This window comes from Kineococcus xinjiangensis (genome assembly GCF_002934625.1).
GTDB classification, from domain to species: Bacteria; Actinomycetota; Actinomycetes; order Actinomycetales; family Kineococcaceae; genus Kineococcus_A; species Kineococcus_A xinjiangensis.
Map to the genome: position 1 here is coordinate 230,687 of NZ_PTJD01000004.1, position 56,374 is coordinate 287,060.

Below are 56,374 nucleotides of genomic sequence, written 5' to 3' on the forward strand. Positions count from 1 at the left end.
GACGCCATGGCGAGCCTCGCCATCTGCATGAACGTGCTGTTCGTGATGTCCCTCTACGGCAGCCGGTTGCGCGCCGTGGTGCTCGCCACGCTCGCGGTGGGCGCCGTCATGGCCACCCTGTGGCTCACGCCCTACCTCTCCGGTGACGTCATCCAGTGGCTGCAGCCGCACGCGCTGGCGAACCTGCCCCAGCTCGCGGTGATCGCCGTGCTGACGCGCATCCTGCTCACGACCCTGCGGGCGCACTTCCGCGCCTCGCAGCGGGAGGCGCTGCTGGCCCGCACCGGCAGCCGGCTGCTGGCCGCCGCGTCCATGCCGGAGCTGTGGCGCCTCAGCCGGGAAGCCGGCGAGGAGCTGTGCAGCCTGACCCGCGGAACCGCCGCCCTGGTGGTGGAGCTCGACGGCGACACCGTCCGCGTCCTCAGCTCCGCCGGCGACGTCGTCGCCCCCGACGAGCTCCACCTGCCCGCCTCGCTCCTCACGCGCGACGGCACGTGCGGTGAGGCCGCCTTCCTCCCGCTCGCCGAGCCGGTCGAGGCGCTGCGCACCGCCGCCCCGCACCTGCGGCACTGGTACGTGCTGCGCGTCGACGGCCCCGCCTCCCGCCGCTACGTCCTCATCGGCGGTCGACGCCCCGTGCACCTGGCCGTCCTCAACGCCCACCGCACCCTCGCCGACCAGTGCAGCCTCGCCCATGCCAGCCGCGCCGCCTACGAGCGGCTGGACCACAAGGCCAGCCACGACGAGCTGACCGGCCTGCCCACCCGCGGGTTGTTCCTGGAGCAGGTCGGCGCGGCGATCGAGACCGCCCGCGAGGGCGTCACCCTGCTCAACATCGACCTCGACGACTTCAAGCAGGTCAACGACGTCCACGGCCACGCCGCCGGCGACGAACTGCTCGTCGAGGCCGCGCGCCGCATGCGTGAGGTGTGCGGCGCGGCCAGCGTCCCCGCCCGCTTCGGCGGCGACGAGTTCGCCGTCCTGCTGCCGACCTCCCTCGGCGGCGAGGACGCCGCGGAGCTCGCCCGCGCCCTGTGCCGGCGCCTGACCGACCCGATGGTCCTCTCCGCCGCCACCGTGACCGTCGGCGCCAGCATCGGCGTGGCGAGCTGGAGCGCACCGCTGACCGCCGGCGACGTGCTCCGCTGCGCCGACATCGCGATGTACTGGGCCAAGGCGATGGGCAAGAACCGCGTCGAGCACTTCGACCCGGCCCGCCACGGCGACATCGCCCGCCACCGCCTCCTGGAGGACCACCTCGCCTCCGCCGTCGAGCGCGGCGAGATCGTCGTCCGCTACGAGCCCAGCATCGACGTCGTCACCGGCGAGTGCGTCGCGGTCGAGGCCGAGCCCCACTGGGAGCACCCCCTGCTCGGCCTGCTCGCACCGGCGGAGTTCCTCCCGCAGGCCCGCCGCTCCGGGCGGGTCAACGAGATCGGCGCGCACGTGCTCGCCACCGCCTGCGCCGAACTGGCCGCGTGGTCGGGCGTCCCCGCCCTGGAGCGGACCCGGCTCTGCGTCGACGTCACCGCCCGCCAGCTCACCGACCCCGCCTTCTCCGGCCGGGTCCTCGGCGCGCTCGCCGACGCGGGCCTGCCCCCGCAGCGGCTCACCCTGGAACTCACCGACGCCGACGACACCGACGAGCGCAGCGCCCACCCGCAACTGGCCGCCCTCGCCGAACTGGGCGTGCGGATCTGCGTCGACGGCTTCGCCACCGGGCGCGACACGCTCACGGTGCGCAACGCGTTCCCCGTCCACGAGCTCAAGATCGACGGGGCCGCGACGCTGGCGTCGCCCACCGACGCGGTGCGCAGCCTGCAGGTGGTGCGCGCCATCGGCGACGTCCTCGGCCTCCAGCTGACCGCGCACGGCGTCGGCGACGGGGAGCAGGTCGCGCACCTGCGCGAGAACGGGGTCACCGCGGTCCAGGGTCCCGCCGTCGCGGGCGCCCTGTCCGCGCCGCAGCTCGCCTCCTGGGTGGCCGAGCACGGGCGGGCCGGGGCTTCCAGCCGCTGAGCACCACCCGTCCAGGGGATGAAGCCCTGGACGGGACGGGTCGATGACCGGGCATGCGCATCTCGAGGTGGGGCCGCCGGAGCACCCTCGACCGGGTCCGCCTCGTCGCCTGCGCGGCGGGCGCCACCGGGTTCCTCGGGATGGCACCGCCCGTCCTCGCCTCCCCCCACCCCCTGCCGTGGCGGCTGGCGGGGGTGGCGGCCCTGGTGGCGCTCGCCGTCCTGGCGGTCGTGACCTACCGCCGCCGGCGGCCGGTGCCGGGCGACGTGCTGCTGATCCCGGGGCTCATGGTCCTCGGGGGGATCAGCCACCAGGACCCCCTGTCCACCATCGGGGTCTGCTCCAACGCGATCTTCGCCTTCAGCCTCTACGGCTCCCACCGGCGCGGCGCGGTCCTCGCCGTCGCGGCGGGCCTGGCGATCCCCGTGGTGGTCTCCATCTCCCCCTACTCGCTGGGGCGGCTCATCCCCTGGCACCACCCCGCGGTCCTGGGCAACCTGCCGCAGATGGCGCTCATGGCCCTGCTGATGCGCATCCTCCACTCCTGCCTGCGGGCCCAGGAGCTCTCCGCCCGCCGCGAGGGCCTGCTCGCCCGCACCGGGAGCCAGTTCCTGAGGCTGCGGGACCTCCAGGCGCTGCGGGAGGCCGTCACCGCCGCCGGGGAGGACCTGGCGGAGCTGGCGCCCGGCACCGCCGTGCTCGTCGTCGAGCGCCGGGCGGGATCGGCGATCGTCGTCGCCTCCTGCGGCGCCCTGCAGGGGCTCGCGGGAGCGGCGGTCCCCGACGACCTCTCCGCCGTGCTCGACGCCCTCCCGCCGGACGTCCTGACCCCGCTGCCGCAGGGCCCCGGTGCCCTCGGCGCAGCCGCCCCGCAGGTCGGGCACTGGCAGGGCGTGGCCCTCGCCACCGCGGAGGTCGAGCGGTTCCTCCTCCTCGGCGGCACCCGCCGCGTGGACGAGTCGGTGCTCGACGGCTACCGCACCCTCGCCGACCAGTTCAGCCTCGCCGAGGCGAGCTGCGCCTCCTACGAGCGGCTGAGCCACCGGGCCAGCCACGACGAGCTGACGGGACTGCCCACGCGTGCGCTGTTCCTGGAGCAGGTCGGTGACGCGATCGACATCCGGTGCGGCGCGGTGACGCTGCTCAACATCGACCTCGACGACTTCAAGCAGGTCAACGACGTCCACGGCCACGCCGCCGGCGACGAACTGCTCGTCGAGGCCGCGCGCCGCATGCGTGAGGTGTGCGGCGGGGCCAGCGTCCCCGCCCGCTTCGGCGGCGACGAGTTCGCCGTCCTCCTCCCGACCTCCCTCGGCGGCGAGGACGCCGCGGAGCTCGCCCGGGCCCTGTGCCGGCGCCTGACCGACCCGATGGTCCTCTCCGCCGCCACCGTGACCGTCGGCGCCAGCATCGGCGTGGCGAGCTGGAGCGCACCGCTGACCGCCGGCGACGTGCTGCGCTGCGCCGACATCGCGATGTACACCGCCAAGGCGATGGGCAAGAACCGCGTGGAGGTGTTCGACCCCACCCGCCACGGCGACGTCGCCCGCCACCGCCTCCTGGAGGACCACCTGATCTCCGCCGTCGAGCGCGGGGAGGTGTTCCTGCACTACGAGCCGGCCGTCGACCCGGCCACGGGCGCCTGCGTCGCGGTGGAGGCACGCCCGCACTGGATGCACCCGCTGCTGGGGCTGCTGCGCCCGGAGGACTTCCTCCCGCAGGCGCTGCGCTCGGGCCGCATCTGCGACATCGGCGCGCACACCCTGCGCACCGCCTGCACGGAGGTCGCCGCGTGGTCCGACGCGGACGGCATGGGGGAGGTGGAGGTCCGCGTCGACGTCGCCGCCCGCCAGCTCGCCGACCCGACCTTCGCCGACGTGGTGCTGGACGCCCTCGCCGCCTCGGGCCTGCCGGCGCGGCGCCTCCTCCTGGAGCTCGTCGACGCCGACGACACCGACGAGCGGACCGCACACCCGCAGCTGCGACGGCTGGCCGGGCACGGCGTGCGCCTGGTGGTCGACGGCTTCGCGGGTGGCCGGGACTGCCTGACGATGCACGAGGGCTTCCCGGTCTCCGAGCTCAAGCTCGACGCGGAGGCGGTCGAGCCGGGCGCCGACGCCCACCGCGTCCTCGGTCTGGCGCAGGCCATCGGCGGGTTCCTCGGGCTGCGGCTGACGGCGTGCGCGGTCGCCACCGCGGAGCATGCCGAGGAGCTGCGCGCCCTGGGCGTCGCCGCCGTGCAGGGGCCGGTGGTGGCGCCTGCGATGCCCGCGACCCACCTGGCCTCCTGGGTGGCCCGGCGGGCGAGGGTGAGCGCGGCGTCCGCCGCGGACTGAGGGCGGCACAGCGTCGCGACACGACGCCTCCTTGCAACTTTTGCAGCTTCCTTGCAAGGCGGTTTCGTCCGGCCTAGCGTGCGCGGGGCACCCTTCCCCGTCGGGGGATCCCGTCACTGGCCGCCCGCTGCCGCGCGGCCGAGGAGGTTCCGTGATCCGTCCCCGAGCGTCGCGTCCCCTGGTCGCCCTCGCCCTCGCCCCGCTCCTGATCACCGCCCTGCCGCAGACCGCGGCCGCCGACCACACCGGCACCCCGTCGTCCGTCGCCCTCGTGGGCACCCTCCAGTCGGAGCTCGGCTGCCCCGGCGACTGGCAGCCCGAGTGCACGCAGTCCTTCCTGCAGCCCGTCGCCGGCTCCCCCGGCCTCTACCGCGCCACGTTCGACGTGCCCGCCGGGAAGTACGACTTCAAGGTCGCCCTCAACGGCTCCTGGTCGGAGAACTACGGCGCAGGCGGCGCGGCCGGCGGAGCCAACATCTCCCTCACCGCCCCCGGCGGCCCCGTGACGTTCACGTACGACCACAGCACCCACGTCGTCGAGGACGACGTCGCCGACGCCCTGGGCGCCGGTGCGCACTGGCTGCGCGCCGACCTCCTCGCCTGGAACTCCGGCGCACCCGCCGAGGGCACCACCTACCGCCTCTACACCTCGCCCGAGGGCGCCCTCACCGTCGCGGACGGCGCGGTGAGCGGCGGGACGTTCGTCGAGCTGACCCGCGAGTCCGCGGACCTGCCCGCCGACGCCGCGCAGCGGTTCCCGCACCTGAGCTCCCTCGACACCCTCCGCCTGCCCCGCGACGTCGCCGCCCGGGCCGGCGAGCTGCTGAAGGGCCAGCTCGTCGTCGCCGCCGTCGACGGCGACGGGAAGGTCGTCGCCGCCACCGGCGTCCAGGTGCCCGGCGTCCTCGACGACCTCTACCCCGGCGCCGCGAAGCGCACCCTCGGCCTGAGCTGGAAGGACGGGCGTCCCTCCCTCGCGCTCTGGGCGCCCACGGCCCGCAGCGTCACCCTCCACGTCCACGCGCCGGGCTCCGGCGAGGAGATCGCCACGGCCGCGCTGAGCGTCGACCGCGACGGCGTGTGGAGCACCACCGGGGACCGTCGCTGGAAGGGCGCCTCCTACACCTACGAGGTGGAGGTCTACGTCCCGGAGACGGGCCAGGTGGAGCGCAACATCGTCACCGACCCCTACAGCGTCGGCCTGACCACGAACTCCGAGCGCAGCCTCTTCGTCGACCTCGCGGACCCCGCGCTGGCCCCCAAGGGCTGGGACCGGCTGAAGAAGCCCCGCCTCGCCAAGCCCGAGGACCTCTCGATCTACGAGCTGCACGTCCGCGACTTCTCCATCGGGGACGAGACCGTCCCCGAGGCGCAGCGCGGCACCTTCGCGGCGTTCACCCAGCGCCGCAGCGACGGCATGCGACACCTCGCGGACCTCGCCAAGGCCGGGCTCAACGCCGTGCACCTGCTGCCCGTCAACGACATCGCCACCATCGACGAGCGCCGCTCCCAGCACGCCGACCCCGCCTGCGACCTGGCCCTGCTGCCGCCGGACAGCCTGCAGCAGCAGGAGTGCGTCACCGCGGTCGCCGCGCAGGACGGCTTCAACTGGGGCTACGACCCGCTGCACTACACGACCCCCGAGGGCTCGTACTCCACCAACCCCGAGGACGCGACCCGCATCCGCGAGTTCCGCGAGATGGTCACGTCGCTGAACCGGACCGGCCTGGGCGTCATCCAGGACGTCGTCTACAACCACACCCCCGACGCCGGCCAGGGCGGGCGCAACGACCTCGACCGGATCGTCCCCGGCTACTACCACCGCCTGGACGCCCAGACCGGCACGGTCGCCACGTCCACCTGCTGCCCGAACACCGCCACCGAGAACGCCATGATGGGCAAGCTCATGGTGGACTCCGTCGTGACGCTGGCCAAGGCGTACAAGCTCGACGGCTTCCGGTTCGACCTCATGGGCCACCACACCAAGCAGAACATGCTCGACGTGCGCGCCGCCCTGGACGCCCTCACGCTCGAGCGCGACGGCGTCGACGGCAAGCGGATCGTCCTCTACGGCGAGGGCTGGAACTTCGGCGAGGTCGCGAACGACGCCCGGTTCGTCCAGGCCACCCAGCTCAACATGGCCGGCACCGGGATCGCCACGTTCTCAGACCGGCTGCGCGACGCCGTGCGCGGCGGCGGCCCGTTCGACGAGGACCCCCGCGTGCAGGGCTTCGCCAGCGGCCTGTTCACCGACCCCAACGGCGCGCCCGTCAACGGCACCGCCGAGCAGCAGCTGCAGGAACTGCTCCTGTCGCAGGACCAGATCCGCGTCGGCCTCACCGGGAACCTGAAGGACTACACCTTCACCGACCGCACCGGCGAGCAGGTCACCGGCTCCCAGGTGGACTACAACGGGCAGCCCGCCGGGTACACCGCCGACCCGCAGGAGGTCGTCACCTACGTCGAGGCGCACGACAACGAGACCCTGTACGACGCCCTGGCGTTCAAGCTGCCGCAGGACACCCCGATGTCGGACCGCATCCGGATGCAGACCCTGGCACTGAGCACCACCGCCTTCGCCCAGGGCATCTCCTTCTGGCACGCCGGCGGGGAGCAGCTGCGCAGCAAGTCCCTGGACCGCAACAGCTACGACTCCGGTGACTGGTTCAACATCCTCGACCACACCGGCACGGAGAACGGGTTCGGCCGCGGCCTGCCGCCGAAGCCGGACAACGAGGACAAGTACGAGTTCATGAAGCCGCTGCTGGCGGACCCCGCCCTCAAGCCGTCGCCGGCGGACATCGCCACCGCCCGCGAGCGCGCCGAGGAACTCCTCGAGATCCGGCACAGCACCCCGCTGTTCCACCTGGAGACGGCCGAGCAGGTCCAGCAGAAGGTCTCCTTCCCGGGCAGCGGGCCGGAGCAGACCCCGGGCGTCATCGTGATGCGGATCGACGACACCGCCGGCTCCGACGTCGACCGCCGCCTCGACGGCCTCGTCGTGGTCTTCAACGCCTCCGACGAGGCGACCACGCAGACCGTGGCGGGCACCGAGGGCGAGCGCTACCGCCTGCACCCCGTCCAGGCCGGGGGCGGTGACCGCGTCGTGCGCGGCGCCACCCACGACGCGGGCACCGGCACGTTCACCGTGCCCGCCCGCACCGTGGCGGTGTTCGTCACGCGCTGACGCCGTTCCTCATGCGCTGACGCTGTGCTCCGCGAGGGCCCCGGTGGTTTCTGCCACCGGGGCCCTCGTCGCGCCCCGGCCCCTCGTCGCGCCCGCGGCGCGCAGCCGCCCCCACGGAACCCGCAGCGCCGCCTGCGCCCCGAGGACCAGCACGACGCCCAGCACCTGCACCGCGCCCAGCCGCTCCCCCACCGCCACGCCGGCCGCCGCCGCCCACACCGGCTCGGTGACGAGGAGCACCGCGACCCGCTCCGGGGAGGTGCGGCGGCTGGCGAGGCGCTGGGCGAGCAGGGCGAACGCCGTGCAGGGGCCCGCGAGGAAGAGCAGCGCCCCCCAGGCGCCCACGCCCGAGGGCAGGCCGCCGTCGGCCGCGCCGGGCACGAGCAGCGCCGCGGCGAAGGACCCGGCCGAGACCACCCCGAGGCGCACCACGGTGCTGCGCAAGGGGTCGGGGTCCTCGCGGTCGCCGTCCATCGCGGTGACCACCCCGCGCACCACGGCGGCGGCCAGCACCAGCAGGTCGCCGGTGCGCACCCCGCCGCCCGGGCCGAGCAGGAGGGCGACCCCACCGACCGCCACCGCACCGGCCGCGGCCGCCCCCCAGCGCGGGGCGCGCCGCTCCCGCAGCGCGGCCGCGAAGGGCACCACCACGGCGAACACGGCGATGAGCACGCCCGCCCGGGCCGGGCTCGTGCGCACCGCCCCGTGGGTCTCCAGCGTGAAGATGACGAGCAGCAGCAGCCCTGCCGGCCAGCCGCGCCGCAGCGCCCCCCGCCACGTCCCGGCGGCGGGCCGGCGCCGGGCGAGCAGCAGCGCCACCGGGAGCAGCAGCAGCACCGCGAGGGCGAAGCGCAGCCCGAGGACCAGGGCGACCGAGGCGCCCGCCGCGGCCGCCTGCACGGCGACGAAGGAGCAGCCCCAGACGAGCGCCACGGAGAGGACGGCGGCGTCGGGGGCGAGGGTGCGCAGGTTCACCCGCCGATGACCTCACGGCTGGGATCGTGCAGTCCAGCGACATCTTCTGGAAGAACGGTTCAGGAGCACTGAACGATCGGCTACGGTTGCCGGGTGATCGACGTCCGCCGGCTCCGGGTGCTGCGCGAGCTCGCCGTGCACGGCACCGTCACCGCCACCGCCCGCGCCCTCTCCTACACCCCCTCCGCCGTCTCCCAGCAGCTCGCCGCACTGGAGCAGGAGACCGGCCACCGCCTCCTCGAGCGCGCCGGGCGCGGGGTGCGGCTCACCGACGCCGGCCGCGTCCTCGTCACCCACGCCGACGCCGTCCTCGCCGAGGTCGAGCGCGCCGAGTCCTCCCTCGCCGCCTACTCCAGCGGCGACGTCGGCACCCTGAGGATGGCCGCCTTCCCCACCGCCGCCCGGGCGCTGGCCGCCCCCGCCCTCGGCCACCTCACCCGCGAGCACCCCGGCCTCGACGTCGAACTGCTGGAGATGGAGCAGCACGAGAGCCTCCACCTGCTCGCCGCAGGCGACCTGGACGCCGTCCTCGGCCACCACGCCGCCGGTGAGCCCCGCCTCGGCCCGCGCCCCGTCGCCACCGTGCCCCTGCTCGAGGACCCCGTCCACGTCGCCCTCCCCCGCCGGCACCCCCGGGCGGCGGACCCGGCCGTCGACATGGCGGACCTGCGGGAGGAGACCTGGCTCGCCGCCCACCCCGACGCGCCCTGCAGCCAGATCCTCGACGCCACCTGCCGCCGGGCCGGCTTCACCCCCCGCCGCCGGCACCGCGCCATGGACTACGACGTCGTCCTCGCGATGGTCGCCGCCGGACTCGGCCTCGGCCTCGTCTCCCGCCTGGCGCTCGGCCCCGTCCCGGCCGAGGTCGTGCTGCGCCCCCTCGCCGGCGGCGCCGCCCGCCACGTGTGGCTCGCCACCCGCCCCGGCGGGGAGGAGCGCCCCGCCGTCCGCCACGTCCTCACGGCCCTGCGCGCCGTCGTGCGCGACCTCCCCCTCGGCCCCGCGCACCCCGGAGGCACCCCGTGAACCACGGATCACCCCCGCCCGCATCCATGGCGCCGCGGGTTCCGGGCTACGGTGGCGGACATGCCCGCTCCGCGCCGCCCCCGCAGCGGGGCCCCCGCAGCCGAGGACGCGGCGACGGCGTGAGCGACCAGCACCTCCCGGCCGCGCCCGTCGACCCCGACCAGCAGCCGCAGCACCCGGACCTGCCCGCCGAGCGGGACTACGTCGCCGGCCTCTACGCGCGCCTGGACGCCCTGCGCGCCCAGACCGCCGAGCAGCTCGCCGAGGTCCGCCGCACCCGCCCCACCGGCACCCACCAGAGCCGCTTCGAGCGCGACGCCTTCGCCACCCTCTACGAGGACCGCCTCTCCCAGCTGTGGTCGGTGGAGAACCGGCTGTGCTTCGGCCGCCTCGACCTGCAGCCGGGCGCCGAGGAACCCCGCCGCTACGTCGGCCGCCTCGGGCTCTCCGACGAGCGCGGCGGCCAGCTCCTCGTCGACTGGCGCGCCCCCGCCGCGCAGGACTTCTACCAGGCCACCGCCGCCGCACCCCGCGACGTCGTGCGCCGCAGGCACCTCCTCACCGCCGGGCGCCGGGTCACGGACCTCGAGGACGAGGTCCTCGTCGCCGGCGAGGGCGGCACCACCACCGGCGACGCCGCGCTGCTCGCCGCCGTCAGCGCCCCCCGCACCGGGCGCATGGGCGACATCGTCGCCACCATCCAGGCCGAGCAGGACCGCATCATCCGCGCCTCCGACCGCGGCGTGCTCGTCGTGCAGGGCGGACCCGGCACCGGCAAGACCGCCGTCGCGCTGCACCGCACCGCCTATCTGCTCTACACCCACCGCGAGCGCCTCGCCCGCAGCGGCGTGCTCCTCGTCGGCCCGAGCCCCGTCTTCCTCCGCTACGTCGAGCAGGTCCTGCCCGCCCTCGGCGAGACCGGCGTCGTGACGCTGACACCGGCCGAGCTGTACCCGGCCGCCACCGCCACCGCCGAGGAGGACCCGGAGGCGGCGCGCGTGAAGGGCGACCTGCGCATGGTGGACGTGCTCGCCGCCGCCGTCGCCGCCCGCCAGCGCATCCCCGCCCGGCCGGTGCGCATCGACGTCGACGGCACCCCCGTCGCGCTGCGCCCCGACGCGGTCGCCTCCGCCCGCAACCGCGCCCGCCGCACCCGCAAGCCCCACAACGAGGCCCGGGTGACGTTCGTGCGGGAGGTGCTGTCCTCGCTGGCGCAGCAGCTCGCCCGCGGCCGCAACCTCGACCTCGCCGAGGAGCGCGCCGACCTCGTCACCGAGCTGCGGGAGAACGTCGACGTCCGCCGCGAGGTGAACCTCTGCTGGATGCCGCTGACGCCCGAGAAGGTCCTCGCCCAGCTGCTGGTCTCCCCGGAGCGGCTGGCGGCCGCCGCCCCGCGCCTGTCCCCCGCCGAGCGGCGCGCGCTGCTGCGGCCGAGGGAACGGGCCACCGACTGGACCGAGGCCGACGTCCCCCTCCTCGACGAGCTGGCCGAGCTGCTCGGCGACCTCGACGACTCCACCCGCCGCGCCGAGGGCCGCGCCGCCGCCGAGCGGGAGGCCGAGCTGGCCTACGCCCGCACCGTGCTGGAGACCACGAACGCCGGGCACGAGATGGTCAGCGCGGAACTGCTCGCCGACCGCTTCAGCGTCGACGGTCCCGTGGGCACCGTCGCCGAGCGCGCGGTCGCCGACCGCACGTGGGCCTACGGGCACGTCGTGGTCGACGAGGCGCAGGAGCTGTCCGCGATGGCGTGGCGGCTGCTGGAGCGGCGCTGCCCCAGCCGCTCCATGACCCTCGTCGGCGACGTGGCGCAGACCTCCTCCGAGGCCGGCGCGCACAGCTGGGCGCAGGCCCTGCAGCCCCTCGTCGACGACAGGTGGCGGCTGGAGGAGCTGACCGTCAACTACCGCACCCCGGCGCGCATCGCGCGGGTCGCGGCGGACGTGCTGGCCGCCGCGGGGATCGACGCCAGGCCCCCGACCCCCGTGCGGGAGGGCGAGCACGAACCCGTCGCGGTCCTCCTCGACGCGACCGACCCCGCGGCGACGGTGCTCGCTGAGGTCCGCGAGCAGCTCCCCCACCTCGGCGGTGGACGCCTCGCGGTCCTCACCGCCCGGGAGGACGGGCCGCTCGGCGCCGGTGCGCTGCGACGGTCCCTGCGCGCCGCCCTGCCCGCCCGCACCGTCGCCGCGGGCCACGACGACCTCGACGCGCCCGTCAGCGTCCTCGACGTGCGCCGCGCCAAGGGCCTGGAGTTCGACGCCGTGCTCCTCGTCGAGCCCGCCGAGGTCCTGCACCGCGGGAGCCGGGGAGCCAACGACCTCTACGTCGCCCTGACCCGCGCCACCCAGCGTCTCGTGATCCTCCACGCACAGCCACTGCCTCCGGGGATGGACGTGGCCGGGCGCTGAGCCGAGCGGGGGAACTCCCCGGGGAGAACCTCCGGATTCGCCCGTCCGGGTGAACGGGCACCCCTACCGTGCCGTGGACACCGCTGTCGCGAGCGGTGCATCGACGGGTGGGGGGACGACACGTGGAACGCACGACTCGTCGGGTGCTGGCCGTGGCGCTGGGCCTGGTCCTGCTGGCGAGCGGGACCGGCTGCTCGGGCGAGGAGGCGCAGGACGCGCCGACGCCGCCGGGCGCAGCCGGCGGGGGCACGACGGCCACCCCCGCCCAGTCACTCGCGCAGGACCTGGCCGTCGCCGGCGGCAGCACGGTCCCCGTCGACGCACCCGCCATCGCCTCCGCGCCCGCCGACACCTCCGGGGCGGTGCTGGAGGTGCTCGCCGTGCAGCGCCTGAGGGGGACGACCCTGCTGACGATGGCCGTGCGCAACGAGTCCGCGGACGAGCTGAGGATCATCAACAGGCTCGGCAGCCCCCACCTCGACACGCGCAGCGTCGCCCTCGTCGACCCGGTGGGCCTGAAGCGCTACCTGCCCTACGTGGACGGGGAGGACCGCTGCCTGTGCTCCTCGACCAAGTCGCAGGAGATCCCGCGCGGTGAGCGCACCATCCTCACCGCCCTCTACCCCGCGCTGCCGGAGGGCGTCCTCACCGTGGCCGTGCAGACCCCGATGGGCGGCATCGCCGAGGTGCCGGTCTCGTGAGCACCCGCAGCGGGAGGGTCGTGCTGGTCTGCGCCCTCCTCGCGGCCGCGGTGCCGGCCGGGTCCGCCCTCGCCACCACCGCGCCCGGGCCCGGACCCCGGGACTGGGGCGGCAGGGCGGCGGGCGTGGCGGAGCTGCAGCCTCGCGTGGAGGACCTGCGCCCGCGCACGGACGACCTGCGCCCGAGGGTGGAGGACCTCGTCGTCGAGCGGCCGGAGGCCACGAGCATCGTGCTCGGCACCGACGTCCTCTTCGCCCCCGGCTCCGCCGACCTGCCCCCCGCGGCCGCCGGCCGCCTCGCCGGGGTGGTGGAGCGGATCCGCCTCACCGCCCCCTCCCCCAGCCTCGCGGTGCGGGTCGAGGTCCACACCGACGGCGCCGGGCAGCCGCAGGACGGCCAGGTGCTCTCGGAGCGGCGGGCCGCAGCCGTGGAGGGTGCGCTGCGCGCCGCGCTCGGACCCGCCGTGCCGCCGATGAGCTGGGCGGGGTTCGGCGCGAGCCGCCCCCTCGTCCCGCCGCCCGCCCCCGGGCAGGACGACACCGCCGCCCGCGCCGCCAACCGCCGCGTCGAGGTGACGATCCTGCGGTAGCGCCCTCAGGCGGACGTCCAGAGGTGCAGCGCCAGCCCCAGGCCCGCCACGCCGATCACCGTGCGCAGCAGGACCACCGGCGCGCGGCGCACCACCGCCGGGCCCAGGTAGCCGCCGACGACGCAGCCCGCGCCGAGCGCGAGGGCCGCCGGCCACACCACGGGGCCGAGGAGGCAGAAACCGAGGGCCGCCACCCCGTTGGCGGCGCCGAGGAGGACGTTCTTCACGGCGTTGGTGCGCGCCAGGGGCTGCGCGGACTGCATGGACAGCAGCGCCAGCAGCAGCACCCCCGCCGCGGCCCCGAAGTAGCCGGCGTAGGCGGTCACCGCGAACGTGCCCAGCACCGCGGCGGGGTGGCTCGCGCCGCGGTGCCCGGGCTGCAGGAACCCCAGCCGCGGCTGGAGCAGGATCACCAGGGACGCCGTGGCGATGAGGAACGGCACGATCCGCTCGAAGACCCCCGGCGGGGTCAGCAGCAGCACCGCGGCCCCGCAGGCACCACCCGCCGCGGCGAGGGCCACCGCGCCCCGCAGCTCCCGCGCCCGCCCGGCCAGCTCCGGGCGCGAGCCCGCGACGGAACCGACGGTGGTCCCGATGAGCGCCACGGTGTTCGTGACGTTGGCCGTGAGCGGGGGCAGGCCCGCGGCCAGCAGGGCCGGGTAGGAGACGAGGGACGCCAGCCCGGCCGTGGAACCGGCCAGCCCCGCGCCGGCTCCCGCCAGGACGAGGAGCGCGAGGGTGGCGGTGTCCACGGGCCACCACCCTGCCAGGCCGGTCAGCGCCGGCCCGGTCCGTGCCCGCCCGTGGAGCCGGCCGGCCCCGCGCGGCCTAGGCTGGCAGCGATGCCCAGCCGAGCCGGGAGCTCCCCGCGCACCCTCGCCGAGGAGCTGCGCTCCCGCGACGACACCGCCCTGGCCGCGCTGCTGCGCGCCCGCCCCGACCTCGCCGTGCCGCTGCCGGCGTCCACCACCGCCCTCGCCACCCGCGCCACCACCCGCGCCAGCGTCCAGCGCGCCCTGGACGCCCTGGACGCCCCCGCGCTGCAGGTGGCGGAGGTGCTGGCCGCGCTGCCCTCACCGGTCACCGCCGCGGCGGTCTCCCGCGCCTGGGGCGCGAAGGCGTCGCCGCAGCTGGCGGTGCTGCGGGAGCAGGCGCTGCTGTGGGGCGGCGACCGGCGCCTGCAGGTGGTCACGGCGGTGCGCGACGTGCTCGGCCCCCACCCCGCGGGCCTCGGGCCGCCGCTGGCGGAGGCGTTGGGGCGGCGCTCCCCGCAGCGGCTGGCGGAGCTGCTGGAGGACCTCGGCCTGCCCGGCGCGGGCGACCCGGACCGGGCGCTGGCCGCGCTGGCGGCCCACCTGGGCGACCCGGAGGCGGTGGCCGCGCTGCTGGCGGCGGCTCCCGAGGGGGCGCGCACCGTCCTGGAGAGGCTCACCTGGGGTCCGCCGGTGGGTGCGGTCGCCCAGGCGGAGCGCTCGGTGCGGGCGGCCACGTCCACGGGCCCGGTCGACTGGCTGCTCGCCCACGGCCTGCTGGCGGTCGCCGGCGCGGGCACCGTGGTGCTGCCCCGCGAGGTGGGGCTGGTGCTGCGCGGCGGCCGGGTCCACCGGGAGCCGGCCACCGCCCCGCCGCCCCTGCCGCTGCGCGAGCAGCCCCCGGCCCGGGTCGCGGCGACCGCGGCCGGCGCTGCGGTGGAGGCGGTGCGGCTGGTGGAGGCGCTCGGGCAGCTGTGGAGCGAGGCCCCCGCGCCGGTGCTGCGCGCGGGTGGGCTGGGGGTGCGGGAGCTGAAGCGGGTGGCGCTGGCCCTGGAGGTCGACGAGCTGACGACCGCGCTCGTGGTGGAGCTGGCGCGGACGGCCGGGCTGGTGGCGGACGACCAGGAGGTGGAACCCCGCTGGGTGCCCACCCCCCGCTTCGACGGGTGGGTGGAGGAACCCGTCGAGGAGCGCTGGGTGCGGCTGGCCTCGGCCTGGCTGCCCTCGACGCGGGTGGCGGCGCTGGTGGGCACCCGCGACGCCAAGGGTGCGGCGCGCAACGCGCTGGGCCCCGACGTCGACCGCGCGGCGGCGGTGCAGGTGCGGCAGCGCGTGCTGGCGGAGCTGGCGCAGCTGCCGGCGGACGCGGCGACGGAGCAGGCGGTGCTCGTGGAGCGGATGCGCTTCGCGGCGCCGCGGCGGGCGAGCCGGCTGCGGGAGGAACTCGTCGGCTGGACCCTGCGGGAGGCCGCCTGGCTGGGGGTGACCGGCGCGGGAGCGCTGTCGCCGGGTGGTCGCGCCCTGGTCGCCGGGGACGAGGAGGCCGCGGCCGCGGCGCTGGCGACCGCCCTGCCCGCCCCGGTGCGGCAGGTGCTGCTGCAGGCGGACCTGACGGCGGTGGCGCCGGGTCCCCTCGAACCCGAGCCGGCCCGCCGCCTGGCGCAGCTGGCGACGGTGGAGAGCCGCGGCGGCGCGACGGTCTACCGCTTCGACGCGTCCTCGGTGCGCCGCGCCCTGGATGCCGGCTCCACCGCCGACGAGGCGCTGCGCTTCCTCGCGGAGGTGTCCGCGACCGGCGTTCCGCAGCCGCTGGAGTACCTGGTGCGGGACGTGGCGCGCCGCTACGGGCGGGTCCGGGTGGGGTCGGCGGGTGCCTACCTGCGGGCGGAGGACGAGTCGGTGCTGACGGAGCTGCTCAGCGAGCGCCGCTGCGCGTCGCTGGGCCTGCGCCGGCTGGCGCCGACGGTGCTGGCGGCCGCGGCGGAGCCGGACCGGGTGCTGGCGGTGCTGCGGGAGGTGGGCATCGCCCCGGCCGCGGAGGGCCCGGACGGGGAGCTCGTGCTGCGGCGCGCGACCGCCCACCGCAGCGGCACGCGGCAACTCCCGCGGCCCCTGCCGTCGGAGGTTCCGGCACCGACGGCGGCGCTGCTGGACGCGGCGGTGCGCGCGCTGCGCGCGGGCGACGAGGACGCGGTCGCGGAGGAGCGGCGGCGCGCGAGCACGGCGCAGGCGCCGCCGCTGCCGGCGATGGACCCGGCGGTCTCGCTGGCCGTGCTGCGGGACGCGGCGGCGCGGCGGCGGGCGGTCTGGCTGGGCTACGCGGACGCGACGGGGCAGACGGCGCGGCGGCTGGTGGAGCCGCTGTCGGTGGAGGGCGGGCGGGTCACCGCGCTGGACCGGACGGATCCTGCGGGGGCGCAGGAGGTGCGCACGTACTCGGTGCACAGGGTCACGGGCGTGGCGGTGCACGACGGCTGACCGGGAGCCGGACGGGGGTTCTCGGGCGGGGGTGGCGGCCGTCGTCGGCTAGCGTCTGCCGTGGTGCCCGCCCGGGCGCCACCGGGGCTGGCGCTGGGCCGGCACGCAGTGGAGAGGGTGCCTGGACGATGAGCGAGTCCACTCGCGGCGACGACGAGCAGCGGTCCTGGTGGACCCCCGACGACCGGGGCTCCGAGACGCCCCCCGGACCCGCGCGGCCCGCCGGCGCCCACCCCGCGGCCCCGCCCGGTGACCAGCACGACCCCTACCGCACTCCCGAGCAGGGCGGGCAGGCGTGGGGGCAGCAGCCCACGGGGCACCAGCCGTGGGGCGGGACCCCCGGGCAGCCGTCGCAGTACGGGCAGGGCGGGCAGTACGGGCAGGACCAGCCCTCCGAGCAGCCGGGGCAGTACGGGCAGGACCAGCAGACCTACGGGCAGCCGGGGCAGTACGGCCAGCCGGCGCAGTACGGCCAGGCCCCGTCGTCCTACGGGCAGTACGGGCAGGCCCCGTCCTACGGGCAGGGCCAGCCCTACGGCCAGAACCAGTCCTACGGGCAGCCCGTCTACGGCGGCGCGGGCGTTCCCGTCGCCGGCCAGGCGCAGGCGGTGCTGTGGACGGGCATCGGCTCCCTGGCGGTGCTGCTCTTCACCGCGGGCATCCTCGGCTTCATCCCGGCGATCATCGCGCTGGCGATGGCGCCCGGCGCCCGGCGCCAGGTCGAGGAGTCCCAGGGGCGGCTGCAGGGCCTCGGCCAGATCAAGGCGGGCAAGATCTGCGCCTGGATCACCCTGGCCCTGACCGTCCTCGGGCTCATCGGCGTCGTGATCTTCATCGCGGTCGTGGGCAGCCTCGCGGAGGCCGGCTCCTACGAGTCGGACCTGGACTTCGAGAGCACCGCCTCCCTCCTGGCCTGAGGCCCTCGCTCCACGGCGCGGCGCGCCCCGGCGGAAGCAGGGGGCGTGCCGCGCTGTTGCACCGGGGACGCCCCGGCTGCGACCAGCCGGCCCCGCACCACCCCGCACAGGCAGGAGCCGCGTGAACGACGGACCCCTCATCGTCCAGAGCGACAAGACGCTGCTGCTGGAGGTCGACCACGACCGGGCACGCGCGTGCCGGGCGGCCATCGCCCCCTTCGCCGAGCTGGAGCGCGCCCCGGAGCACGTCCACACCTACCGGCTGACGCCGCTGGGGCTGTGGAACGCCCGGGCGGCCGGCCACGACGCCGAGCAGGTCGTCGACACGCTGCTGGAGTTCTCCCGCTACCCCGTGCCGCACGCCCTCCTCGTCGACGTGGCGGAGACGATGGCGCGCTACGGCCGCTTGCAGCTGCTCAACGACCCCGCGCACGGCCTCGTGCTGCACGCGCTGGACACGCCGGTGCTGGAGGAGGTGCTGCGCTCGCGGAAGGTCGCCCCGCTCGTCGGTGCGCGCATCGCCCCGGACGCGGTCGTCGTCCACCCCAGCGAGCGCGGCAACCTGAAGCAGGTGCTGCTGAAGCTCGGCTGGCCGGCGGAGGACCTCGCGGGCTACGTCGACGGCGAGGCGCACCCCATCGAGCTCGCGGAGGACGGCTGGTCGCTGCGCCCCTACCAGCAGGAGGCCGTGGAGGGGTTCTGGCACGGCGGCTCCGGCGTCGTCGTGCTGCCCTGCGGGGCGGGCAAGACGCTGGTGGGCGCGGGGGCGATGGCGCAGGCGAAGGCGACGACGCTGATCCTGGTGACCAACACCGTCTCGGCGCGGCAGTGGCGCGACGAGCTGCTCAAGCGCACCTCGCTCACCGAGGACGAGATCGGCGAGTACTCGGGGGCGCGCAAGGAGATCCGCCCGGTGACGATCGCCACGTACCAGGTGGTGACGACGAAGCGGAAGGGCGCCTATCCGCACCTGGAGCTGTTCGACGCGCGCGACTGGGGCCTGATCCTCTACGACGAGGTGCACCTGCTGCCCGCGCCGATCTTCCGGATGACCGCCGACCTGCAGGCGCGCCGCCGCCTGGGGCTGACGGCCACGCTGGTGCGCGAGGACGGGCGGGAGGGCGACGTGTTCTCCCTCATCGGCCCGAAGCGCTACGACGCGCCGTGGAAGGACATCGAGGCGCAGGGCTACATCGCACCCGCGGACTGCGTGGAGGTGCGGGTGACGCTGCCGGAGTCGGAGCGGCTGCTGTACGCGACGGCCGAGGACGAGGACCGCTACCGGCTGTGCTCGACGTCGCCGGCGAAGTCGCGGGTGGTGGAGAAGCTGGTGAAGCAGCACCGCGGGGAGCCCACGCTGGTGATCGGGCAGTACATCGACCAGCTCGACGACCTCGCGGAGCGCCTGGACGCGCCCGTCATCAAGGGCGAGACGACGGTGCGCGAGCGGCAGCGGCTGTTCGAGGCGTTCCGCACCGGTGAGATCAGCACGCTGGTGGTGAGCAAGGTGGCGAACTTCTCCATCGACCTGCCGGAGGCGAAGGTGGCCATCCAGGTGTCGGGGTCGTTCGGGTCGCGGCAGGAGGAGGCGCAGCGGCTGGGACGGGTGCTGCGGCCCAAGGGCGACGGCGGCACGGCGCGCTTCTACACGGTGGTCTCGCGGGACACGAAGGACCAGGACTTCGCCGCGCACCGGCAGCGCTTCCTGGCCGAGCAGGGCTACGCGTACCGGATCGTGGACGCCGACGACCTCGACCACGGGGTGCCGGACTCCGACGGGGTCCTGCCCGACGCCTGAGCAGGCACGCCCCTCGACGCGGCCCGCCCGCCTCCGGAGGTTCCGGGGGCGGGCGGGCCGCGTCGTGCGGGGTGTCGTGCGGGGGCGGGCTCAGGCGGCGGCCGCCCGGGTGATCTGGGCCTCGGCGGTGGCGCGGGCGCGGGCGCCCTGGTTGAGGGCGGTGAGCAGCAGGTCCGAGGACGCGGGCAGGGCGGCCTCCTGGCGGGCCTCCAGCCAGCCCTTGAGCCCGTCGGGGCGGTTCGTGATGACCCCGTCCACCCCGGAGTCGAGCACGGAGCGCCACAGCACGGACTGGTCGACCGTCCACGTCCACACCGCCAGGCCAGCCTCGTGCAGCTCGGCGACGGCCTCGGGGCGTGCGATCAGGGAGGCGACGCCGGGGTTGCAGGCGATGACGCCGAGGTCGCGGCGCAGCGCCCGGCCCTGGGCGAGGGCGTCGAGGTCGGGGGCCTCCAGCAGGACGGCGCGGCGGATGTCGGGGGCGACGTCGCGCACGTGCTCCAGGGTGGCGATCTCGAAGCTCTGCAGGACGACCTGCTCGGCGGCGCCGGCCCGGCGGACGGCCTCGACGGCGGTGGTCACCTGCTCCGCGGTCCAGACCTCCTTCAGCTCCAGCAGGAGCTGGGCGCCGGGGTGCTCGGTGACGAGGTCGAGGAGGTCTGCGAGCAGGGGCACGCGCTGGCCGCGGTAGGCCGGGGAGAACCAGGCGCCCGCGTCGAGGCTGGCGAGCTCGGCGGCGGCGAGGTCGCTGACGCGGCCGTGCCCGCCGGTGGTGGCGTCGACGTCCTCGTCGTGGATGAGCACCACGGAGCCGTCGGCGGTGGGGTGCAGGTCCGTCTCGATCATGTCCGCGCCGCAGCGCAGCGCGGCCTCGAAGGCGGCGAGGGTGTTCTCCGGGGCCACCGAGGAGTACCCGCGGTGGGCGATGACGAGGGGCGAGTCGACCGGGGAGGTGCTGGCCACGTCGCCACGCTGGCGGGGCAGCGCGTCCGGGAGGTGGCCCGCGGGCGGACTCTGCGTGACGGTCCTGCGACGCTTCCCCATGACAACCCCTCCGCCGCTCTGGGCTTGGTCGCCGGGGTGGGTGGGCTCCGGCGTGTACACACGAACTGCCTCGGCAGAAGCCCGCGGGAGCTGAAGCGGCCGCTTCCGGCGGGTGCGGCCACCCGGGTGGTGTCGCCACCCGTGCGGGTGGTGGCGGCGCGGGGCGGGGCCGGGCGGGAGACGCTGTCCGGGCGGGGCCGGCCGAGAATCCCTCGCGCGGGCGGCCGTCGTGCGCTGCCATGGACCGCCGCCCTCGAACAGGAGACCGATTGCACGCCCCGATCACCGTGACCCCCGCCCGGCTGCCCGAGCTGCTGCTGGCCGTCGCCACCGTCCGCCCCGTGTTCCTGTGGGGGCAGCCGGGCATCGGCAAGTCGTCGCTGGTGGAGCAGTTCGCCGCGGCGCTGGGGATGGAGTGCGTCAGCCTGCTGGGGACGCAGCTCGCGCCGGAGGACCTCATCGGGGTGCCGACCATCCAGGACGGCCTGAGCTGCTTCTGCCCACCGGCGGTGGTCGCCCGCCCGGAGCCGTACGTGCTGTTCCTCGACGAGCTCAACGCCTCCAGCCACGAGGTCCAGAAGTCGTTCTACTCCCTCATCCTCGAGGGGCGCCTGGGCGAGTACCGGCTGCCCGCCGGGTCGGTCGTGGTCGGCGCGGGCAACCGGGCGCAGGACTCGGCGATCGTGCGCCCGATGAGCTCGGCGCTGGTGAACCGCATGGTGCACCTGCACCTGGTGGCCAGCCCGCGGGACTGGCTGCAGTGGGCGGCGGGGGCCGGCATCCACCCGTGGGTGGTGGACTACGTCCGCGCCCGCCCGGACCACCTGGTCAGCCCGGCGCCGAAGACGGAGGAGCCGTTCTCCACGCCGCGCAGCTGGCACGTGCTCAGCGACGTGCTGACCTCGCTGGGACCCGACGTGAGCGAGGACGACGTGCGCACGGTCGCGCTGGGGTGCGTCTCGCCCGTGCACGCGCGGCAGTTCACGGCCTCGGTGGCGCTGCTGCGCCACGCCTACGACCTGGACGCCATCCTCAAGGGCAACCTGCGCTGGCCCGCCGACCCGGCGCAGCGCGACGTCCTGTACTTCCTCGCGCAGTCGCTGCGCGCGCGGCTGGGCAAGGAGCTGCCCCGGCAGCGGCGCGGCGGCAGCGCCGAGTCGCAGGCGCTGGCGCACCGGGCGAAGGGCCTGCTCACGGAGCTGGCGGAGATCTCCCTGGAGGTCGCGCAGCTGGTGGTCGCGGGCGGCGGGGAGGACGGCGACGGCGGCGACGGGCAGGGGCTGCCGGCGTGGTTCCTCAGCGAGGTGGTGCGGGACCTGCCGCGGCTGGCGGCGGCGCGCGCGTGAGCCGCGGGCGGCAGGGGCAGCGCCTCGACCCGGTGCTGGAGGCCCGCCGGCAGGGGCTGGCGGCGGTGGCGCACCACCCGCTGTTCGCGCCCCTGCTGGAGCACGCCGGTGTGGTGGCGGGGGACGACCGGCCGTGGGGGCCGGAGGGCATGGTCGTGGTGGACTCCGCGGGCACGCTGCGCTACAACCCGCGCCTGCGGGCGGATCCGCAGCAGTGGCAGTGGGCGTTCGCGCACGGGCTGCTGCACCTCGGGTTCGAGCACTTCCGCGACGACCGTCGCGGCGCGGGCGGCTGGTCGCCGGCGTGGCGGGCGGCGGCCTGCGCGGGCGCCGACCAGTTCCTCACCCACCTGAAGGTGGGCCGGCGTCCGTCGTGGGCGCTGCTGGACAGCGAGCTGGGCGACGAGGAGAAGCTGTTCCTGCACTACGCGGACCTGCTCGCGGCGGGGCGGATGCCGCGGGGCCGGCGGGGCACCGCGGACGGGTTCGCCGACTTCGTCGACGCCGCCGGGGGTGACCGCCCGCCGCAGCGCTGGGGGGTGCCGCTGCAGCGCTCGTGGGGCGACCTGCTGGCGGACGGGCTCGCCGCCGCGGTGGACGCCGCCGTCGCGGTGGCCGGGCGGGAGATCAGCGACCTCTCGGGCACGCGGGGGACGAAGACGCGCTGGGCGCGCGCCCTGGAGTGGTTCGTCTCCTCGTACCCGCTGCTGGGCGCGCTGGCGTCGGGTTTCGAGCTGGTGGAGGACGCCGCCGTCTGCACCGCCCAGTCGATCTCGGTGGCGGCGGTGAGCCCGGCCGCGGCGCAGATCTACGTGAACCCCCGGGCGGGGCTGGGGGTGGAGGAGTGCCGCTTCGTCATCGCCCACGAGCTGCTGCACGCGGGGCTGCGGCACGACACGCGCCGCGGGGGGCGGCACCCGGAGCTGTGGAACTACGCCTGCGACTACGCCGTCAACGGGTGGCTGGTGGAGATGGGTGTCGGCGCGATGCCCGAGGGCTGCCTCTACGACCCGGCGCTGAAGGGGATGAGCAGCGAGGAGGTCTACGACCGGATGGCGCGGGACACCCGCCGCATCCGCAAGCTGGCCACCCTGCGGGGCACCGGCCTCGGCGACGTGCTCGGCGAGCGGGTGGGGCACGCCGCGGAGGCGGAGGCGGGCGTGGACCTCGACGAGTTCTACCGCCGGGCGATCGCGCAGGGGCTGGAGCACCACCGCGGCGCCGGGCGCGGCCTGCTGCCGGCGGGGCTGGAGCAGGAGATCCGGGCGCTGGGGCAGCCGCCGGTGCCGTGGGACGTGGAGCTGGCCCGCTGGTTCGACGAGCACTTCCCCGCCGTGGAGGCGCGGCGCTCCTACGCGCGGGCCTCGCGGCGGCAGGCGGCCACCCCGGACATCCCGCGGCCGAGCTGGGTGGTGCCGCGGGAGCTGGTGGCGCGGCGGACGTTCGCGGTGGTGCTGGACACGTCGGGGTCGATGCCCGCTCAGCTGCTCGGCAAGGCGCTGGGGGCGATCGCCTCCTACGCGGTGAGCCACGACGTGCCGGCGGTGCGGGTGGTGTTCTGCGACGCGGTGGCCTACGACGCGGGGTTCCTGGAGGTGACGGAGATCGCGCGGCGGGTCCGGGTGCGCGGGCGCGGCGGGACGGTGCTGCAGCCGGGGGTGGACCTGGTGGAGTCGGCCCGGGACTTCCCCGAGGACGGGCCGGTCCTCGTCATCACCGACGGCGAGTGCGACGTGGTGCGCATCCGGCGGGAGCACGCGTTCCTGGTGCCGGTGGGAGCGCGGCTGCCGTTCTCCCCGCGCGGTCCGGTGTTCCGGTTCGCATGAGCCGCGGCGATTCCCCGGCGTCGGCGGGGGCGGGTTCGCGCAGGCCGGTGCGGGCGCTGGCGGGGGTCACGGCCGCGGCCCCGGCGTGCGGGGTGCTGGTGGGCTGGCCGGTGTACCGGCTGGCGCTGCTCGAGGTGTCGGATCCGGGGGGCTGGGGGCGGCTGAGCGCCTCCCTGCTGGCGCTCGGCGTCGGAGGTGCGGTCTGGGTGGTGGCGCTGCTGGGGGGCACGGTGCTCGCGGCGCGCCGCACGGTTCCCCCCGGGCGCCGGGCGGGGGTGGTGGCGGCGGCGGTGGGGGTCGCGGTGGCCGCCGTGGTGGTGGGGTGGCGGTTCGTGCCCCCGGCGTTCCTGGTGGTGCCGCTGGCTCCGGTGGCGGGGGGTCTGCTCGTGCTGGGCAGCCGGGGCGTGCGGTGGGCGACGGCCGTGCTGCTGGTGGCCCTGCCGCTGCTCTACGAGGCGCTGGGGCGGCTGACGAGCTCGTGAGCATTGACAGACCGAGCGCTCGGTTCGGCTGGACGGCGACGTCTCCACGGTCGAGACGCTGATCGCCCGGGTCCTGCGCTACACCGGGCCCGGAGCCCCGGAACCCCGCGCCGCCCGGGACCTCAGAGCACGGAGAAACCCGGCGGGAGCCCGGCCCGGCCGGTGAGGGCGAGCAGCAGCGGGCCGGCGCGTCCGTCCCCGAGCGCGAGAGCACCCGCGAGGGCGAGCGCCTGCTCCCCGGCGCCGGCGGGCACGTCCACCGGCAGGTCGAGGGCGGTGCAGAGGTCGGCGGTGTGGACGGTGAGCTCGAACGTGCGCGTCGGCAGGTAGTCCGCCAGCCGCATGCCTCCGGCGACGGTGCTCAGCAGTTCGCGGCCGTCTCGGGCGTCCACGAGGGCGACCACCCGGGCGGCGGTCCCCGCGACGGCCGCCGCGGGGTCCTCGCCCAGCGCCGCGCCCGCCTCGACGCCGCGCGCCGTCACGTCCGGGCCCGCGGCGATCGTCCGGGTGGCGCGGTAGTACGCGGCCGCGGAGGCGACCTCCACCGCGGCGGCGGGGCGCGTCAGGTACGTCTCCACGGTCAGCAGGGCGCGGCTGGTGTGCCCGGTCAGCGCCCGCACGTCCCACTCCCCCAGCCCGGGGAGGTCCCAGCGACCGGCCACCCGCACGGCCGTCGCCGTGAACCAGTCCGCCGCCTCCGCGAAGGCGCGGCGGGAGTCGTCCCAGGAGGACCTCATGCGGCGAGGCTACGCGCGCTCGCCGGGATCCCCCGGACGGGTCCGCGGTCCCGTCCACGCCGGTGCGCCAAGCCTGTGACCGCCGTCACCGGGCGACGCCCGGCGGGGAGGGAAGGGCGCGCGACCGGATGCGGTTGAGAAGAGTGGCGGTGCCCGTCTCGCACCCCGGACTCCCCCCTCTCCGGGTGACCACCGCGCCGAGCCGGCGCCGGGAGGGCATCGCCACCCGGACCAGCGCCCCACCGGCGACGCCGCCCGGTGGGGCGCTGCCCACGCCCCGACCGGGACCGCCGGGAACGCCCGGGACCGGTGACGGCCTACGCGTGCGGCTCCGTGTCCGGTTCCGCCCGTGCCACGTCGGCGACGTCCTCCTCGGGGCGGGGCGCCACCGCCTCGTCCTGCTCCAGCTCCGGGATCTCGGGCGTCTCCGTCTCGCTCATGCCGCCACGCTAGGCCCGCTCGCCGGTGCCCGCGAGGAGAGGCCCGCGGGAACGGGCGGTCCTCACCCCAGGTCGGAGACCGCGAAGGTGTCGCACCGCTCCGGGTCGCCGGTCCGGTAGCCGATGCTGAACCAGAGCCGGCGCTGCTCGGAGGTGCCGTGGGTGAAGGAGCCCGGGTCGGCGCTGCCGTCGCCGAGGTTGTTCTGGATGAAGTCGTCACCGATGCGGCCCGCGGTGTCCAGGGCGCGCACGACATCCTCCTCGGTGATCTCGCTGATGAGCGGTGCCCCCGAGTCGTCGGGAACCGTGGTCGCGTGGTGGGCCCACGCCCCGGCGTAGCAGTCGGCCTGCAGCTCCAGCCGCACGCTCCCGCTCTCGGGTCCGGCCTCCCCCGGCCGCACCGCCGCGGTCGTCCCGAGCAGGTGCTGGACGTGGTGGGCGTACTCGTGGGCGAGGATGTAGGCGTTGACGAAGGTCCCGCCCTGCGCGCCGAACCGGGTGCGGAGGTCGCCGAAGAACGACAGGTCGATGTAGACGAGCTCGTCGGCGGGGCAGTAGAACGGCCCGGTGCCCGAAGACGCTGCACCGCAGCCTGTCTGGGTGCCTTCCGCGAAGAAGACCGTGTCGGTGGGGACGTAGCGCCCGCCGAGCTGGCCCTGCCAGAAGTCCTGGACCGACTCGATGTTCGCGACGACGGCGCACTCCTCGCTCCGGTTGGCGTCGGCGCCGGTGCGGCAGGAGGCGCTCAGGTCCTCCCCGCTGGCGATCTGCCCCGGCCCGAGGTCCAGGCCGCTCGAACCCAGCGGCGGCACCGCCCCGCCGCCACCGAGGACCTGCAGCAGCACGAGCACGAGCACGCCGACGAGGCCGAGACCCCCTCCGCCGATCGCCACGGCCCGGCCGCCACCACCACGGCGGTCCCGCACGTTGCCGACGTCCAGGCTCGCGTCGTCCCGGTACCTCATGACCGTCCCCTCACCCGTGGGCGCCCGCCGTCCGCCGCCCTGCGGCACAGCTTGAGGGCATCACCGCGTCCTCGCCCGTCGTCGCCCGCCGCGCCCGACCGGCCGGAGCGCGACCGTCAGAGCAGCGGCAGCACCCGAGCGCCCAGGTCGTCGCGCGTGGGGGCGTGTCGTCAGCGGTCGGTGCCGGGGCTCCCGAAGCGGGCGGTGCAGTGCCAGACGCGTTTGAGGACCTGCGCGTCGAAGCGCCCGCTGCGAACCGCCTCGCCGATGATCCGGGCGTCGAGCACGCCGCCCCGGGCGACGCGTGCCGCGGCGGCGACCACGTCCGCGCCGCGGTACTCCGGGTGCGCGGCGACCTCGGCGACCCGGGCGCGGAAGCCGGGGTGCCACTGCACGGGCACGCCGAGCAGGTGCGCATCGGCCTCGACGTCGGTGCCGCGGAAGCAGGGGTCCAGCACGAGAGCCTCGACGTCGCGGGCGAAGCAGACGCCGCCGTGCACGTGGGCCTCGACGTAGTCGTCCAGCGGTTCCTGGTCGTCGGCGTCGGCGAGCTCGGCCAGGCGGCAGCGGTCGGCCGTGCCGACGTCGGCGGGTTCGAAGACGCTGTCGGGGTAGCAGAAGGTGGTGCGCGCCAGGGTGGCGGCGTTCAGGCGCAGGTGCGCCGAGCCGAAGCGCGGTGATCCGCCGGCGGGCCGGTGGCGGTGGTTCAGCGAGCCGTAGACCGGGCGCGCTGCTGCTGCGGCGGAGTCGTAGGCGCCGCCGAAGAGGCGGCTCTCCCAGCGCCAGCGGTCCCCGCCGGGGTGGGCGGTCAGGCCACCGTTGCTGGTGCCGGTGTCGAACTGCGAGCGGTAGCGGCAGTCTGCGGCCATGGCGCGCAGGATCGGCACCGTGCCTGCGAGGCGGTCGGGGTGGAAGTGCACCGTCACCCGCCAGGTCGGGTCGATCGGCCCGCCCCGGGCGAGGCTGCGCACGTGCGCCACGGCGGAGGCTGCCTGGGGCGGGGCCGCAGGGGAGCAGTTCACGCGGGGAGCCCTCCAGCAGTTCCACGGGTCGGTCCCGGCCCCACACTGCACCATCCGCCGTCCGCCCCGGGCGCGACGCCGCCGGGGGCCCCCGTGCTCTCCGGGGCACCCCCTAGCCTGCCCTGGTGCGCAGCCCGTTCCGCGGCCTTCCCCGCGAGGTCGCCGTCCTCGTGGCTGTCGCCTTCGCCGTGGCCCTCGGCTTCGGCGTCGTCGCCCCCGCCATCCCGCTGTTCGCCCGCGAGTTCGGGGTGGGCCGCGCGGCGGCGGGGGCCGTCATCTCCGCGTTCGCCGCGATGCGCCTGGCGTCGGCGCTGCTCGGCGGCCGGCTCGTGGACCGCTTCGGCGAGCGGAAGGTGCTGGCGACCGGCATCGGCATCGTCGCCGTCTCCAGCGTGCTCGCAGGGCTGGCGCAGACCTACGCGCAGTTGCTCGTCCTGCGCTGCGCCGGTGGCGTCGGTTCCGCGATGTTCACCGTCTCCGCGTTCAGCCTCCTGCTGCGGGTGGTCGGCCCCGGCCAGCGCGCCCGCGCGACCAGCCTCTACCAGTCGGGTTTCCTCCTGGGCGGTGTCGCCGGGCCCGCGTTCGGCGGGGCGCTGGCGGGGGCGTCGCTGCGGACGCCGTTCTTCGTCTACGCGGTGACCCTCGCCGCGGCCGGGACCATCGGGATGGTGTTCCTGCGCCGCCCGCCCGCCGCGCCGGGGGCCGGGGCTGCGGGCGCGGAACCGGTGACCGTCCCGGAGCCCACGACGCTGCGCCGGTCCCTGTCCTCGCCCGCCTACCGGGCGGCGCTGGTGGCGAACCTCAGCGTGGGCTGGATGCTGCTCGGAGTGCAGGCCGCGATGCTGCCGCTGTTCGTCGTGGAGGGGCTGCGCCGGGAACCCTTCTGGGCCGGTGTCGGACTGGTCGCCTCGGCCGGGACGCAGGCGGCGGTCCTGCTGCCCGCCGGGCGGTTCGCGGACTCCACCGGGCGCAGACCCGCGATGCTGCTCGGGGGTTCCCTGGCCCTGGCCTCCGTGACGACCCTGGTGGTGACGGCGTTCACCGCCTCCCCCGGGTCCGTCGCCTCCGTCGTGGCGTTCGTCGTGGCGATGTCGGCCTTCGGGGCCGGGTTCGCCTTCCTCAGCACCGCACCCGCAGCCGTCGTGGGCGACGTGGCCCCCGGGCGCGGGGGCACCTCGGTCGCGGCGTTCCAGATGGCCGGGGACCTGGGTTCCATGCTCGGCCCGCTCGTCGCCGGACTGCTCGCCGACGCGGCCTCCTACGGCGCGGCGTTCGGCAGCGGCGCGCTCGTGCTGCTGGCCGGTCTGCTGCTCACCGTGGCGATGCCGGAGACGCGCGGGGGCCAGGGCGCGCGCCGCGCGGGCGAGGACGCCCGCGACTGACGGCACCACCGGCCTGTGCGGCGCATCACGTCCGCGCCGTGTCACACCCGTGTCCGTCGTCCCGTCCTCCCGGTGTGAACCCTCGATCCGCGCGAGCCGTCCTGACCCTGCTGGCGCTGTCCACCGCCTTCGTCGGCGTGTGGGCGCTGCTCGCGCCGGTGTCCTTCTACAGCGGTTTCCCCGCCGGGCGCGGCTGGGTGCGGCAGGACGGCGCGTTCAACGAGCACCTGATCCGCGACGTCGGTGGCCTGCACCTGGCGCTGGCCGTGGTCAGCGCCTGGGCGGCGGCGCGGCCCCGGCCGGGCTCCGCGCGCCTGGCCGGAGCGGCGTGGCTGGTGTTCGCGGTCCCCCACCTGCTGTACCACGCTCGGCACCTGCCCCCCGCGCCGGTGGACGCCGTCGGGAACCTCGTGCTGCTCGGGGGGAGCGCCGCCCTGGCCGTCACCGCCTGCCTGCCGTGGCGAGGTTCCAGGGGTGGTCCTGCAGGTGGTCCCGGTCGTGTGCAGCCTCTGCGGGCACGAGGCGCCCGTCGCGCAGCCGCAGGACGCGGTCGACGAGGTCCAGGCCCTCACGGCGGTGGGTGAGGAGCAGGACGCTGCGCCCCGCGCCGGCCTCCAGCAGGTCCGCCACCAGAGCGCGCGCCGTGGGCTCGTCCAGGCCCTCGGTGGGTTCGTCGAGGACGAGCACCGCCGGGTCGGCGAGCAGGGCTCGGGCCACGAGCAGCCGCCGCCGCTCCCCGCCGGAGACGGTGCTGCCGTCCTCCCCCAGCCAGGTGTCCAGGCCGTGCGGCAGTCGCGTCAGCCAGCTCCCCAGCCGCACCCGGCGCAGCACCTCCACCAGGTCCGCGTCGGAGGCGCCGGGCCGGGCCAGCCGCAGGTTCTCCCGCACCGTGGAGGCGAACACGTGGCCGGTGTCGTCACCGACCCAGGTGATGCGCCGGCGCACGTCGTCGCCGCGCAGGGAGGTGATCTCCTGCCCGCCGAGGGTGGCCGAGCCGCCCACCGGGTCGAGGAAGCGCACGAGGACGGCGGCCAGGGTGGACTTGCCCGAGCCGGAGGTCCCGGTCACGGCGATGCGGCCGCCCGGAGGCAGGTCGAGGTCGGCGCCGGCCAGTGCGGGGCGCTGCGGGTCCCAGCCCGCCACGAGACCCCGCAGCCGCAGGCCCGGCCCGGCGGGCGGGGCCACGGGGTCCGTGGGCTCCGAGGCCGCGGGAGCGGCGGCGGCCAGCTCGGTCAGGCGCGCCCGGGCCCCGGTGGCGCGGCGGCGGGCGACGGCAGCCTCCGGCAGGACGAGCAGGGGCTCGGCGAGCGCGACGAGCCCCAGCACCAGCGCCGCGGCGACCTCCACGGTGAGCCGCCCGGCGTCGACGGCCTGCGCGGCTGCCACGGCGGTGCCGGCGACCCACAGCCCGTGCCCGGCGACGGCGACCGCGGCGGCGAGACCGGCGGTGGTGGCGGCCCGGGCCTCGGCGCGGGCCAGGGCGCGGCCGGCGCGCTCGGGAACCACGAGGGCGAGATCCCCGGCGTGGGCGAGTTCCTCGGCGCCGTCGAGGGTCTCCAGCACCGCCTCGGCCGTGCGGGCGCGGGCGGCGGCGCACAGGGAGTCCTCCCGTCGCGCCTGGCGCGCCGCCAGCACGGGCGCGACCACGGCGGCGAGCAGCGCCCCGGCACACGCTGCGGGCACGGCGGCGGGCAGCAGGACCGCTCCGGCGGCCAGCGCCGCCAGCACGGGCACGGCCGCCGCGGCGGCGGGCAGGCTGCCGCGCAGCAACCCGTCCACCCGGGCGTCGACGTCGGCGACGACCCGGGTGAGCAGTTCCCCGCGCCGCCGCGACACCGCCGACGGGATGCGCGGCACCAGGTCGGCGTAGACCTGCGAGCGCCAGGCGGCGAGGCGGGAGAACGCCGCCTCGTGGCCGGCGAGGCGCTCGGCGTAGCGCAGCAGGGGGCGCGCCACGGCCGCGGCGCGCACGGTGACCACGGCGGCGGAGAGCGTGAGCACGGGAGGCATGGCGGCCGCACGGGCCAGCAGCCACGCCGCGGCGGCGGTGAGGGTGAGGGCCGCCAGCCACGACGAGGCGCCGAGGAGCACCACGGAACCCGGGCGCGCGGTGAGCCGGGAGAGGGTCCGGGCCCCGGGGAGCCCGGCGGGCTCGCCTGCCGCGCGGGGGGCCTGCGGCCGGACGTCCGGCGGGGGCAGGGGTTCCGCCGTCTGCACCGCCGCACCGGGCGGGGGCGGCGCCCCGATGCGCACGTGGCGGTCGGCGGCCGCGAGCAGGGCGGGGCGGTGGGCGACGACGAGCACCGCGCAGCCGCGGTCGGCAGCGGCGCGCAACTGCGCCACCACGACCTCCTCGGCGTCCGGGTCCAGGTGGGCGGTGGGTTCGTCGAGCAGCAGCACCCGGGGTTCGCCGGCCGCCGCGCGCAGCAGCCGGGCCAGCGCCAGGCGCTGACGCTGCCCCGCCGAGAGCCCCCGTCCCCGCTCCCCCAGCGGCGCGTCGAGTCCGCCCGGCAGCGCCGACACCTCCGCGTCGAGGCCGACGCGGGCCAGCGCCGCGAGCAGTTCCTCCCGCGGGAGCGAGGTCTCCCCGTCGAGGGAGAGGGCCCCGGCGACGGTGCGGGCGTGCGTCAGGGCGGGGTGCTGGGGCAGGTGCAGGGGTTCGGGGCCCGCGACCAGGGCCTCCCCCGCGGTCAGCGGCTGGACTCCGGCGAGGACCCGCAGCGCCGTCGTCTTGCCCGCACCGGAGGCACCGTGCAGCGCGACGAGTTCCCCGCCGCGGACCCGCAACCCCGCCAGCCGCAGCGCGTCGGCGGGGGCGCCGGGGTGGCGCACGCGGAGGTCGCGCGCCTCGACGGCGGGAGTTCCCGCGGACCGGGCACGCCGCCGGGCGGGGGCCTCGCCGCGCAGGACCGCGTCGACGTCCGCGACCACCGCCGAGGCGTCGGCGCCGGCGTGGAAGCGGGCTCCGACCTCCCGCAGGGGCCGGTACGCCTCCGGGGCGAGGAGGATGGCGAACAACGCCGGCGCCAGGTCGAGGGAACCGGCCGCGACGCGCAGCCCCGCCTGCACCGCGACGATGCCCACGGACAGGGTGGCGACCAGGTCGAGGGCCGTGGAGCTGAGGAACGCCAGGCGCAGCACCCGCAGGGTGGCGTCGCGGTGGCGCTCCGTCGTGCGGGCCACGGCGGCCACCTGCCGCTCGGCGCGGCCGAACAGGCGCAGCGTCGGCAGACCGCGGACCACGTCGAGGAAGTGCCCGGCCAGGACGGCGCCGGCCTGCCAGCGCTCCTCCGACCGGGCGCGCGTGGCGAGGCCGATGAGGACGGCGAAGACGGGCACGAACGGCAGGGTGAGCGCGACGGCCACCGCGGAGGGCGCGTCGGTGAGTGCGAGCACCACCAGCACGCACGGCGGGAGCACCGCGGCGAGCACCAGCGCGGGCAGGTAGCCGCTGAACCACGGCCGCAACCCGTCCAGGCCACCCGTCAGCAGCGCCGCCAGCCGCCCCGCGCCGGCCGAGGCGATCCAGGCCGGCCCGCGGCCCAGGGCGGCGGTGAGCACCTTGCGGCGCAGCTCGTCGCCGGCCCTGGCCGCCGTGCGCTGCGCGAGCGCCTGCTCGGCCCAGGTCAGCGCGGCGCGCAGCACGAAGGCGGCGGCGACGAACACCGCGGCACCGGTTCCGCCGGTTCCGCCGGTTCCCGCGGCACCGGCCAGCCCGGCCACGGCCTGCGCCAGCCCCCACGCCAGCGCCACGGTGAGCGCTGCCTGCACCGCACCGAGGAGGACGAGCCCCGCGATGCCGGGCCGGCTGCTGCGGGCGTGGGCGAGGAGGCGGCGGTCGAGCGGACCGCCGCGGCGCTGCGCTGCGGGTTCGGCTGCCGGTCCGGGTCCAGGTCCGGCTGCGGGTGCGGACGGGTCCGCGCTCATGCCGTGCGCTCGCTGCCGACACGGCGGCGGAACACCCAGTACGACAGCGCCTGGTAGGCCACCACCCCGGGCAGGACGACCACCGCGAAGGCGCTGACGAGGCGCAGGGCGGAGTCCGTGGCGGCGGCCGAGGAGCGGGTGAGGGAGGCAGCCGGGTCGAGGGTGCTGGGCAGCACCACGTCGCCGTTGGCGGTGAAGAGGAGCACCACGGCGAGCGCGGTCAGGCCGCAGGCGAGCCCGAACGCCGCGGCCTCCCGGCGGTGGTGTGCGAGGACCGCCAGCAGGACGAGCGCGGCGGCTGCGGCGGAGGCGGTTCCTGCGGCGGTCCAGCCCGCCGCAGCCACGAGCAGCGCCACCGCGGCCGCCCCGAGCGGCACCCGCACCGCGACCCGTCGGGCGCGCTCGCGCACCGGGCCGGTCGTGCGCAGCCCGAGGAACGTGGCGCCGAGCAGCACCGCCACGAGCAGCGCGAGCACCGCCCCGGCGCCCGCCTCGGGGCTCAGCAGGGGCGCGGTGCTGCGGCCGAGCCCGGCGAGGGCGCCGGGGCGGGAGGCGACCTCGCCGTCGGGCCCGAGGGGCAGGCCGACGGCGAGGACGGCCAGCACCGCCCCGAGGAGGGCGACGACCCCGGCGGAGCACAGGGCCAGCGCGGCGTCGCAGCGGCGCCGCCAGCGGAGGCCGTCACCCTTGGCGCGGAACTCCAGCGCCACGCCGCGGCCGGCGAGCAGCAGCAGGAACAGCGCGAACGGCAGGTACAGCCCGGAGAGCATCGCGGCGTACCAGTCGGGGAAGGCGGCGAAGGTCACGCCGATCGCGGCGACGAGCCAGACCTCGTTGCCGTCCCAGAACGGGCCGACGGTGCGCACCACCGCGCCGCGCTCGGAGTCGTCGCGGCCGAGCACGGGCGCGAGCACGCCGACGCCGAAGTCGAACCCCTCCAGGACGCAGAACAGCACCCAGCAGAGCACGACGAGGGCGAACCAGACGGTCACGAGGTCCACGGCCATCTCCAGTCAGCAGGTCCGGTCGGCAGGGTCCGGTCAGTAGGCGGGGACGTCGGCGGGCAGCGGCCGGTCCGCGGCGTGCGACCCGGGGGCGGTGCCGGGTTCGGGAGCGGTTCCGGGTTCGGAGGCGGTGCGCTGGGCCACGACGGCCGGAGCGCGCAGCGGCAGGTCCTGGCGGCCCAGGTGCAGGACGAGCTTCAGCCAGGCGATCGCGAGGATCCCGTAGACGAGCGTGAACCCGGCCAGCGACAGCAGGACCTCGGCTGCGGTGAGGCCCGGGGAGATCCCCTCGGCGGTGCGGGTGAGGCCGAACGCGAGCCACGGCTGGCGGGCGGTCTCGGTGAAGACCCAGCCGAAGGTGTTCGCCGCGGTGGGCAGGAGCGGCAGCAGGGGCAGGGCCCGCAGCAGCGCCCGCCCGGCGCGACCCGCGCCCGGGGTGCGGCCTCGCCGCGTCAGCCAGAGGTAGGCGGCGGCGAGTCCCGCGGCGAGCATCCCGGCGCCGATCATGCCGCGGAACGCCCAGTACGCCAGGGGCACGACGGGCACGTAGTTCCCGGGGCCGAACTGCCCGGAGTACTGCGCCTGGAGGTCGTCGATGCCCTGCACCTGTGCCGTGGGGTCGCCCGTGGCGAGCACGGAGAGCAGGTAGGGGATCTCCAGGCTGAACAGCGGCTCGCCGCCGCCGGGGCGGCCGACGGCGAACAGCGAGAAGGGCGCGCCGGAGGTGGTGGAGTACAGCGCCTCCGCGGCGGCCATCTTCATGGGCTGCACGCGCGTCATGACCTTGCCGAGGACGTCGCCGCTGACGGCGGTGAGCACGCCGGCGACCACCGTCGTCCAGGCCCCGGCGCGGGCCAGCAGCGCGAAGGCGCCCGCCTGCCGGGGGTCGCCGTCGGCGGGCCGGGTCCAGGTGCGCCAGGCCCCGATCGCGAGCAGCAGCGAGCCGCCCACCATCGCGGCGCCGGCGATCGTGTGGGGGAAGGCGGCGAGGCCGACCTCGTTGAGCATGAGCTCGGAGAAGCTCGTCAGCCGGGCGCGGCCGGTCTCCTCGTCGAGGGCGTAGGCCACGGGGTTCTGCATGAAGCTGTTGGCGGCGAGGATGACGTAGGCGGAGATGAGGGTGCCCACCGCGACGGTCCAGATCGTGGCCAGGTGCAGGCGGGGCGGGATGCGGCCCCAGCCGAAGAACCACAGCCCGAGGAACGTCGCCTCGAGGAAGAAGGCGAGCATGCCCTCGATGGCGAGGGTGGGGCCGAAGACGTCGCCGTAGAAGCGCGCGAAGGCGCTCCAGGCCATGCCGAACTGGAACTCCTGGACGAGGCCGGTCACGACGCCGACGGCGAAGGTGACGAGCAGGAGCTTGCCGACGAGGAGGGTGAGGGCGCGGTGACGCTCGTCGCCGCTGCGCAGCCAGGCGGTGTGCAGGCAGGCGGCGGCCGCGGACAGGCTGATGGACAGCGGCACGAACAGGTAGTGGTAGATCGTCACCACCGCGAACTGCAGGCGGGTCAGGTCCAGCACGTCGAGAGCCATGGTGTCCCTTCCGGACAGCTCGTCTACGACCTCTTGTCGTAGATACTACTCGACGTAGTACGACCCACCCCGTAGACCTTCGTGAGCTGGGTTACAGTGGCCGGATGGTGGGCCTGGGGGATCTCGAGCGCGACGTCATGGCCCGGCTCTGGGACGCCGGGCAGCCGCTGACCGTCCGCCAGGTGCACGAGCGCCTCAGCCCGGAGCGCGACCTCGCCTACACGACCGTCATGACGGTGCTCGACCGCCTCGCCAAGAAGGGCGTCGTCCGGCAGGAGCGCGCCGACCGCGCCTACCGCTACGCCCCGACCCAGACGCGCGAGGAGATGACCGCGGCGCTCATGCTGGAGGCGCTGGGCGCCACCCCCGACGGCGCCGCGCGCGACGCGGCCCTCGTCCACTTCGTCGGCCGGGTCGGCCCGGAGGGTGCCGCCGCACTGCGTGCAGCCCTGGACCGCACCGCGCGCGGCTCCCTCCCCTGACCCGCCGGCCGAGCCGCGTCCCGGGACACCGTCCGCGATGACCGCGCTCCTGCTGGGCGCCCTCGGGCTGGCGCTCTCCCGCTTCGTGCCCCCCGCCCTCGCCCGCGCCCGCTGGACCAGCCGCGAACCGCGCGCCGCGATCGTGCTCTGGCAGGCCGTCACCCTCGCCTCGGTGCTCTCCGCGATCGGCGTGGTCCTCGCCGCCCCGGAGGAGTACGTCCGGGCCCGCGGCGCCGGGCCGCTCGGCGCGGAGTGGATCCTCCTCGGCGCCCTCGCCGTCGCCGGGTTCATCGTCGCCCGGCTCCTCGCCGCACTGGTCGCCGTCACCGGTGGCTCCCGCCGGCGCCGCGCCCGGCACCGCATGCTCGTCGACCTGCTGGACCGCGCGGAGCAGCACGGCGACGTCGAGGGACACCTGCCCGCGGGCAGCCTGCGGGTGCTCGACGGCGAGGTGCCCTTCGCCTACTGCCTGCCCGGGCGCTCCCCCCGCGTCGTCGTCAGCGGTGGGGCGCTGCGCGCGCTGACCCGCGAGGAGCTGGCCGCGGTCCTCGACCACGAGCACGCGCACCTGCGGGCCCGCCACGACCTCGTCCTGGAGGCCTTCGCGGCCGTCCACCGCGCCGTGCCGCGCCCCCTGCGCAGCCGCACCGCGCTCGACGCCGTCCACCTGCTCCTGGAGATGGCCGCCGACGACGCCGCCCGCAGGCACCACGGCGACCAGCCCCTCCGCGGGGCGCTGGCCACCATGGGTGGGGCCGTCGCCGCGCCCCCGGAGGCCGCCGGCACCGGCCGCGACGCCGAGCGCGAGCGCCTGCGCCGGCTCGACCGGCTCTCCCCCGGCGCCCCCCGCCCCTCCCGGGCGGCCGGCGCCGCGATGTGCGCGCTGGCCGCCGCGGTGCTGCTGCTGCCGACCGTGGCCCTCGTCCTGCCGTGGCTGCTGCAGGCCCGGGCCGGCTGGCCGCTGTGAGCACGGCGCCCGTGAGCGGTCCTCAGCCGGCCGCCCCGAGGTGGCGCAGGACCGTTCGGGGCGCCACCCGACTCGGGGGCCCCGCAGCGTGCTACGGTCGTCATCAGTCGCAGTTCTCGATGTGCAGCAGTCGCCCCGGGATCTTCACGAGGGCACTCGCTCGCCTCTTTCTGGCCAGCCCCTCGGCGACGAGCTCCTCGTGGAGCGTCGATCCTGGAGGATCAAACATGGCTCAGGGCACCGTGAAGTGGTTCAACGGCGAGAAGGGCTTCGGCTTCATCGCCCCCAACGACGGCAGCGCCGACGTGTTCGTCCACTTCAGCGAGATCGCCGGCGACGGCTACCGCAGCCTCGACGAGAACGACCGCGTCGAGTACACGGTCACGCAGGGCCAGAAGGGCCTGCAGGCCAGCCAGGTGACCAGGCTCTGACGAGCCCGTCCCGCGCCACGCGCCCCTCACCGGACCTCCGGTGGGGGGCGCGTTCGCGTGCCCCGCTCAGCGACTGCCTGCGAGCGGTCCCCGCACACCGGCAGGGCCTGCGCACCGGCGCGCGACGGCCCTCAGCACGCTGCGCCGGATCAGGCCGACGCCTGGGCGGATGAGGAACCAGTAGGCGGCGAACACCCGGCGCGATGCCGGGTCGGCCGTCCGGATGCGGGTCTCGGTGACCAGCCGGGAACCGGCCCCCTCCGGAACCACCTCGTGGAGCACGACGGCCTTGGAGAGGCCGGGGGCGGTCCAGGCGGCGAAGCCCCGGGCGTCCTGCACCGCGGAGGGTCCGTCCGGAACGGGGCTGGAGAACCGGGCGGCGCGCCCGACGAGGATCAGGCGCCCGGGTTCCTCCACCAGCGTGATCCAGCGCCCGTCCGCCCGGAACAGCTCCGCGAGAGGCGCGGAACCGCCCAGGACACCGGCCCCGCCGCCGCGCAGTCGCTGCGGCAGCGACCGCAGCGCCATGAGGAGGCGCGGCAGCGGCAGCTCCGCCGGGGTGAGGGCCATCGCCTCCGCCCACACCCGCTCCGGAGGCGCCGCGAGGCGGATCTCGTGGACGGCGCGGTGGTCGTGGACGGGCAGGAACTGCTCGATCGGGTCGCTCATCGGGGGGCCTCCTCGGCCTGTCGGGGTGCGTCGGCGAGCAGCAGGGTGAGGACGGAGTCCACGTAGGCGGGCAGTCCTCCCGCCCTGTCCAGGGGAAGGGTTCCGGGCAGTCGGGTCTCGAGCTCCCCGTGACCGAGGTAGGCGGTGTGCGCGAGCATCGCCCGGCGCGCCGCCTCCGCGGGGCCGAAGCCGATCTCCTCGAACAACCCGACGAGGTAGCCCACCCGGCGCTGCATCACGCGCCGCAGCACGGGGGCGACCGTGTCGTTCGTGGCGGCCGCCCGGACGGCGAGCTCGGCGGGGTTGCCCTCGCCGCGGCCGGCGGCTCGCGTGAACAGCATCCGCAGCCGCTGCACCGGGTCGGCTTCGACGGTCAGGGAGGCGATGGTGGCCTCGGTGGAGCGCCGCTCCCACAGTTCCAGAGCGGCGGTCACGAGGGCCTCCCGGTTGGCGAAGTGCCAGTAGAAGCTGCCCTTGGTCGCACCGAGCCGTGCCGCCAGCGGCTCCACCGCCACGGCCGCGAGGCCGCCGTCGCCGAGCGCCTGAAGCGCGGCCTCGGCCCAGTCCTCGGCGCTGAGCCTGCGTCTTTCACGTGCCATGTCCATACGCTAGCGTACGGTTGGCGGCACCCGCTCTCCCGCAACGCCTCGGAGGTCCAGATGCGCAACATCCAGGAACGGCGGATCCACGCACCGGCGCAACGGCTCGGCGAGCTCATGGCCGAACTGGCCACGCCGGACGACCGCGTCTGGCCCAGCCCCGCGTGGCCGCGCCTGCGCCTCGACGCCGGCCTCACCCCCGGCTCCCGCGGCGGCCACGGCCCCATCCGCTACCACGTCGCCGAGTACGAACCCGGTCGCCGCCTGCGGTTCGCCTTCGACCCGCGGATCGGCCTCGACGGCCACCACGAACTGCTGATCGTCCCCGAGGGGCCGCACCGCTGCCGCCTCGTCCACACCGTGGCGGGCCGCTGCGGCGGCGCGATGGTGCTGCTGTGGCCCCTCGTCATCCGCTGGCTGCACGAGGCGCTGGTGCAGGACCTCTTCGACAACGCCGAACTCGCCGCCACGGGGCGCCCACCCACCAGCCCGGCCCGCTGGTCGGCCCGGGTCCGGCTCCTGCGCAGGGCGCGCGGGCTCCCCGCGACCCGCTCGCGCTCCGCTACTCCTGCGTGAGCCCCCGGCGCTGCAGCAGCGGCTCGATCCGCGCGTCCCGCCCCCGGAACTCCCGGTACGCCGCCAGCGGGTCGGTGCTGCCGCCGCGGGCCAGGACGAGCCGCCGGAACCGCGAGCCGTTCTCCAGCGACAGCCCGCCGTTCTCCCCGAACCACTCCACCGTGTCGGCGTCGAGGACCTCGCTCCAGAGGTAGGAGTAGTAGGCGGCCGCGTAGCCACCGCCGAAGACGTGGTTGAAGTAGGTGCTGCGGTAGCGCGGCGGCACCTCCTCCAGCGCCACCCCCGCCGCCTCCAGCGCCCGCGCCTCGAACTCCTCGACGTCCTCCGCGCCCATCCCGTCCAGCTCGCCCGGCGCCACGCGGTGCCACGCCTGGTCCAGCAGCGCCGCCGCCAGGTACTCCGTCGTGGCGAACCCCTGCCCGAACCGCTGCGCCGCGGCCAACGCGCGCACGGTCTCCGCCGGCAGCGGCTCCCCGCTGCCGTGGTGGCGGGCGTAGCGGGGCAGGACGTCCGGGTGGAAGGCCCACATCTCGTTGACCTGCGAGGGGAACTCCACGAAGTCGCGGGGCACGGACGTTCCGGAGAAGCGGGGGTAGCGCACGTCGGAGAGCAGCCCGTGCAGCGCGTGCCCGAACTCGTGGAAGAGCGTCGTGACCTCGTCCAGGCTCAGCAGCGCGGGCTCCCCCGGCGCCGGCTTGGGCACGTTGAGCACGTTGAGGACGACGGGACGGGAGCCGAGCAGCGACGACTGCTCGACGAACGACGTCATCCACGCCCCGCCCCGCTTGGACGGCCGCGCGAACAGGTCCAGCAGGAACAGCCCCAGCGAGGACCCGTCGACGTCGCGCACCTCGAACACCCGCACGTCCGGGTGGTAGCGGGGAAGGTCCGCCCGTTCCGTGAACCCGAGCCCGTAGAGGCGGCTCGCCGTGGCCAGGACCCCGTCGGCCAGGACCGCCTCCGCCTCGAAGTAGGGGCGCAGCGCCTCCGCGTCCAGGGAGAGCACCCGCCCCCGCAGCCGCTCCGCGCAGAAGGCCCAGTCCCAGGCCCGCAGCGGCCCCTGCTCCCCCGCGGCGGCGAGGACCTCCGTCAGCTCACGGGCCTCCCGCCGGGCGTTGGCGACGGCGGCGGGCGCCAGGCGCGCGAGCATCGCCTGCGCGGCCTCGGCCGTCCCCGCCGTCTCGTCGGCCACGACGTGGTCGGCGTGGCCGGCGAAGCCGAGCAGCGCGGCGCGCTCGGCGCGCAGCGACGCGATGCGCAGGAGCGTGCTGCGGGTGTCGTGCGCGCCACCCCGGGCGCCGCGGGCGACCGAGGCGCGGTGGATGCGCTCGCGCACGCGACGGGAGCGCAGCGCCGCGAGGACCGGCTGCGCCGTGGGCAGCACGAGGGAGACCAGGTACCCGTCGAGGCCGCGGGCGCGGGCGGCCTCCCGTGCGGCGGAGAGCTCGCCGGCGCTCAGGCCGGCCAGCTCGGCGGCGTCGTCCACGTGCACGGCGGAGGCGTTGGTGTCGGCCAGGAGCGCGTCGGAGAAGGCCGCCGTCAGCTCCGACAGCTGCGCGTTCAGCTCCCGCAGGCGCTCCTGCCGCTCGGGAGGCAGGAGGGCACCGGCGCGCTCCGCGTCGGAGCGCAGGCGCCGCAGGAGGAACAGCGTCTCCGCGTCGGCACCGAGGTCGTCGCGGCGCTCGTGCAGCGCCGCGATGCGCGCCACGATCCGCGGGTCCAGGCGCACGGCGTCGGCGTGGGCGGCCAGCCGGGGCGCGATCGAGGCGTGGAGCTCCTGCAGCTCCGGCGAGGAGTCCGCACCGACGAGGGCGAAGAACACCGCACCGACCCGGCCCAGCAGCCGCCCGGAGCGCTGCAGCGCCTCCAGGGTGTTCTCGACGTCGGGCTCGCGGGGATCGGTGGCGATCGCCTCGACCTCCGCGAGCTGCTCGGCCATGCCCGCCTCGAACGCCGGCGCGAAGTGCTCGAACCGGAGGGCACCGAAGGGCGGCAGCCCGTGCGGCAGCCCGCTCGGGACGGCGAAGGGGTTGTCGGCGGCCAGCTCAGCGGTCACGGCGCCCTCCTCGGCGGTCCTCGGCGCCGCCCGGCGCACTGCCGGCGGGCCGGTCCCGAACCTAGCGCCGTCGTCCACCGCGCGTCGCGCTCCCGCTCTCCGCCGTCGCCCCGTCACCCTCCGGCAACCTGGCGATCTCGCGGTGAGGTGAGGCGCACCTCAGGAGAACGGCCGCCGCACCGTGCCTCTCAAGTGCTTCACGTCCGGTTCACCGCAGGGTCACCGTCACGTATCCGAACCCACCTGAAGGCGGGCTTACCGTCGGCGGCGAGCGCACGGGCGGACAACGCCGAGTGCGCGCACCACCCCGCCGGTGCCCCCTGAGGGCACCGGCTCGCGCACAGGAGGCGTCGTGACCATCGCACCCGAGAACCGACCCATGCTCACCCTCGCCCTCGCGGGGCACCAGCCCGCCGGCAAGCGCAGCCGGATGACGTGCCACTTCCGCTGCGGCGACGCCTGCGCCCAGCCCGTCCCCAACACCACGGGCAACGAGTACTTCGGCGACGTCGTGCGCTCCGCGGTCTCCCGCCGGGGCGTCCTCGCCGGCATCCTCGCCCTCGGCGCCGTCGGGGCCACCGCGGCCGGCGCCGACTCCGCCGCCGCGGCCGCACCGGACGACCTGCTCGCCCCGCAGGCCGACCCGTACGCCCCCCGGCGCGCCCTCGACTTCCAGGCGATCGCCCCGGTGCCCGACACCGTCGACTCCTTCGAGGTGCCCACGGGCTGGACGTGGGCCCCCCTCATCGCCTGGGGCGACCCGATCCTGCCCGGCGCTCCCGAGTTCGACCCGGAGCAGCAGACGGCCGAGGCGCAGGCCGGGCAGTTCGGCTACAACAACGACTACACGACGATCCTGCCGCTGCAGGGCCGCAAGCGCGCCCTGCTGGTGTGCAACCACGAGTACACCAACGAGAAGTTCATGCACCGCGGCTGGACCAGCGCGACCGACGCCACCGACGAGCAGCTGCGCATCGCCATGGCGGCGCACGGCATGTCCGTCGTGGAGCTCCGCCGCCACAACAGCAAGTCCCCGTGGGCGTACCTGCGCGAGTCCGCCTTCAACCGCCGCGTCACCGCCACCACCGAGTTCCACGTGACCGGACCCGCTGCGGGCTCGAAGTACCTGCGCACCAAGGCCGACCACACCGGCCGCAAGGTCCTGGGAACCCTCAACAACTGCGCCGGCGGCACCACCCCGTGGGGCACCGTCCTGTCGGGCGAGGAGAACTTCAACGGCTACTTCAAGGCCGTCCCCGGCTCCACCGACCCCGCGCTGGCGCGCTACGGCATCACGGGGTCCGGCCGCGGCTGGGAGCGCATCGACCCGCGCTTCGACGTGGCCGAGGAGCCGAACGAGCCCAACCGCTTCGGCTGGGTCGTCGAGATCGACCCCACCGACCCGCACTCCACCCCCCGCAAGCACACCGCGCTGGGCCGGATGAAGCACGAGGGGGCGACGATCTCCATCGCCGCCGACGGCCGCGCCGTGGCCTACATGGGCGACGACGAGCGGTTCGACTACCTCTACAAGTTCGTCTCCAGCAAGCGCTTCAAGCCGGGGAGGTCCGCCTCGGCCCGCCGGCACAACATGACGCTGCTGGAGGACGGCGACCTCTACGTCGCGGTGTTCACCGGCGACGGCACCGAGGACGGCCGCTACGACGGCACGGGCCGCTGGGTGCCCCTCGTGGAGGGTGGCCGCTCGAAGGTCCAGGGCTTCAGCGTCGAGGAGGTGCTCGTCCACACCCGCCTCGCGGCGGACGCCGTCGGCGCCACCAAGATGGACCGGCCCGAGGACGTGGAGCGCAACCCCGTCAACGGCCGCGTCTACGTCGCCTGCACGAACAACACCCGGCGCGGCACCGCCGGCCGGCCCGGCCCCGACGAGGCGAACCCCCGCCCGCTCAACAAGGACGGGCACGTCGTGGAGATCACCGAGGCGGGCGACGACGCCGCGGCCACCACGTTCTCGTGGAACCTCGTGCTCGTCTGCGGCGACCCGGCCGACCAGAGCACCTACTTCGGCGGGTTCGACAAGAACCAGGTGTCGCCGATCTCCTGCCCGGACAACGTCGCGTTCGACTCCACCGGGAACCTGTGGATCTCCACCGACGGTAACGCCCTCGGCCACAACGACGGGCTCTACGAGGTCGTCGTGGACGGGCCCGACCGCGGCCGGGTGCGGCAGTTCCTGTCGGTGCCCGTGGGAGCCGAGACCTGCGGTCCCGTCATCACCGACGACAGCCGGGTCTTCGTCGCCGTGCAGCACCCCGGCGAGGTCGACGGGGCGAGCATCGAGGCGCCCGCCTCGCTGTTCCCCTACGACGGCACGCGCCGCCCGCGGCCGGCCGTCGCGCAGGTCTGGCGCGACTGACCGGGACGGGGGGCGGCGGGCGCGCACGGGGTCACCCCCGGCGCGCCCGCCGCCTCCGCACGGCGCGGGCCAGCAGCAGCGCCGCTCCCGCGCCGGCGCAGTCGGCGACCACGTCGGCGGCGTCGCCGGAGCGGCGGGGCAGCAGGACGTGCTGCACGACCTCGCTGCCGACGGCGTACACCACGCACCCGGCGAGCACCGCCCGCAGCCGCCCGAACAGCCACGCCGCTGTCCCGGCGAGCAGGGCGAAGACGGCGACGTGGACCACCTTGTCCAGGTGCGGCACGTCCCAGCCCGAACCGGAACGGGGCGCGAAGAGGACCACGGCGCTGACGGTGACGGCGAACGCGAACGCCACCGCCGGCACGGCCCGCCACCGGCGCCGGGACGCGCTCGCCCTCACGAGCCCACCAGCGCCCCGAACAGCCGCTCCAGCTCCGCCGCCGGGTCCCGGGTCAGGCCGCAGTGCACGCCCGACGTCTGCAGGACGGTGCTGCGCGGCGCCGTCAGCCAGCGGAAGCGCTGCCCCGGCGCCTCCCGGGCGGGAGCCCCCGCCCCGTCCGCGCCCGCGCACACCCGCTCCAGCGCCTCGACGTGGCGGCGGACCGCCTCGACGTCCGCGTCCGGCGCCAGCATCCGCAGCCGGGCCTCGTCCAGCCCCGTGCGGGCGCCGAGGAACTCCGCCGAGCGGCACCACAGCAGCACCCCGGCGTTGAGGAACTCCGCTCGCTCCACCCGCGGCACGACCCGCAGCACCGCGTACTCGTACAGCACCGCCCCCGAGCGCTCAGCCACGACCGTCCCCCTGCCGGGCGGCCTGCCGCTGCACGTCCGCGAGGTCCGCCACCCACGGCCGCCCCTGCGCCAGCCGCGCGGCGAACCACCCGGCGTAGGCGTCGCGCAGTGCCTGCGGCGAGTCGTACCCCGGCTCGTCCTCCAGCCACACCTGCGGGACCTCCGCCAGCACCGCACGCACCACCTCCTCCGGCAGCCGGGCGGCCAGCTCCGCGTCGGCCTCCTCCACCGGGGCCGCCGCCCGCAGCAGCAGGTGGTCCGCGGCGTGCCGCAGCGGCCGCTGCACGCCCGCCGCGGCGCGCGGCCAGTCGTGGTGGAAGTACAGCGACGCCCCGTGGTCGATGAGCCAGGCCCGCCCGCCCCACCACAGCGCGTTCGGGTTGCGCCAGGACCGGTCGACGTTGAGGACCAGCGCGTCGAGCCACAGCACCCGCACCGCCCAGTCCGCGTCCACCGGGTCCACCGCCGGGTCCAGCGACAGCGCCCCGGGCAGGAAGTCCATGCCCAGGTTGGTCCCCGGCGAGCGCAGCAGGAGGTCCTGCACCTCCTCGTCGGGCTCGCTGCGGCCGATGACGGGGTCGACCTCGACGGTCACCAGCTCCGGCACCTCGAGGTCCAGGGCGGCGGCAATCCCGGCGGCCACGACCTCCGCCACGAGCACCCGCCGCCCCTGCCCCGCGCCGTGGAACTTCACGACGTAGGTGCCGTCGTCGTCGGCCTCGCAGAGCCCCGGGAGGCTGCCCCCCTCGCGCAGCGGGGCCACGTAGCGCACAGCCAGGACGTCGCGGAGCACCCCCGCAGTCTGCCGCAGCACCCTGGCGGTCCCCGGGGCACCTCCCTAGGCTGCGCGCATGAGCATCGAGCCCGAGCAGTCCGGCGGCGCGGCACCGGTGGCCGCTCCGCGCCCCGTCGTCGACGGCCTGCCCGGTCCGGTGAGGACCGTGTGCGTCACCGGCGCCAGCGGCCGGGTCGGGGGCGCCGTCGTCGCCGACCTCCTGGCCAACGGCTACCGCGTCCGCGCCACCGACGAGCGCGACCCCGGCAGGGACCTGGGGGCGCCCTTCCTGCGCGCCGACCTCACCGACTTCGGCCAGGCCGTGGAACTGCTCGACGGCGTGGACGCCGTCGTGCACCTGGCCAACATCCCTGCCCCCGGCCTGCTGCCCGACTCGGTGACCTTCGCCGACAACACGACCATGAACTACAACGTGTTCACCGCCTCCGCGCGCGCCGGCCTGGAACGCGTCGTGTGGGCCTCCAGCGAGACGACGCTGGGCCTGCCCTTCGAGAACCCGCCGGACTACGTGCCCGTGGACGAGGACCACTACCCCCGCCCGGAGTCGGCGTACGCGCTGTCGAAGGTGGCCAGCGAGATCGTCGCCGAGCAGGTCTCCCGCTGGAGCGGCATCCCCTTCGTCGCGCTGCGCTTCTCCAACGTCCTGACCCCCGAGGACTACCAGCACTTCCCCGAGGTGTGGCGCCGCCCGACGCTGCGGCGGTGGAACCTGTGGGGCTACGTCGACTCCCGCGACGCCGCCGCGGCGTGCCGGCTGGGGCTGGAGGCGCCGCTGGACGGGGCGCAGTCGTTCATCATCGCCGCCGCCGACACGGTCCTGGACCGCCCCTCCCTCGACGCCCTGCGCGAGGAGTTCCCCGGCGTGGAGGTCATCGAGGACGTCCCCGGCCACCAGACGCTGCTGTCCATCGACCGCGCCCGCGAACTGCTCGGCTACGAGCCGAAGCACTCCTGGCGCGACCACGTGGAACCGGCGCTGCGGCGCTCCTGAGACGCCCGGATCCGGTGCCCCGCGGGGAGGAGGAGCAGACTGGGCGCGTGCAGCGCCCACCGTCCACCCCCGAAGCCCGGCTCCTCGTGGTCGACGACGAGCCCAGCATCCGCGAGCTCCTCGCGACCAGCCTGCGCTTCGCGGGCTTCGAGGTCGAGGCCGCCAAGGACGGCGCCGAGGCGCTGCACCTGGCCGGCCGGCAGCGGCCCGACCTCGTGGTCCTCGACGTCATGCTGCCCGACATGGACGGCTTCACGGTGACCCGCAAGCTGCGGCAGCGAGGCGCGGACGTGCCGGTGCTGTTCCTCACCGCCCGCGACGACACCGCGGACAAGGTGGCCGGGCTCACCGCGGGCGGCGACGACTACGTGACCAAGCCGTTCAGCCTGGAGGAGGTCGTGGCCCGCATCCGCGCGGTGCTGCGGCGCACCGGCGGCCCGGGCGCGGCGTCGGCCGGCCGCCTGGTGTTCCACGACCTCGAGCTCGACGACGCCTCCCACGAGGTGCGGCGCGCGGGACGGGCCGTGGAGCTGTCCCCCACCGAGTTCAAGCTGCTGCGCTACCTCATGGAGAACCCGAACCGGGTCCTGTCGAAGGCGCAGATCCTCGACCACGTCTGGGAGTACGACTTCAACGGCGACGCGCAGATCGTGGAGTCCTACATCTCCTACCTGCGGCGGAAGCTGGACACCGAGGGCCTCGCCCCGCTCATCCACACCCGGCGCGGGGTGGGGTACGTGCTGCGCCTGCCCCCCGATGCCGGCTGAGCGGTACCGGCCGGGCACTGCCGGATGAGGAGGGCCCGGTGAGCGGGGTCCCGCTGCGCGCGCTGCCCGCCGAGCTGCGGCAGAGGCTGGCCGCGACGCCGCTGCGCGTGCGCCTGCCCGCGCTCGTCGCGGCGCTGCTGCTGGCCGCCATGACCGCCACGGGCGTCGCGTCCCTGCACCTGCTGCGCAGCGCGCTGGAGGCGCGCGTGGACGAGCGGCTGGTGCAGTCGGGGCCGTCCATCGTGCGCTCCGTCGTCCTGCCCGGCGCGGCGGGCGACGACCAGCTCCTGCCCAGCGACTTCTACGTGCAGTTCAGCACCCTCGACGGGCAGGTCGTGGGGGCCTACCAGCCGCAGCAGCCGGGCGGTCCGGTCCGCCCGGACCTGCCGCCCGTGACGGCCGACCTCGTGGAGCGCGCCGGCGAGCGGCCCTTCACCGTCGGCTCCGCCGGGGACGACGGGCGGTGGCGGGTCACGGCCCACCTGACCACCACCGGCCACGCGGTCGCCGTCGCCCTCCCGCTGGCCGAGGTCGAGCGCACCGTCGACGCCTTCCGCACCATCCAGCTGCTCGTCGGCGCCGCGGTCCTCGTGGCGGGCACCGCACTCGGGGCCGTGGCCATCCACCGCGCCTTCCGGCCGCTGGTGCAGATCGAGGGCACCGCCTCCGCCATCGCCGCCGGAGACCTCTCCCAGCGGGTCCCCGGGGCCGCGCCCGCGACGGAGGTCGGGCGGCTGTCCGGGGCCCTCAACGAGATGCTCGGCCACGTCGAGCGGGCGTTCCGCGCCCGGCAGCGCTCGGAGGAGCAGATGCGGCGTTTCGTCGCCGACGCCAGCCACGAGCTGCGCACCCCCCTGGCGGCCATCCGCGGCTTCGCCGAGCTGCACCGGATGGGGGCCCTGCAGCAGCCCGAGGACGTCGCACGCGCCATGGAGCGGATCGAGGCGGAGTCGACCCGGCTGGGGGGCCTCGTGGAGGACCTGCTGGCCCTGGCCCGGCTGGAGGAGGCGCAGCGGCGCCGCTCGGCACCGCGCGAGCCGGTGGACCTGGCGGTGCTCGCCTCCGACGCCGTCCACGACGCCCGCGCCCTGGCCCCCGAGCGCGGGGTGCGGCTCGTGGGCCTGCCCGAGGGGGCGCCCGTGCGGCCGACGGTGGTGGCGGGCGACGACGCGGCCCTGCGCCAGGTCCTCACCAACCTGGTGGCCAACGCCCTGCACCACACCCCCGAGGGCACGCCGGTGGAGGTCGCCGTCGGCCCGGTGCAGGGGCCCAGCGGGCCCGAGGCCGTCGTGGAGGTCCGCGACCACGGCCCGGGCGTGCCGGAGGAGGACGCCGCCAGGGTCTTCGAGCGCTTCTACCGGGTCGACGCCTCCCGCCGGCGCGGCACCGGCGGCGGCTCGGGACTGGGGCTGGCGATCGCTGCGACGATCGTGGAGGGCCACGCGGGGACGGTGGCGGTGACGGCGACGCCGGGCGGCGGGGCCACCTTCAGGCTGCGCTTCCGGCTGGCCCCCCCGGCCGGGACGCCCACCTCCTGAGCACGGCCCCGGAGACGACGACGGGCCCGTTCGGGGGCACCGGGGGCGTGCAGGAATCGCGGCGCCCGGTGGGATGCGCCAGATTCACAGGAAACATCCAGCTCCGGCCGGGCTTCGTTCCAGGCGGGGAACCGTTGATGGACGTACCGACGCACGCCGCACCGACCCCGAGGTGAGCACCATGACCAGCCCCGCCGACCGCGAGCCGCAGCAGCCCTCGACCCCCTGGGGCAACCCCACGCCCACCGGCCCGCACGGCTACGGGCAGCAGGCGCACGGATCGCGCTACGGCACCCCCGAGGTCGGCTTCACCGGACCGCGCCAGCACGCACCGGCCGACCCGTACGCCCGGGTCCAGGGCGACCCCTACTCCCCCGGCTACGCCCAGGGCGACCCCTACGCCAACGGCTACAGCGACCAGTACGGCGGGTACGGCGACCCGTACGCGAACCGGACGCAGCCGCTGCAGGCGTTCGCCCCGCCGCCGGCCCCGCGCCGCGAGCGCCGCCGTCCCGGCTGGCTGGCCCTCACCGCGGGGATGCTGGGCAGCGCGGTCGCCGCGAGCGCCCTCACCGGTGCCCTCGTCGCCGGTGGCGACCAGGGCCTCGCCGAGCTCAGCGCCCGTCCTGACTCGGGCGCCGCAGCGCCGGTGGAGCCGGGGACGGGAGTCACGGCCCCCGACTGGCGCAAGGTCGTCTCCTCGGTGGCCCAGAGCGTCGTGGCCGTGGCCGTCAGCGCCGAGGGCGGTGCCGGTGAGGGCTCCGGTGTCGTCTGGGACGACCGCGGGCGCATCATCACCAACCACCACGTCATCTCCGGCGGCGGCAGCGGCGCGCGGATCACCGTCACGCTCGACGACGGCCGCCAGTTCGCGGCGAGCATCGTCGGCACCGACCCCGGCACCGACCTCGCCATCATCGAGATCGACAACCCGCCCGAGGGGCTCAAGCCGGCCGTCTTCGCCGACTCCGACCAGGTCTCGCCGGGTCAGCCGGTGATGGCGCTGGGGAACCCGCTGGGCCTGTCGCAGACCGCGACGACGGGCATCATCAGCGCCGTCGACCGTCCGGTCACCACCCGGCAGGAGCCCAGCGACTCCCTCGGGGCGGGCGGGGAGAGCGCAGTCACCAACGCCATCCAGACCGACGCGGCGGTGAACCCGGGCAACAGCGGCGGTGCGCTGCTGGACTCCAGCGGCCGGGTGATCGGCATCAACTCCTCGATCGCCTCCCTCGGGAGCGCCAGCGGCGGGACGTCGGGCAGCATCGGCCTGGGCTTCGCCATCCCGTCCAACCAGGCCAAGCTCATCGGTGACCAGCTCGCCGAGAAGGGCACCGCGCAGCACGCGCGCCTCGGTGTCGGGCTGGCCCCGCGGGACGCGAGCGTGGAGGTGGACGGGGCCCGCCGCTCCGCCGCCCAGGTCGCCCAGGTGGAGCCGGGAACCGCGGCCGCCGAGGGGGGTCTGCGCGACGGTGACGCGATCATCGCCGTCGACGGTGAGGAGGTCACCGGTGGTGAGGACCTCATCGCCACGATCCGGGAGCGGGCCGTGGGGCAGGTCGTCACGGTGACCGTCGTGCGCGACGGCGCGCGCGAGGACCTGGAGGTCACCCTGGGGGCGCGCCCGCAGGAGTGACCTCAGCCCGCGCAGTCGCACGGTGCCCCCGGGAAGCTCCCGGGGGCACCGTGCGCGTTCGGGCATCATGTGCGCTCGGGCACTGTGTGCGCTCAGGGGCCGGTTCCGCCGGCGGGCGGCAGGATCCCCGCGGCCACCAGCAGCGGCGACCACCAGCGCGGGGGCAGGTCCCCGAACGGGGTCCAGGCGGCGCCGGCCGCGGGGGCGAGGTCCACCCGGAGCAGTCCGTCGTGGACCAGGACGCGGCGGCCCCCCTGCAGCCGCCAGGTCCGGCGGAATCCGAGGACCTCGCCGTGCGCGTCCTCGTGCGGGTCCCCCGGCGCGGCGACGGGCAGGTCGGCGCCGCTGGGGGTGGGCACGGTCCGCAGCCGCCGTCCCGGGGCGTCGAGCTGCACCAGGTGCCGGCTGCCGTGCGGGTGGGGCAGCCGCGCGGAGAGGACGACGTCGATCCGCAGGTCCCCGGCGTCCCGGCTGCTCACGACCTTCTCGCCGCGTCGCTTGGGTCGCCGCAGCCCGGCCGCCCGCAGGCGGGTGAGCAGCTCGCGGGTGCTGACGGCGCGGGCGCCGGCCGCCACGGCGCGGGCGTGCAGGTCGGCGGGGACGTCGTAGTGGTCGCCCTCGAAGGCCCGGCGCGGCACGCCGAGGCGCGCCGCGAACGCGTGCAGTTCCGCGTAGGAGTCGTCGCTGGCCAGGTGGGACCACTGCCGGCCGTGGGCGTGCCAGGCGGGCGGGTCGATGAGCAGCGTCATCGAGGTGTGCACAACCCCGGTGCCGCAGCGGCCTCGGGCCGGTGCTGTGGACGGCGGCACCGCACGGGGGCGCCCTCCCTACGGTCGCGGGCAGCGAGGGCGACCGTCGTCCTCGCTCGCCGCGGAGGGAACCCGCGGCTTCCCGAGCGGAGGAGCTTGCCATGAGCCGGTTCGAGGTCGACAGCGCACGGGTGGGTCAGGCCAGCGCCGCGGTGCAGACGTCGGTGGGGGCGATCACGGCGGAGGTGGACCGGATGATGCGCAACCTGCTGGACCTGCAGTCGAGCTGGAAGGGGCAGGCCGCCAACGGCTTCCAGGGCGTCGCCGCGGAGTGGCGCGGGACCCAGGAGCGGGTGCGGCAGTCGCTTGAGGAGATCCAGCGGGCGCTCGCCTCGGCGGGTCAGCAGTACGCCGACGTGGAGGCGGCCAACGCGCGGATGTTCGCCCGCTGACAGCGGGTGCTGGTGCGCACGACCCCGCCGTGCGCACCAGCACCCGCGTCAGTGCTGCGCACGTGCGGTGTCAGGCAGCGCGCGGGGTGGGTACGTCGAGCGCGCGCCGCGAGACGGACCACTGCATGCTCAGGCGCCGGCGCCCGTCGGGGCCGACGGTCGGAACCCAGTGAGCGGTGGGCACGGGTCGCGGGGCACGGCGGACCGGCGTTGCGACCTGGACAGCGGGGGAAACCTTCGCGTTGTACATGATGCATCTCCTGTTCACCTTGCGTTCACCTTGAAGGTACCGGAGGACGGCAGCGCCCGCCAGCGCTGGAGATCACGATGTGCTAACCGCTCGCGCCGCCCCTCACGGGTGGCGGGCACCGGGCCTCAGGGGCAGGCGACCCACTCGCTGGTGCCGTCGGAGAAGTGCTGGTGCTTCCAGACGGGCAACCGGCGCTTCACCTCGTCGACGAGCAGCGCCGCAGCCTCGAACGCCTCACGACGGTGCGCCGCGGAGACGGCCACGGCGAGCGCGCAGTCCCCCACCGCCAGGTGCCCGACGCGGTGGCTGACGGCCACGGCGTCGACCCGGCAGCGCCGGGCCACGTCCTGCGCCACCTCCGCCAGCACGTCCCCCGCCGAGGGGTGGGCGACGTACTCCAGGCGCTCGACGGCGCGGCCGTGGTCGTGGTCGCGCACCACTCCCGCGAACGTCACCACGGCTCCCGCCACGACGTCCGCGACGGCCGCGGCGTGCTCGGAGACGTCCAGGGCCGAGTCCCCCACGTCCGCGCGCACGACCCGGCGGGCCGGCTCCGTCACGCGCGAGGCGTCGGGCTGCGGGCCGTCCTGCGCAGGCGGTGTGCTCACACGTCGACCCTAGCGACGCAGCGCCCGGGAGCCGTCAGTCCCCGACCGCCAGGCGCACCCCGAAGCCGGCGATGACGGTGCCGGCGACGCGGTCCAGGAACCGACGGGTCGCCGGGCGCTGCAGGACGCCGCGCATCCGCCGCGCGCAGAGGATGAGCACCGACGACCACGCCAGACCCAGCCCGATGTGGATGCAGGTCAGGAGCACCCCCCACGCCAGGTGGTTCGCGCCGGCGGGGATGAAGTGCGGCAGCACCGCGACGTAGAAGGCGCCCACCTTGGGGTTGAGCAGGTTGGTCAGCAGCCCTCGGCGCCAGCCGCCGCGGACGTCGTCCCCCGCGCCGGGCGTCACCCCGGGCACCGGTTCCGGTCCGGGCCGGCGACGGATCGTGCCCCAGACCATCCCGACGCCGATCCACACCAGGTAGCAGGCCCCCGCCCACCGCAGCACCTCGTACGCCACGGCGGAGGCGGTCAGCAGCGCCGCGAGGCCCGCAGAGGCCAGGACGCCCCACGCCAGGGTGCCGCTCTGGATGCCCATGACCACGCCCCAGGCCCGCCGGGGCGCACCGACCGCCGCCGTGCGCAGGATGAGGGCGGTGTCCATGCCCGGGGTGATGGTGAGCAGGCCGACCCCCAGGGTGAACGCCCACAGGCCGGTGTCCGCCGTCACGGGCGCGAGGCTAGCCGCAGCGGCCGGGAACCGGCGCCGCGGTCGATCGACCCCCGCGGGGACACGACGGGGTCACGGGGGCCGGCCCCGCAACGCCGCGAGGGCGGCCTCCCCGTGGGGAGACCGCCCTCGCAGTGGTGCTGGGTGCAGCGGGACTCAGAAGTCCATGCCGCCCATGCCGCCGTCGCCACCGGGAGCGGCCGGAGCGGCCTTCTCCGGCTTGTCGGCGATGACGGCCTCGGTGGTGAGGAAGAGCGCCGCGATGGAGGCGGCGTTCTGCAGCGCGGAGCGCGTCACCTTCACCGGGTCGTTGATGCCCTCGGCGAGCATGTCCACGTACTCGCCGGTCGCGGCGTTGAGGCCGTGACCGGTCGGCAGGTTGCGGACCTTCTCCGCCACGACGCCACCCTCGAGGCCGGCGTTGATGGCGATCTGCTTCAGCGGAGCCTCGACGGCGACCTTGACGATGTTCGCGCCGGTCGCCTCGTCGCCCACCAGGTCCAGCTTCTCGAACGCCAGCACGCCGGCCTGGATCAGGGCGACGCCACCGCCGGCGACGATGCCCTCCTCGACAGCGGCCTTCGCGTTGCGCACCGCGTCCTCGATGCGGTGCTTGCGCTCCTTGAGCTCGACCTCGGTCGCCGCGCCGGCCTTGATGACGGCCACGCCGCCGGCCAGCTTCGCGAGGCGCTCCTGGAGCTTCTCGCGGTCGTAGTCGGAGTCGCTGCGCTCGATCTCGGAACGGATCTGCGCCACGCGACCGGCGATCTGGTCGGCGTCACCCGCACCCTCGACGATGGTGGTCTCGTCCTTGGTGACGACGACCTTGCGGGCGCGGCCCAGCAGGTCGAGGCCCGCGGTGTCGAGCTTGAGGCCGACCTCCTCGGAGATGACCTGGCCACCGGTGAGGATGGCGATGTCACCGAGCATGGCCTTGCGGCGGTCGCCGAAGCCGGGGGCCTTGACGGCCACGGACCGGAAGGTGCCGCGGATCTTGTTGACCACCAGGGTCGCGAGGGCCTCGCCCTCGACGTCCTCGGCGATGATCGCCAGCGGCTTGCCCGACTGCATGACCTTCTCCAGCAGCGGGAGCAGGTCCTTGACGTTGGAGATCTTGGAGTTGATCACGAGGACGTAGGGGTCCTCGAGGACCGTCTCCATGCGCTCGGAGTCGGTGACGAAGTAGGGCGAGATGTAGCCCTTGTCGAAGCGCATGCCCTCGGTGAGCTCGAGCTCGAGGCCGAAGGTGTTGCTCTCCTCGACGGTGATGACACCTTCCTTGCCGACCTTGTCCATCGCCTCGGCGATGAGCTCGCCGATGGAGGCGTCACCGGCCGAGATGCCCGCGGTGGCAGCGATCTGCTCCTTGGTCTCGACCTCCTTGGCGGCGGCGAGGAGCTGCTCGGTCACGGCCTCGACGGCCTTCTCGATGCCCCGCTTGAGGGCCATCGGGTTGGCGCCGGCGGCGACGTTGCGCAGGCCCTCGCGCACGAGCGCCTGGGCGAGGACGGTGGCGGTGGTGGTGCCGTCGCCCGCGACGTCGTCCGTCTTCTTGGCGACCTCCTTGACGAGCTCGGCCCCGATCTTCTCGTACGGGTCCTCGAGCTCGATCTCCTTGGCGATGCTCACACCGTCGTTGGTGATCGTGGGGGCGCCCCACTTCTTCTCCAGGACGACGTTGCGACCGCGCGGGCCCAGCGTGACCTTGACAGCGTCAGCGAGCTGGTTCATGCCGCGCTCGAGACCGCGACGGGCCTCCTCGTCGAAGGCGATGATCTTGCTCATGCCTGGTGTTCCTCCCCGAAGACGGGTCTGGGTGGCCGGTCCGGTGCCCGCGACGGACGACCCGCGGCCGCGAGGTCACGTCCCTCGCCGCGACGGGCCTCACCGGCCGACCGGGAGCTCTCAGCTCCCGGGTCGAGGTGCTGCTCGTGCTGTCACTCTCGACTCGAGAGTGCCAACGGCCATGTTGGCACTCTCGCCTGCCGAGTGCAAACCCCCCTCGCGCGAACGGCGCCGCCCCCGTCGACGGGGGCGGCGCCGTTCGCGAGGCGCAGCGGCGGGAGTCCTCAGACCGCGCGGACCGCCTCGGCCTGCGGGCCCTTCTGCCCCTGGCCGACCTCGAACTGCACCCGCTGGCCCTCGTCGAGCGAGCGGTAGCCGTCCATCTCGATCGCGCTCCAGTGCACGAAGACGTCGGTCCCGCCGTCGTCCACGGTGATGAAGCCGAAGCCCTTCTCGGCGTTGAACCACTTCACGGTCCCCTGAGCCATTGCGTTCTCCATCTGGTGGTGCGGGCGGCACCGCCGGCTCACCGGCAGCGGGTCTGCTCCGTCCGCACGGGCGAACGGCGGCACCCGGCACGGGCCCCGCGAGGGGTCTGCACACCGGGTGGCGCGACCGGTTCCCGATTATGGAGAGGTCCCCTGGGCCACCACAAGGATGATCGCGACCGCCTTTTCGGCGGCGCCGTCGAAGAGGCGGGGCCTCAGCGCAGCAGCTGCAGCCCCGCGGCCAGCGCGTCCCCGGCGAGCACCACGACCGCTGCGGCGGCGCCGGCCAGCAGCGCGAGGAGGAGCAGGGCGATCCCCGCGACGGCGGCCGGACTGCGCCTCGTGCGGTGCGCCCCCCGGCGCACCGGGACGGGCCCGCCGCTGTAGCGGCTCAGGACTCCGGCCCGAGGCGGCGCGCGGAACGGGCCCGCTGGCGGGTCGAGCGCATCCGCCGCAGCCGCTTGACGAGCATGGGGTCGTGCGCGAGCGCCTCGGGGGTGTCGATCAGGGCGTTGAGCAGCTGGTAGTAGCGCGTCGGGGTGAGGTCGAACATCTCCCGCACGGCCTGGTCCTTGGCGCCGGCGTACTTCCACCACTGGCGCTCGAACTCGAGGATCCGGGCGTCGCGTGCGCTCAGGCCACCCGGGCCCGTCTGCACCGAGAGCGAGTCGCCGCGGCTGACCGTCAGCGCCTCGTCGTGCACGACCCGGGCCGTTCCGCTCCCGCCGTCCATCGCCGTTCCTCCCCGCGCGGCCGCACCGCCCGGCCCCCACGGCCGGGTCCGCGCCGACGTCCGCGCCCCTCTTCGGTCTCCACTGTAGGCACCGCGTGCGACACGTCCGGCCCTGCGCGCCGCGCGCCGCGCCGGGAGCGGGGTGCCCGGGTAGCGTCCGGCCGTGCCTCCCGCGCCGCCCCCGACCGCCGCAGCCGCCGACCCCGCGGGGCTCGGCATCGACGACCTCGACCCCGGCTGGGCGCGGGCGCTGCACGGGGTCCGCGCGGACCTGGAGCGCCTGTCCGCCGGGCTGGCCGCCGACGACGCCGCCGGGCGCTCCTGGCTGCCCCGGGCGGACCGGGTGCTGCGCGCCTTCCGCCGGCCCTTCGACGACGTGCGGGTCCTCCTCGTCGGCCAGGACCCCTACCCCACCCCCGGGCACGCCGTCGGCCTCGCCTTCTCCGTGGAGCCGGACGTGCGGCCGCTGCCGCGCAGCCTCGTCAACGTCTTCACGGAGCTGACGGCGGACACCGGGGCCCCGCCGCCCTCCACCGGGGACCTCGGCCCGTGGGCGGATCGCGGCGTCCTGCTGCTGAACAGGGTGCTCACCGTCGAGGAGGGGGCGGCGGGCTCCCACCGCCGGCGGGGCTGGGAGGCGGTCACCGACGCGGCCGTGCGCGCACTGGCCGCCCGCGGCACCCCGCTCGTGGCCGTGCTGTGGGGCAAGGACGCGCAGTCGGTGCGCCCCCTGCTGGACGGTGCGGAACCGTCCGCGGGGATCGTCGAGAGCGCCCACCCCAGCCCCCTGTCGGCCAGGCGCGGGTTCTTCGGCTCCCGGCCCTTCAGCCGGGTCGACGAGCTCCTCGCCGCCCGTGGTGCCGCACCGGTGGACTGGTCGCTGCCCTGAGCGCCGGCGGTCCGGGCCCGGGGACCCCGAGCGCCACCACCGCCGGGCCGCAACCCGGCGGGGCCGGCGTCAGTGCTTGAAGACGTCCTTGACGTGCTCCCCGGCCTGCTTGACGCTCGCGGACTGCTGGTCGGTGTGCCCCTCCGCCTCCAGCGACGGGTCACCCGTG

At 76.0% G+C, this 56,374-nt stretch carries 50 protein-coding genes (2 of these 50 cut by a window edge); 25 read left to right on the forward strand and 25 right to left on the reverse strand.

The annotated features are described in order from the left end of the window. The 3 genes from CLV92_RS07520 to pulA all read left to right on the forward strand — a co-directional run. On the forward strand, positions 1 to 2,019 hold the 3' portion of the coding sequence (locus CLV92_RS07520) for a putative bifunctional diguanylate cyclase/phosphodiesterase (RefSeq protein WP_104432183.1). Its footprint begins 267 nt before the window's first position; 2,019 of the gene's 2,286 nt are visible here — the last part of the coding sequence; the start codon falls outside the window, past its left edge; it ends in the stop codon at positions 2,017 to 2,019. A gap of 53 nt (positions 2,020 to 2,072) precedes the next feature. Next, positions 2,073 to 4,355 (forward strand): putative bifunctional diguanylate cyclase/phosphodiesterase, encoded by a 2,283-nt coding sequence (locus CLV92_RS07525; protein ID WP_104432184.1) that lies wholly within the window; start codon positions 2,073 to 2,075, stop codon positions 4,353 to 4,355. A 151-nt stretch (positions 4,356 to 4,506) separates the two neighbouring features. Next, positions 4,507 to 7,542: a pullulanase-type alpha-1,6-glucosidase gene (gene pulA, locus CLV92_RS07530; protein WP_211290952.1), complete on the forward strand. Its 3,036-nt coding sequence runs from the start codon at positions 4,507 to 4,509 to the stop codon at positions 7,540 to 7,542. A 9-nt stretch (positions 7,543 to 7,551) separates the two neighbouring features. Here pulA and CLV92_RS07535 read toward each other — a convergent pair whose 3' ends face one another. Continuing rightward, positions 7,552 to 8,517 (reverse strand): DMT family transporter, encoded by a 966-nt coding sequence (locus tag CLV92_RS07535; RefSeq protein WP_104432185.1) that lies wholly within the window; start codon positions 8,515 to 8,517, stop codon positions 7,552 to 7,554. A gap of 93 nt (positions 8,518 to 8,610) precedes the next feature. On the opposite strand from CLV92_RS07535, the gene CLV92_RS07540 reads away from it, so the two are divergent. From CLV92_RS07540 to CLV92_RS07555, 4 genes are all read left to right on the forward strand, one after another. Further along, complete coding sequence (locus tag CLV92_RS07540) at positions 8,611 to 9,543, forward strand: LysR family transcriptional regulator (protein ID WP_104432186.1); 933 nt, start codon at positions 8,611 to 8,613, stop codon at positions 9,541 to 9,543. Positions 9,544 to 9,662: 119 nt separating this feature from the next. Further along, positions 9,663 to 11,954 carry a HelD family protein gene (locus CLV92_RS07545; protein ID WP_245886549.1) on the forward strand — a complete coding sequence of 764 codons (2,292 nt, stop codon included), beginning with the start codon at positions 9,663 to 9,665 and terminating at the stop codon, positions 11,952 to 11,954. Between the two features lie 122 nt (positions 11,955 to 12,076). Continuing rightward, positions 12,077 to 12,655, forward strand: coding sequence for a hypothetical protein (locus tag CLV92_RS07550; RefSeq protein WP_146099452.1), 579 nt, complete (start codon positions 12,077 to 12,079; stop codon positions 12,653 to 12,655). Further along, on the forward strand, positions 12,652 to 13,245 hold the full coding sequence (locus CLV92_RS07555) for an OmpA family protein (RefSeq protein WP_104432189.1): 594 nt from the start codon (positions 12,652 to 12,654) through the stop codon (positions 13,243 to 13,245). Before CLV92_RS07550 ends, CLV92_RS07555 begins: the two co-directional genes overlap by 4 nt. Before the next feature lie 5 nt (positions 13,246 to 13,250). On the opposite strand, the gene CLV92_RS07560 is transcribed toward CLV92_RS07555, so the two are convergent. Beyond that, on the reverse strand, positions 13,251 to 13,997 hold the full coding sequence (locus CLV92_RS07560; RefSeq protein ID WP_104432190.1) for a sulfite exporter TauE/SafE family protein: 747 nt from the start codon (positions 13,995 to 13,997) through the stop codon (positions 13,251 to 13,253). Between the two features lie 90 nt (positions 13,998 to 14,087). Here CLV92_RS07560 and CLV92_RS22830 point away from each other — a divergent pair, with 90 nt between their 5' ends. The 3 genes from CLV92_RS22830 to CLV92_RS07575 all read left to right on the forward strand — a co-directional run bounded on the left by CLV92_RS22830 (position 14,088) and on the right by CLV92_RS07575 (position 19,190). Further along, entirely contained in the window at positions 14,088 to 16,475 is a 2,388-nt protein-coding gene (locus CLV92_RS22830; protein ID WP_104432191.1) for a helicase-associated domain-containing protein, read from the forward strand. A 128-nt stretch (positions 16,476 to 16,603) separates the two neighbouring features. Then, positions 16,604 to 17,392 carry a DUF4190 domain-containing protein gene (locus CLV92_RS21925; RefSeq protein ID WP_104432192.1) on the forward strand — a complete coding sequence of 263 codons (789 nt, stop codon included), beginning with the start codon at positions 16,604 to 16,606 and terminating at the stop codon, positions 17,390 to 17,392. 121 nt (positions 17,393 to 17,513) lie between these two features. Further along, positions 17,514 to 19,190 carry a DNA repair helicase XPB gene (locus CLV92_RS07575; RefSeq protein ID WP_104432193.1) on the forward strand — a complete coding sequence of 559 codons (1,677 nt, stop codon included), beginning with the start codon at positions 17,514 to 17,516 and terminating at the stop codon, positions 19,188 to 19,190. 90 nt (positions 19,191 to 19,280) lie between these two features. On the opposite strand, the gene CLV92_RS07580 is transcribed toward CLV92_RS07575, so the two are convergent. After that, positions 19,281 to 20,153, reverse strand: coding sequence for a glycerophosphodiester phosphodiesterase (locus CLV92_RS07580; RefSeq protein ID WP_211290953.1), 873 nt, complete (start codon positions 20,151 to 20,153; stop codon positions 19,281 to 19,283). 350 nt (positions 20,154 to 20,503) lie between these two features. On the opposite strand from CLV92_RS07580, the gene CLV92_RS07585 reads away from it, so the two are divergent. Genes CLV92_RS07585 through CLV92_RS21355 form a run of 3 tightly spaced genes read left to right on the forward strand, consistent with a single transcriptional unit; the run spans position 20,504 to position 23,888 of the window. Beyond that, positions 20,504 to 21,580, forward strand: a complete 1,077-nt coding sequence (locus CLV92_RS07585; RefSeq protein WP_104432195.1) for an AAA family ATPase — start codon at positions 20,504 to 20,506, stop codon at positions 21,578 to 21,580. Beyond that, positions 21,577 to 23,406, forward strand: coding sequence for a vWA domain-containing protein (locus CLV92_RS22835; protein ID WP_104432196.1), 1,830 nt, complete (start codon positions 21,577 to 21,579; stop codon positions 23,404 to 23,406). Before CLV92_RS07585 ends, CLV92_RS22835 begins: the two co-directional genes overlap by 4 nt. Next, positions 23,403 to 23,888 (forward strand): hypothetical protein, encoded by a 486-nt coding sequence (locus CLV92_RS21355; protein ID WP_158257166.1) that lies wholly within the window; start codon positions 23,403 to 23,405, stop codon positions 23,886 to 23,888. The genes CLV92_RS22835 and CLV92_RS21355 overlap by 4 nt, the downstream gene beginning before the upstream one ends. 122 nt (positions 23,889 to 24,010) lie before the next feature. On the opposite strand, the gene CLV92_RS07600 is transcribed toward CLV92_RS21355, so the two are convergent. The 4 genes from CLV92_RS07600 to CLV92_RS07610 form a co-directional block, all read right to left on the reverse strand. Beyond that, on the reverse strand, positions 24,011 to 24,625 hold the full coding sequence (locus CLV92_RS07600; protein WP_104432198.1) for a maleylpyruvate isomerase N-terminal domain-containing protein: 615 nt from the start codon (positions 24,623 to 24,625) through the stop codon (positions 24,011 to 24,013). A 317-nt stretch (positions 24,626 to 24,942) separates the two neighbouring features. Further along, positions 24,943 to 25,065, reverse strand: a complete 123-nt coding sequence (locus CLV92_RS22840) for a hypothetical protein (protein ID WP_281256907.1) — start codon at positions 25,063 to 25,065, stop codon at positions 24,943 to 24,945. 62 nt (positions 25,066 to 25,127) lie between these two features. Beyond that, the gene (gene ypfJ / locus CLV92_RS07605; protein WP_104432296.1) at positions 25,128 to 26,030 is read right to left on the reverse strand and encodes a KPN_02809 family neutral zinc metallopeptidase; all 903 of its coding nucleotides are present in this window, start codon (positions 26,028 to 26,030) and stop codon (positions 25,128 to 25,130) included. Between the two features lie 170 nt (positions 26,031 to 26,200). Then, positions 26,201 to 27,010, reverse strand: coding sequence for a DUF3626 domain-containing protein (locus CLV92_RS07610; protein WP_245886550.1), 810 nt, complete (start codon positions 27,008 to 27,010; stop codon positions 26,201 to 26,203). 167 nt (positions 27,011 to 27,177) lie between these two features. Between CLV92_RS07610 and CLV92_RS07615 the strand changes: the two genes are divergently transcribed. After that, on the forward strand, positions 27,178 to 28,434 hold the full coding sequence (locus CLV92_RS07615; RefSeq protein ID WP_104432200.1) for an MFS transporter: 1,257 nt from the start codon (positions 27,178 to 27,180) through the stop codon (positions 28,432 to 28,434). 441 nt (positions 28,435 to 28,875) lie between these two features. On the opposite strand, the gene cydD is transcribed toward CLV92_RS07615, so the two are convergent. Genes cydD through CLV92_RS07635 form a run of 3 tightly spaced genes read right to left on the reverse strand, consistent with a single transcriptional unit; the run spans position 28,876 to position 34,898 of the window. Beyond that, positions 28,876 to 32,361, reverse strand: coding sequence for a thiol reductant ABC exporter subunit CydD (gene cydD, locus CLV92_RS07625; protein WP_104432201.1), 3,486 nt, complete (start codon positions 32,359 to 32,361; stop codon positions 28,876 to 28,878). Continuing rightward, complete coding sequence (cydB, locus tag CLV92_RS07630; RefSeq protein ID WP_104432202.1) at positions 32,358 to 33,368, reverse strand: cytochrome d ubiquinol oxidase subunit II; 1,011 nt, start codon at positions 33,366 to 33,368, stop codon at positions 32,358 to 32,360. Before cydB ends, cydD begins: the two co-directional genes overlap by 4 nt. Before the next feature lie 33 nt (positions 33,369 to 33,401). Next, entirely contained in the window at positions 33,402 to 34,898 is a 1,497-nt protein-coding gene (locus tag CLV92_RS07635) for a cytochrome ubiquinol oxidase subunit I (protein WP_104432203.1), read from the reverse strand. Between the two features lie 104 nt (positions 34,899 to 35,002). On the opposite strand from CLV92_RS07635, the gene CLV92_RS07640 reads away from it, so the two are divergent. Both CLV92_RS07640 and CLV92_RS07645 read left to right on the forward strand, forming a co-directional pair. Then, positions 35,003 to 35,380, forward strand: coding sequence for a BlaI/MecI/CopY family transcriptional regulator (locus tag CLV92_RS07640; protein ID WP_104432204.1), 378 nt, complete (start codon positions 35,003 to 35,005; stop codon positions 35,378 to 35,380). Between the two features lie 37 nt (positions 35,381 to 35,417). Further along, positions 35,418 to 36,347, forward strand: a complete 930-nt coding sequence (locus tag CLV92_RS07645) for a M56 family metallopeptidase (protein ID WP_104432205.1) — start codon at positions 35,418 to 35,420, stop codon at positions 36,345 to 36,347. A 103-nt stretch (positions 36,348 to 36,450) separates the two neighbouring features. Here CLV92_RS07645 and CLV92_RS22845 read toward each other — a convergent pair whose 3' ends face one another. After that, positions 36,451 to 36,576 carry a hypothetical protein gene (locus CLV92_RS22845; protein ID WP_281256909.1) on the reverse strand — a complete coding sequence of 42 codons (126 nt, stop codon included), beginning with the start codon at positions 36,574 to 36,576 and terminating at the stop codon, positions 36,451 to 36,453. Here CLV92_RS22845 and CLV92_RS07650 point away from each other — a divergent pair. Then, a complete protein-coding gene (locus CLV92_RS07650; protein ID WP_104432206.1) occupies positions 36,575 to 36,778 on the forward strand; it encodes a cold-shock protein in 204 nt (67 codons plus the stop codon). The genes CLV92_RS22845 and CLV92_RS07650 overlap by 2 nt on opposite strands. Positions 36,779 to 36,844: 66 nt before the next feature. Here the strand turns inward: CLV92_RS07650 and CLV92_RS07655 are convergent, their stop codons facing one another. Continuing rightward, positions 36,845 to 37,447, reverse strand: a complete 603-nt coding sequence (locus CLV92_RS07655) for a hypothetical protein (RefSeq protein ID WP_104432207.1) — start codon at positions 37,445 to 37,447, stop codon at positions 36,845 to 36,847. After that, positions 37,444 to 38,046: a TetR/AcrR family transcriptional regulator gene (locus CLV92_RS07660; protein ID WP_211290954.1), complete on the reverse strand. Its 603-nt coding sequence runs from the start codon at positions 38,044 to 38,046 to the stop codon at positions 37,444 to 37,446. The genes CLV92_RS07655 and CLV92_RS07660 overlap by 4 nt, the downstream gene beginning before the upstream one ends. A gap of 60 nt (positions 38,047 to 38,106) precedes the next feature. On the opposite strand from CLV92_RS07660, the gene CLV92_RS07665 reads away from it, so the two are divergent. Beyond that, positions 38,107 to 38,622: an SRPBCC family protein gene (locus tag CLV92_RS07665; RefSeq protein ID WP_104432209.1), complete on the forward strand. Its 516-nt coding sequence runs from the start codon at positions 38,107 to 38,109 to the stop codon at positions 38,620 to 38,622. Here the strand turns inward: CLV92_RS07665 and CLV92_RS07670 are convergent. Continuing rightward, the gene (locus CLV92_RS07670; protein WP_211290955.1) at positions 38,609 to 40,678 is read right to left on the reverse strand and encodes a M3 family metallopeptidase; all 2,070 of its coding nucleotides are present in this window, start codon (positions 40,676 to 40,678) and stop codon (positions 38,609 to 38,611) included. The genes CLV92_RS07665 and CLV92_RS07670 overlap by 14 nt on opposite strands. 379 nt (positions 40,679 to 41,057) lie before the next feature. Between CLV92_RS07670 and CLV92_RS07675 the strand changes: the two genes are divergently transcribed. Beyond that, on the forward strand, positions 41,058 to 43,055 hold the full coding sequence (locus CLV92_RS07675; RefSeq protein ID WP_104432298.1) for an alkaline phosphatase PhoX: 1,998 nt from the start codon (positions 41,058 to 41,060) through the stop codon (positions 43,053 to 43,055). Positions 43,056 to 43,086: 31 nt separating this feature from the next. On the opposite strand, the gene CLV92_RS07680 is transcribed toward CLV92_RS07675, so the two are convergent. Genes CLV92_RS07680 through CLV92_RS07690 form a run of 3 tightly spaced genes read right to left on the reverse strand, consistent with a single transcriptional unit; the run spans position 43,087 to position 44,643 of the window. After that, complete coding sequence (locus tag CLV92_RS07680) at positions 43,087 to 43,458, reverse strand: VanZ family protein (RefSeq protein WP_104432210.1); 372 nt, start codon at positions 43,456 to 43,458, stop codon at positions 43,087 to 43,089. Continuing rightward, the gene (locus CLV92_RS07685; protein ID WP_104432211.1) at positions 43,455 to 43,850 is read right to left on the reverse strand and encodes a DUF3037 domain-containing protein; all 396 of its coding nucleotides are present in this window, start codon (positions 43,848 to 43,850) and stop codon (positions 43,455 to 43,457) included. The genes CLV92_RS07680 and CLV92_RS07685 overlap by 4 nt, the downstream gene beginning before the upstream one ends. Further along, complete coding sequence (locus tag CLV92_RS07690) at positions 43,843 to 44,643, reverse strand: HipA family kinase (RefSeq protein WP_104432299.1); 801 nt, start codon at positions 44,641 to 44,643, stop codon at positions 43,843 to 43,845. The genes CLV92_RS07685 and CLV92_RS07690 overlap by 8 nt, the downstream gene beginning before the upstream one ends. 58 nt (positions 44,644 to 44,701) lie before the next feature. Between CLV92_RS07690 and CLV92_RS07695 the strand changes: the two genes are divergently transcribed. The 4 genes from CLV92_RS07695 to CLV92_RS07710 all read left to right on the forward strand — a co-directional run bounded on the left by CLV92_RS07695 (position 44,702) and on the right by CLV92_RS07710 (position 49,578). Then, on the forward strand, positions 44,702 to 45,637 hold the full coding sequence (locus CLV92_RS07695) for an NAD-dependent epimerase/dehydratase family protein (RefSeq protein WP_104432212.1): 936 nt from the start codon (positions 44,702 to 44,704) through the stop codon (positions 45,635 to 45,637). 47 nt (positions 45,638 to 45,684) lie between these two features. Beyond that, a complete protein-coding gene (locus CLV92_RS07700) occupies positions 45,685 to 46,404 on the forward strand; it encodes a response regulator transcription factor (protein WP_104432213.1) in 720 nt (239 codons plus the stop codon). A gap of 38 nt (positions 46,405 to 46,442) precedes the next feature. Beyond that, entirely contained in the window at positions 46,443 to 47,942 is a 1,500-nt protein-coding gene (locus CLV92_RS07705) for a sensor histidine kinase (RefSeq protein WP_211290957.1), read from the forward strand. Positions 47,943 to 48,123: 181 nt separating this feature from the next. Further along, positions 48,124 to 49,578: a S1C family serine protease gene (locus tag CLV92_RS07710; protein WP_104432214.1), complete on the forward strand. Its 1,455-nt coding sequence runs from the start codon at positions 48,124 to 48,126 to the stop codon at positions 49,576 to 49,578. Between the two features lie 92 nt (positions 49,579 to 49,670). On the opposite strand, the gene CLV92_RS23210 is transcribed toward CLV92_RS07710, so the two are convergent. Continuing rightward, a complete protein-coding gene (locus CLV92_RS23210; protein ID WP_104432215.1) occupies positions 49,671 to 50,327 on the reverse strand; it encodes a DUF4031 domain-containing protein in 657 nt (218 codons plus the stop codon). Between the two features lie 161 nt (positions 50,328 to 50,488). Between CLV92_RS23210 and CLV92_RS07720 the strand changes: the two genes are divergently transcribed. Further along, positions 50,489 to 50,779 (forward strand): WXG100 family type VII secretion target, encoded by a 291-nt coding sequence (locus tag CLV92_RS07720; protein ID WP_104432216.1) that lies wholly within the window; start codon positions 50,489 to 50,491, stop codon positions 50,777 to 50,779. Positions 50,780 to 51,154: 375 nt separating this feature from the next. Here the strand turns inward: CLV92_RS07720 and CLV92_RS07725 are convergent, their stop codons facing one another. The 6 genes from CLV92_RS07725 to CLV92_RS07745 form a co-directional block, all read right to left on the reverse strand. After that, positions 51,155 to 51,637, reverse strand: a complete 483-nt coding sequence (locus CLV92_RS07725; protein ID WP_104432217.1) for a molybdenum cofactor biosynthesis protein MoaE — start codon at positions 51,635 to 51,637, stop codon at positions 51,155 to 51,157. 34 nt (positions 51,638 to 51,671) lie between these two features. Continuing rightward, positions 51,672 to 52,310, reverse strand: coding sequence for a LysE family translocator (locus CLV92_RS07730; protein WP_104432218.1), 639 nt, complete (start codon positions 52,308 to 52,310; stop codon positions 51,672 to 51,674). A 156-nt stretch (positions 52,311 to 52,466) separates the two neighbouring features. Next, the gene (gene groL / locus CLV92_RS07735; protein WP_104432219.1) at positions 52,467 to 54,095 is read right to left on the reverse strand and encodes a chaperonin GroEL; all 1,629 of its coding nucleotides are present in this window, start codon (positions 54,093 to 54,095) and stop codon (positions 52,467 to 52,469) included. 284 nt (positions 54,096 to 54,379) lie between these two features. Continuing rightward, on the reverse strand, positions 54,380 to 54,583 hold the full coding sequence (locus tag CLV92_RS07740) for a cold-shock protein (RefSeq protein ID WP_104432220.1): 204 nt from the start codon (positions 54,581 to 54,583) through the stop codon (positions 54,380 to 54,382). 215 nt (positions 54,584 to 54,798) lie between these two features. Continuing rightward, the gene (locus CLV92_RS21360; RefSeq protein ID WP_158257167.1) at positions 54,799 to 54,948 is read right to left on the reverse strand and encodes a hypothetical protein; all 150 of its coding nucleotides are present in this window, start codon (positions 54,946 to 54,948) and stop codon (positions 54,799 to 54,801) included. A gap of 26 nt (positions 54,949 to 54,974) precedes the next feature. Further along, positions 54,975 to 55,316: a DUF3263 domain-containing protein gene (locus CLV92_RS07745; RefSeq protein ID WP_104432221.1), complete on the reverse strand. Its 342-nt coding sequence runs from the start codon at positions 55,314 to 55,316 to the stop codon at positions 54,975 to 54,977. A 217-nt stretch (positions 55,317 to 55,533) separates the two neighbouring features. Here CLV92_RS07745 and CLV92_RS07750 point away from each other — a divergent pair, with 217 nt between their 5' ends. Then, the gene (locus tag CLV92_RS07750; protein ID WP_425433564.1) at positions 55,534 to 56,205 is read left to right on the forward strand and encodes a uracil-DNA glycosylase; all 672 of its coding nucleotides are present in this window, start codon (positions 55,534 to 55,536) and stop codon (positions 56,203 to 56,205) included. A gap of 69 nt (positions 56,206 to 56,274) precedes the next feature. Here CLV92_RS07750 and CLV92_RS07755 read toward each other — a convergent pair whose 3' ends face one another. Next, positions 56,275 to 56,374, reverse strand: partial view of a CsbD family protein gene (locus CLV92_RS07755; RefSeq protein ID WP_104432223.1) — the 3' portion only. It continues 74 nt past the right edge of the window; only the last 100 of its 174 coding nucleotides appear in the window; its start codon lies off the right edge, out of view; the stop codon is at positions 56,275 to 56,277.

Excerpts from the sequence above, each read along its gene's own strand:
- CLV92_RS07645 (WP_104432205.1), top strand. The coding sequence starts at position 35,418 with ATGACCGCGCTCCTGCTGGGCGCCCTCGGGCTGGCGCTCTCCCGCTTC.
- CLV92_RS22845 (WP_281256909.1), bottom strand. The coding sequence starts at position 36,576 with ATGTTTGATCCTCCAGGATCGACGCTCCACGAGGAGCTCGTCGCCGAG.
- CLV92_RS07655 (WP_104432207.1), bottom strand. The coding sequence starts at position 37,447 with ATGAGCGACCCGATCGAGCAGTTCCTGCCCGTCCACGACCACCGCGCC.
- cydB (WP_104432202.1), bottom strand. The coding sequence starts at position 33,368 with ATGGCCGTGGACCTCGTGACCGTCTGGTTCGCCCTCGTCGTGCTCTGC.
- CLV92_RS21925 (WP_104432192.1), top strand. The coding sequence starts at position 16,604 with ATGAGCGAGTCCACTCGCGGCGACGACGAGCAGCGGTCCTGGTGGACC.
- CLV92_RS23210 (WP_104432215.1), bottom strand. The coding sequence starts at position 50,327 with ATGACGCTGCTCATCGACCCGCCCGCCTGGCACGCCCACGGCCGGCAG.
- CLV92_RS07745 (WP_104432221.1), bottom strand. The coding sequence starts at position 55,316 with ATGGACGGCGGGAGCGGAACGGCCCGGGTCGTGCACGACGAGGCGCTG.
- CLV92_RS07660 (WP_211290954.1), bottom strand. The coding sequence starts at position 38,046 with ATGGCACGTGAAAGACGCAGGCTCAGCGCCGAGGACTGGGCCGAGGCC.
- CLV92_RS07720 (WP_104432216.1), top strand. The coding sequence starts at position 50,489 with ATGAGCCGGTTCGAGGTCGACAGCGCACGGGTGGGTCAGGCCAGCGCC.
- cydD (WP_104432201.1), bottom strand. The coding sequence starts at position 32,361 with ATGAGCGCGGACCCGTCCGCACCCGCAGCCGGACCTGGACCCGGACCG.
- CLV92_RS07710 (WP_104432214.1), top strand. The coding sequence starts at position 48,124 with ATGACCAGCCCCGCCGACCGCGAGCCGCAGCAGCCCTCGACCCCCTGG.
- CLV92_RS07525 (WP_104432184.1), top strand. The coding sequence starts at position 2,073 with ATGCGCATCTCGAGGTGGGGCCGCCGGAGCACCCTCGACCGGGTCCGC.
- CLV92_RS07740 (WP_104432220.1), bottom strand. The coding sequence starts at position 54,583 with ATGGCTCAGGGGACCGTGAAGTGGTTCAACGCCGAGAAGGGCTTCGGC.
- CLV92_RS07695 (WP_104432212.1), top strand. The coding sequence starts at position 44,702 with ATGAGCATCGAGCCCGAGCAGTCCGGCGGCGCGGCACCGGTGGCCGCT.
- CLV92_RS07635 (WP_104432203.1), bottom strand. The coding sequence starts at position 34,898 with ATGGCTCTCGACGTGCTGGACCTGACCCGCCTGCAGTTCGCGGTGGTG.
- CLV92_RS07640 (WP_104432204.1), top strand. The coding sequence starts at position 35,003 with ATGGTGGGCCTGGGGGATCTCGAGCGCGACGTCATGGCCCGGCTCTGG.
- CLV92_RS22830 (WP_104432191.1), top strand. The coding sequence starts at position 14,088 with ATGCCCAGCCGAGCCGGGAGCTCCCCGCGCACCCTCGCCGAGGAGCTG.
- CLV92_RS22840 (WP_281256907.1), bottom strand. The coding sequence starts at position 25,065 with ATGAGCGAGACGGAGACGCCCGAGATCCCGGAGCTGGAGCAGGACGAG.
- CLV92_RS07600 (WP_104432198.1), bottom strand. The coding sequence starts at position 24,625 with ATGAGGTCCTCCTGGGACGACTCCCGCCGCGCCTTCGCGGAGGCGGCG.
- groL (WP_104432219.1), bottom strand. The coding sequence starts at position 54,095 with ATGAGCAAGATCATCGCCTTCGACGAGGAGGCCCGTCGCGGTCTCGAG.
- CLV92_RS07665 (WP_104432209.1), top strand. The coding sequence starts at position 38,107 with ATGCGCAACATCCAGGAACGGCGGATCCACGCACCGGCGCAACGGCTC.
- CLV92_RS21355 (WP_158257166.1), top strand. The coding sequence starts at position 23,403 with ATGAGCCGCGGCGATTCCCCGGCGTCGGCGGGGGCGGGTTCGCGCAGG.
- ypfJ (WP_104432296.1), bottom strand. The coding sequence starts at position 26,030 with ATGAGGTACCGGGACGACGCGAGCCTGGACGTCGGCAACGTGCGGGAC.
- CLV92_RS07675 (WP_104432298.1), top strand. The coding sequence starts at position 41,058 with ATGCTCACCCTCGCCCTCGCGGGGCACCAGCCCGCCGGCAAGCGCAGC.
- CLV92_RS07650 (WP_104432206.1), top strand. The coding sequence starts at position 36,575 with ATGGCTCAGGGCACCGTGAAGTGGTTCAACGGCGAGAAGGGCTTCGGC.